The organism is Cupriavidus sp. 05N38 (genome assembly GCF_056397345.1).
The window spans coordinates 1-56,990 of sequence record NZ_JBFTNF010000045.1 but is presented as its reverse complement, the minus strand read 5'-3'; the positions used below and the strand labels follow the sequence as shown (position 1 = coordinate 56,990).

Below are 56,990 nucleotides of genomic sequence, written 5' to 3'. Positions count from 1 at the left end.
GCATTGCGATTCGGGCTTTGCAGGCGAGTCCGCAAAATGAATCGCCACATTTGTGATGGATGGCCGGCGCGGGATTCCGCGCGTCAGCCGAATAGGCGTGATTTTAACCGATTGCCCGTGGGGCCCCAGGCGACGGGCCATGGGGAGCGGCATCGAGTCGCCAGCCAGGCGGCGAAAGCGATCAGGAGTCGACGCCATAACACGACGCCACCACACGGCGCGGCACTGGCCGTATCCACCGTGCGGGCACGCCGCGCCCCCGCGAACGGGAGCGGGCGAAAGGGGGCGAAAGGGGGCGAAAGGGGGCAGGCAGGAAGCCGGTGAACGCCCGCCCTACTTCTTGTCGGGCTGGTTGAACGGGAACGTGCCGAACATGTTCTTGGCCTGGCTCTGCATCTGTTCCTGCATCTGCACGAACAGGTTCTTGCTCTGCTCGATGTAGTTGCTCATCATCCCCTGCATCATCGGGCCCTGCATGTTCATGAACTGGGACCACATGTCCGGGCTGAACGGCTCGCCCGAGTACAGGCCCTTGGAGTTCTCGGCCAGCTTGCTCTGGATGTCGATGAAGGCCTGGATATTCTTTTCCAGGTAGGTGCCCATCATGCCCTGCATCGCATGGCCGTAGTAGCGGATGATCTGCGAGAGCATCGAGCTGGAGAACATCGGTACCCCGCCGGTCTCTTCTTCCAGGATGATCTGCAGCAGGATGCTGCGCGTGAGTTCGTCGCCCGACTTGGCGTCGATCACCTTGAAATCCTCGGTGTCCATCACGAGCTGCTTGACGTCGGCCAGCGTGATGTAGGTACTGGTTTGCGTATCGTAGAGCCGGCGATTTGGATACTTCTTGATCAGTCGCTCTGCGCCTTTCTTGGTGGTAGCCATCGGTGCTCTATCCTTTATCGTCGCTGTTGCATGCTGCTGCACCGCATGCTGTGCGGTGCGCAATGGGAACCGGCAGCGGGGGATGCAACGTGTTTGACCTGCAACGCATGATCTATTTTGGTGCGGGCAAGCCGCTGCCCTGATTCTATGCCCAACAAGGCACTATTGAAAGCCGGAGCCTTTAAGGAAAACCCGCACGGGGCAACGGATTGCGGGAAGTCAGACGGCAAAGACCGCCGTTTGCAGCGCAGCGTTGATGCAGTGCGGGCGGTGCGATGCAATATCCGCGACCGGAGGGCATCCGGCCGCCCCGCCCTGTGCCGGTCGCGTTACGCCAACCGGCCTTCGCCCCAAAAGAAAGAGCCCTCCTGAGAGGGCCCTGCAGAGCAAGAAAGGCCACCCCGCACAAAGAGGTGGCCTGCCGGACTCAACCCATGTGCAGACCGCCGTTCAGCGAGAAGTCCGCACCGGTCGCGAAGCCCGACTCGTCCGAGGACAGCCATGCGCAGATCGACGCGATCTCCTCCGGGCCGCCGAGGCGCTTGACGGGAATCGTGCCGACGATCTTGTCCAGCACATCCTGGCGGATCGACTTGACCATGTCGGTGGCGATATAGCCCGGCGACACCGTGTTCACGGTCACGCCCTTGGTCGCCACTTCCTGTGCCAGCGCCATGGTGAAGCCATGCAGGCCAGCCTTGGCGGTGGAATAGTTGGTCTGGCCGAACTGGCCCTTCTGCCCGTTGACCGACGAGATATTGACGATGCGGCCGAAACCGCGGTCGGCCATGCCGTCGATGACCTGCTTGGTCACGTTGAACAGCGAGGTCAGGTTGGTGTCRATCACCGCATCCCAGTCGGCGCGCGTCATCTTGCGGAATACCACGTCGCGGGTGATGCCGGCGTTGTTGATCAGGATATCGACTTCGCCCACTTCGGACTTGACCTTGTCGAACGCGGACTTGGTCGAATCCCAGTCGGCAACATTGCCTTCGGACGCAACGAAATCGAAGCCCAGAGCCTTCTGCTGCTCGAGCCACTTCTCGCGGCGCGGCGAGTTCGGGCCGCAACCGGCCACCACCTTGAAGCCTTCCTTGGCCAGGCGTTGGCAGATGGCGGTTCCGATGCCGCCCATGCCACCCGTTACGTATGCAATGCGCTGAGTCATATCTACTCCTTGATGGCTAATTGTTATTTAAGCTGGCGGCGGGAAAAGCCTTCGCGCCGCCGGCACACCCCTCTGATAGGCCAGTCCGCCACGTATCGCGGGCCGGCCGTCCGCTTCCTTACTTGCGCTCCACCGCGAGCGCCACGCCCATGCCACCGCCGATGCACAGCGAGGCCAGGCCCTTCTTGGCGTCGCGGCGCTTCATCTCGTGCAGCAGCGTGACCAGCACGCGGCAGCCCGACGCACCGATCGGGTGGCCGATGGCGATGGCGCCGCCATTGACGTTCACCTTGGAGGTATCCCAGCCCATCTGCTTGTGCACGGCCAGGGCCTGCGCGGCGAAGGCTTCGTTGATCTCCATCAGGTCCAGTTCTTCCACGCTCCAGCCGGCGCGCGACAGGCAGCGCTTGGATGCCGGAACCGGACCCATGCCCATCACCTTCGGATCGACGCCGGCGGTGCCGTAGGCGCGGATGGTCGCCAGCGGAGTCAGGCCGAGTTCCTTGGCCTTGGCCGCGGACATCACCACCACGGCGGCGGCGCCGTCGTTCAGGCCCGAGGCATTGGCCGCGGTGACCGAGCCGGCCTTGTCGAATGCCGGCTTGAGGCCGGACAGGCCGTCCAGCGTGACACCATGACGCACGAACTCGTCGGTGGCGAACTGCACCGGATCGCCCTTGCGCTGCGGAATCGGCACCGGGACGATTTCCTCGTCGAAGCGGCCGGCCTTCTGGGCGGCTTCGGCCTTGTTCTGCGAAGCGACCGCGAACTCGTCCTGCGCCTCGCGCGTGATGCCGTATTCCTTGGCCACGTTCTCGGCGGTGACGCCCATGTGGTACTGGTTGTAGACATCCCACAGACCGTCGACGATCATGGTGTCGACCAGCTTGGCATCGCCCATGCGGAAGCCGTCGCGCGAGCCCGGCAGCACGTGCGGCGCGGCGCTCATGTTTTCCTGGCCGCCCGCCACCACGATCTCGGCATCGCCGGCGGCGATGGCGTTGGCGGCCAGCATCACGGCCTTCAGGCCGGAGCCGCACACCTTGTTGATCGTCATGGCCGGCACCATCACCGGCAGGCCTGCCTTGATCGCGGCCTGGCGCGCCGGGTTCTGGCCGGAGCCGGCGGTCAGCACCTGGCCCATGATCACTTCGCTGACCTGCTCGGGCTTGACGCCAGCGCGCTCGAGTGCAGCCTTGATGACGATGGCGCCCAGCTCCGGCGCGGGGATCTTGGCGAGCGAGCCGCCGAACTTGCCAACCGCGGTACGGGCAGCGGATACGATGACAATGTCAGTCATTGGGAGGTCCTCTCGAGGTAAATGCGTGAAATGAGTGAATCAGACCGGCGCCGCACGGCGCCGGCCCGGACGAATCTCATGCCTTGGCCTTGACGTAGCGGCCGGGCGCGGGCTCGATGGCGCGATAGTCCTTGTTGCCGTAGTCGGCAGGGGCGGCCTTGCGCGCGCCGGCATGCTTGGCCAGCCAGGACGCCCAGTCCGGCCACCAGCTGCCGGCATGCTCGGTGGCATCGGCCAGCCATTCCTGCGCCGAGGCAGCGACCTTGTCATTGGTCCAGTGGCTGCGCTTCTTCTTGGCCGGCGGATTGATGACGCCCGCGATATGGCCGGACGCGCCCAGCACGAAGCGCACCTTGTTCTCCAGCAGCCCGGTCGAGGCATAGGCCGACGTCCACGGCACGATGTGGTCCTCGCGCGAACCGTAGACATAGGTGGGCACGTCGATGCTGCCCAGGTCCACCGGCGCGTTGCACACGGTCAGCTTGCCCGGCACCTTCAGTTCGTTCTGCAGGTAGGTGTGGCGCAGGTACCAGCAGTACCAGGGGCCCGGCAGGTTGGTGGCATCGCCGTTCCAGAACAGCAGGTCGAACGGCACCGGCGTGTTGCCCTTGAGGTAGTTGTCGACGACGTAGTTCCACACCAGGTCGTTGGGACGCAGGAAGGAGAAGGTATTGGCCAGCTCCACCCCGCGCAGCAGCGCGCAGGGCGTGCCCGCGGCACCGCCGAGGGTGGCCTCGCGCAGCGCCACATGCGCCTCGTCGACAAAGACATCCAGCACGCCGGTATCGGCGAAATCCAGCAGCGTCGTCAGCAGCGTCAGGCTGGCCGCGGGGTGCTCGCCGCGCTGGGCCAGCACCGCCAGTGCCGTGGCGACAATGGTGCCGCCGACGCAGAAGCCGAGCACGTTGATCTGGTCCTGGCCGCTGATCTCGCGCGTGACGTCGATGGCGCGGATGGCCGCGTGCTCGATGTAGTCGTCCCAGCCCAGCTCGGCCATCGATGCGTCCGGATTGCGCCAGGACACCATGTAGACCGTATGGCCCTGCGCCACCATGTAGCTCACCAGCGAGCTTTCCGGCTGCAGATCGAGGATGTAGTACTTGTTGATGCAGGGCGGCACCAGCAGCAGCGGACGGGCAAACACCTTGTCGGTGGTGGCCTTGTACTGCAGCAGCTGGAAGTAGGCGTTCTCGTAGACCACCGCGCCTTCGGTGACCGCCACGTTGCGGCCCACTTCGAAAGCGGATTCGTCGGTCTGCGAGATCTTGCCGCGGCCCAGGTCGTCGAGCATGTTGCGCACGCCGGCACGCAGCGATTCCCCGCCCGATTCGATCAGCCGCTTCTGCGCTTCCGGATTGGTGGCGAGGAAGTTGGCCGGCGACATGGCGTCGACCCACTGCGAGACCGCGAAGCGGATGCGCTGGCGCGTCTTGGCGTCGGCTTCCACCGCGTCCGCCAACTCGTTCATGGCGCGCGCATTGATGAGGTAGAAGGCGGCCGCGTAGTGGAAGGCCGCGCTGCTGCGCCAGGCCTCGCCGGCGAAACGGCGGTCGCGCAGGGCCGTCGAGGGATTGCCGCCCCCCTCGGCCATGCCGCGCCACAGTTCGCTGAAGTCCTTCATGTAGCGCTGCTGGATGTCGGCAAGCTGGTCGGGCGCGAACTTCACGCCCGCCAGGGCGGAACCCGCCAGCGCCTCCAATCCAGGCAGGCCGGGCATGCCCTGGGGCATTGCCGCGCCGTTGCCGTTACCGTTGGCCTGTGCCTGACGGGACCATGCCAGCCATGCAGCTGGATCGAATGGCCCCGGTGCAAATGAAAACGGTTGGGACTTGTCTTCCTTGGCGGAAGCTGCCGCACCTTTGCCGGTTGCCATGATGTTTCGTCTCTCTGCCGTCACTTATTTGAAGGCTGGCCGGGCGCATGCCGCCACTGCGGACTGCCCCGCCGCCAGCCTCGAAACCGGCCCGCGCTGACGCCCTCGGCTGGTGACGCCATGCGGTATGCTTGCCGGACACGCCGCGCCGCCGACCGAAAGGTCCCGGCGAAGCCTGCGAATGCCTGCGAACTGACCTGCCTCGCAATACATTCGAGGCCATTGTTGCCTTGCAATGTTGTGCCTGTCAATGCGGAAAATTGCGCGGACCGGCGCCGCGGGCAAAATGCACCCTGCGCGCCCGGCGCCCATGCTGCGCGCCCCACCCGCACCTCGTGCCCGCCGCTCGCACCGGCCAAAGGGACGAGCTTGCCCGAGAAGGATGACGTTCTGATGTACATCGTTGCAATCGGCTGGATCTATGTGGTCCTGATGATGGCCATTACCGAGCACACCGTGGTCGCGGGCGTGGCCACCTTCGTCTTTTACGGCCTGGGGCCGGTCGCCATCCTGATGTACATCATGGGCACGCCGGGCCGCCGGCGGCGGCGCAAGGCCGAAGAAGCGAGACAAGAGCAGGCGGCAGTGCAAGCGCAGGCGCGGCCCACGCCGCCGGCTGGCGAGGCAGCGGAGGCAGCGGAGGCAGCAGCAGGCGCGGCGCCGCCCGCCAGCGCAGAGGGCCGCCCCGCTGCCCGCGAGTAAACCCGGCAGGCCTCAGGCGGCCAGCCAGACAAGGCTGGCCATGCGGCCGGTGACGCCGTCCCGGCGGTAGGAATAGAAGCGCTGCGCGTCGGTGACGGTGCAGGTATCGCCGCCATGCACGTCGGCGCAGCCGGCACGGGCCAGCCGGGTCCGGGCCAGGCCATAGATGTCGGCAAAGTATTTCCCGGGCGCGCCGGGACGGAAAGCCGCCTCGACGGCAGCCATCTCCTGCGGCAGTGCCGCGGCCAGGAAAGCCTGGCGCACTTCCGCCCCCACCTCGAACGCTTGCGGCCCGATGGCCGGCCCAAGCCACGCCAGCCACCGCGCCTGCGGTCCGGCCCGGGTGCTCATGCCTGCCAGCGTGGCCTCGATCACGCCCGCGCACAGCCCGCGCCAGCCGGCATGCGCCGCGCCCACCACGGTGCCGGCACGGTCGCATAGCAGCACCGGCAGGCAGTCGGCGGTCATCACAGCGCAAACGCGGCCCGGCGTCGTGGCGATGCTTGCGTCAGCCTTCGGCACCACGGCATCGCCGCCGGCGAATTCGTCCCCGCTCGCGACGGCGCAGCCATGCACCTGCTCCAGCCATGCCGGCGCGCTGGGCAGCCGCGCCGCCAGGCGCGCACGGTTGCCGGCCACGGCCGCGGGGTCGTCGCCCACATGCGTGCCCAGGTTCAGCCCGCCCTGGCTGCCGTCCGCCAGGCCATAGGGGCTGACGCTCAGGCCACCCTGGCGCGTGGTCGACAGCGCGCGCACGCGCGCGGGCGCCGGCCAGTCAGGCACCAGCCAGGCGGGGTCAGTCGTCATCGCCGTACACCCACACGCCGTCTTCGCCCTCCACCCAGCCATCGTCCTCATCGTCGGCATCGTCGCCTTCGAAGTCGAGGACGTCGATAAGCGCCTGCAGGTCGTCGGGCGGCGGCGCCTCCCACGAAATGTCCTTGCCCGTGACTGGGTGCACCAGCCCGAGCCGGAATGCGTGCAGGGCCTGACGGCCCAGCGGCACGGGCAGCGGCGCCTTGATGGCCGGACGCTGGCCGCGCCGCGTGGCGGCGCGGTGATAGACCGTGTCGCCGAGCAGCGGGTGGCCGATGGATTCGAAATGCACGCGGATCTGGTGGGTACGTCCGGTCTCGAGCTGGCACATGACCATGGAGACATTGCCGCGTCCAAGCGGCACCGTGCCCAGCGTGCGGAAATGCGTGCGCGAAGGCTTGCCGCTGTTGGTCAATACCACGCCCATGCGTGTGCGCTCGCGCGGATCGCGGCCGATCGGCGCGTCGATGGTGCCGGAGTCGGGCGTCGTGCCCCACACCAGCGCCAGGTAGCGGCGCTTGACGGTGCGCGCCTGCAACTGCCGCACCAGGTCCGTCTGCGCGGTCAGCGTGCGCGCCACCACCATCAGCCCCGTGGTTTCCTTGTCGAGCCGGTGGACGATGCCCGCACGCGGCAGTCCCACCGCCTCGGGATAGCGATGCAGCAGGCCGTTGAGCACGGTCCCGCTCCAGTTGCYGGCAGCCGGATGGACAACCAGGCCGGCGGACTTGTTGATGACCAGCAGCGTGGCGTCTTCGTACACCACGTCCAGTTCGACGTCTTCCGGCACGAAGGCGCGCGATTCGGGCGCGACCTGGGGCCGGACCTCGATGCGCTCGCCCATCTGCACGGCATCGCGCGAACGGCGCGCGGTGCCGTTGACCAGCACCGAGCCGCCTTCGATCCATTGCTGCAGGCGGCTGCGCGAGAAGCCGCTGAGATGGCGGGCCAGCAGCTTGTCGAGGCGCTCTCCATGTGAGGCACTATCGACATCGAACGACACCGGCTGCATTTCGGTCTCGATCGGCGACAGCTGCGCGCCGGCCGGCAGGCCGTCCAGCGCGGCCACGTCGACCAGGTCTTCGAGATCCTCCACCTCGTTCAAGGTGTCGGCAAGATCCTCGGCTTGCTGTGTGGGGCCCTTGGCCGCGGTTTCGGGCAAGGGGCTTGGGCTATAATGCTTGATGCTATTTTTCATCCGGGATACGTTGCCCATGCAATTGATGAGCATGAAGCGCGCCAGCTGGCGCGCAAGAATTGGAGCGATTCTGCTCGCAGGCGGCTGCGTCATGCTGTCGGCATGCGGCCTGCTGTCGGATCAACCAGACGAGACTGCCGGCTGGTCGGCTAACAAATTATATTCTGAAGCCAAGGAAGCCCTCGATTCAGGTGACTTTACCCGCGCAGTCAAGCTGTACGAAAAGCTCGAAAGCCGCTACCCGTTCGGCCGTTTCGCGCAGCAGGCACAGATCGATACCGCCTATGCCAACTACAAGGATGGCGAGACCGCCGCGGCACTGGCTTCGGTCGATCGCTTCATCCAGCTGCACCCGAGCCACCCGAATATCGATTACGCCTACTACCTCAAGGGCCTGATCAACTTCAACGACAACCTGGGATGGCTGGGCCGCTTTTCCGGCCAGGATCTCAGCGAGCGCGACCCGAAGGCCGCGCGCGCCGCGTATGACGCGTTCAACACACTGGTCTCGCGCTTCCCGGAAAGCAAGTACACGCCCGACGCCGCGGCACGCATGCAGTACATCGTGAATTCGCTGGCACAGCATGAGGTCCATGCGGCACGCTACTACTACCGCCGCGGCGCCTACCTGGCCGCCGCCAACCGGGCCCAGCAGGCGCTCAAGGACTATGACGGCGCGCCGGCCAACGAGGAAGCGCTGTACATCATGATCCGCTCGTACGATTCGCTGGGCATGAAGGATCTGCGCGACGACACCGCCCGCGTGATGGAAAAGAACTTCCCGAACAGCGATTACATCAAGTACGGCGAGCGCCGCAAGGACAAGTCCTGGTGGGAAGTGTTCTGAAAGTCAGCCACCCGGCCGCAAAAAAGCCCGATTCCGATCGGGCTTTTTTATTTTCGTTGTCCCCGCCGGCCTCAGTCGGCGGGTGATGCATCGCCGTCACCGGCGCCGACCGCGTCTTCCACCGCCTGCGCGGGCTCGCCGCCATTGCGCAGCGTTTCCAGGAAATGGATCACCGTCTCGGCCTCGCGCGTGCGCTTGAACGGCGGCAGGCTTTGCCAGATTTGGCGGCCATAGGGCTTCTCCACCAGCCGCGTGTCGCAGATCACCAGCACGCCGCGATCCGTCTCCGAGCGGATCAGGCGCCCCGCGCCCTGCTTCAGCGTGATCACCGCGTGTGGCAGCTGATGCACGGCAAACGGACTCAGGCCCTTCTTCTGCAGCACTTCCATGCGCGCGGCCAGCACCGGATCGTCGGGTGGCGCAAATGGCAGCTTGTCGATGATCACCAGCGATAGCGCCTCGCCACGCACATCCACCCCCTCCCAGAAACTCTGGCTGCCAACCAGCACGGCATTGCCCAGTTCGCGGAAACGGTCGAGCAATTCGGTGCGGCTGGCCTGGCCCTGCACCAGCAGCGGCAGTTCGAGGCCACGCTCGGCGAAGGCGTCATAGAGCAGGTCCGAAGCACGCTGTACCGCGCGCAGCGTGGTACAGAGCAGGAAGGCCCGCCCTCCGGCCGCCTCGATCAGCGGCAGCGCGGCCTGCACCACGGCGTCGGTGAACTGCGGCGACTGCGGCGCCGGGAGATCGCGCGGCACGTAGAGCAGGCCCTGCTCCGCATAGTCGAAGGGGCTGGGCAGGGTCAGCGATTTGTCCTTGTCCAGGCCGAGCTGCGCGGCGTAATGGCTGAAATTGCCCTTCACCGACAGCGTAGCCGAGGTGAAGACCCAGGCCCGCGGATGCCCTTCGCGCTGGCGAGTGAAGATCGGCGCGATCGACAAGGGCGTGCGGTGCAGCTGCACGGTATGGGAGAACACCTCCACCCAGCGCACCGTGTCCGGCCCGAAGGCGGCTTCCGGCGCGGCAGCGGTTGCAGCCTCGTCGCCGGCCGGCGCGGGTTTCGGCGCGGCCTTGGCCTCGCTGCGCCAGGCAGCCAGGCGCTGCTCCAGCTCCACCGCGCGCCGATGGCACTGTTCGAGCGATTCGGCGCGCTCGGCCTGGCTCTCGAGCAAGGCCACGAATTCCCCCAGCGCGGCTTCCAGCGCGTCCAGCGTTTCGAAGAACGGCTTGCTGATGCGGGGGTCGGCCTCGATCTGGCTGACCGCCAGGCGCGCATTGTCCTTGGTGAAGGCCAGCCGCAGGTCGCGCGCGGCGCGCTCCAGCGGCGCGGCAATGCGCACCCAGTCGGCCGCGTCCCGCGCGTGCGAGAGGCCCTCGGCCACGGTGTCGCGCGCGATCTCCAGCAACTGGCTGGTCGACAGACTCTCGCCGAAGAACAGCGTGGCGGTTTCGGGCAGCTGATGGGCTTCGTCGAAGATCACCGTGTTGGCCGCCGGCAGCAACTCGGCCATGCCGGTATCGCGCAGCACCACATCGGCAAAGAACAGGTGATGGTTGACCACCACCATGTCCGCCTGTTGCGCCTCCTTGCGGGCACGCATGACGAAGCACTCTTTGTAGTTCGGGCACTCCGTGCCAAGGCAGTTGTCGCGCGTCGAGGTGACGAGCTGCCAGACCGGCGCATTCTCCGGCACCGAGGCCAGTTCGGCCTTGTCGCCCGAAGCGGTGACCTTGGCGAAGCGCGCGATCTCGCGCAGCCACGCCGCGTCCTGGCGCGATGCCAGCCGGCCCTGGGCCTCGGCGCGTTCCAGATGGTAGTGGCAGAGGTAGTTGGCCCGCCCCTTGAGCAGGGCGACCGACACGGGCACATTGAGCGCCCGCCGCACGGTGGGAATGTCGCGCAGGAAGAGCTGGTCCTGCAGGTTCTTGGTGCCGGTCGAAAGGATCACCTTGCCGCCCCACAGCATGGCGGGCACCAGGTAGGCAAAGGTCTTGCCGGTGCCCGTGCCGGCCTCGACGATGACGGTGTCGCTGGTTTCGATCGCACCTGCCACGGCCGCGGCCATGCGCTCCTGCGCATCGCGCGGACGATAGCCCTCGATGGCCTGCGCCAGCGTGCCGGTCTTGGCGAAGATGGTGGCAAGCTGGGCCGCCTGGGCGGCCGCGTTGCCGGCAGGCACGGCGGCGCCGGTGCCGCTGGCGGCACCGCCGTGCGCGTCGCTCGGCGCGGGCGTCAGGGCGGCGGCCGGCGCGTCTGGAATGTCTTCGGAAGCAGGCAAGGCAAGGCTTTCTGGCGAGCCGGCTCAGCGCCGGCCCGGGGATGAGAGGAATGGCAAGGTGATCAGGTCAGGCCGGCACGTCCGGCTCGAGCTGCAACTGGAGCAGCGTGATCGCATCCTTGAGCTTGAGACGGCGCTTTTTCAGGCGCCGCATCTGCAGTTCGTCATGGGTGGCGTCAGCCGCCATGCGGTCGATCAGGTAGTCGAGATCGCGATGTTCGATCTGCAACTCCATGATCTGTCGCTCCAGGGTATTCAGATTGCGGTCCATGGGCTCCCCCGCTCAATGCCGGCGCTGGCGCCGGCGGGCCGGCATGGTGTCGGGCACCGGCTGTTGTCGCCAATCAGGCTATTGTCGCCGGTATTGCCCCCGGCCGTGGGCGCGGCTCGCACCGCTCAGAAACCGAAGGGCCGCGGCGCGGACGCCGGCCCTTGCTGCTCCTTGGCCTTGGCGCGACGCTCGTCGACATCCTTCTGCCGTTGTTCGGCGTCGTGCTGCTTGGCCTCGAAGGCCTTTACGTTCTCTTGCCGCTGCTGCGCCTTCTGCGCGCCCTGCTCCTGCGCTTGCCTGACGCGGGCATCGAAGTCGGCCTGCTTCTTGTCATAGGCCTGCGCATTGGCTGCGCGCTGCGGGGCGCCCGCCTGGTGCTCGGCGTCGCGCAGCTGCTGCTCCTGCTGCTTGCGCTCGAAGCTCGCGCGGCTGGCCTGCTCGTTGGCCTGGCGCTTGGGTTGATCGGCCTCGTATTCGGCACGCCGGATGGCCTGTTCGCGATCGCGCTCGACCGCCTTGAACGCGCGCTCCGCATCGCCCACCTCGAGCTCGCGCTTGCGCAGCACCTGCAGTTCCGCGCGCTGCACGTCCTTGGCCTTGTCCACGCAGTGCGTGACGAAGAACTTGGCGTAGCAATCGTGCGCCGCCTGGCCGTAGCGGTAGTTGGTCCAGTCGCGCGAATCGTTGATGGCCTTGCGCTCGGCGGCGAAGTCCCGGGGCGGCGCCTGCGGCGCTGCAGCTTCGGCGGCAGGCGCAGCACTCTGCGCGGCGCCCGGCACCGGCGCCAGCAAGGCTGCCGCGCTGGCAACCAGCAGGATGAAGTGAGCCCGCAGCGAGCGAGGCATGCGGGTCGCCGCGCGGGTAGCGCGAAGGGCTGGGAACGCGGGCGCGCAAGCGGCCGGATGTGGCTTGACGATCATGCCCCGATTCTAACATCCGGCCTGCTTGTTGCCCCACTGGGGCCGCACCGGGGCCGCACCCGGGCCGCATTGATATCACGCCGGCCGCATGCCGGCGTGGCGGCACCACGCCGGCTTGCGCGCACCGCGTCTCGCCGCGTCGCGCTTGTGGCAAAATGCCCCGCTTTCGACTGACTGTTTTCCTGATGTCCAAACTGCCAGCTTCCGTCACGCAAAAGATCGTGTCGCTCATCGCGGCCGAACTGTCCGTCCAGCCCCGCCAGGTGGCGGCGGCCGTTGAACTGCTCGACGAAGGCGCGACCGTGCCTTTTATCGCCCGCTACCGCAAGGAAGTGACCGGCAACCTGGACGACACGCATCTGCGTACGCTGGAAGAGCGCCTGCTCTACCTGCGCGAGATGGAAGAGCGCCGCGCCGCCATCCTGGCCTCCATCGAGGAACAGGGCAAGCTCACGCCCGAGCTGCGCGCCGCCATCGAAGGCGCCGAGACCAAGCAGACGCTGGAAGACCTCTACCTGCCCTACAAGCCCAAGCGCCGCACGCGCGCCCAGATCGCACGCGAATGCGGGCTGGAGCCGCTGGCCCAGGCGCTGCTGGCCGACCCCACGCTGGATCCGCAGGCCGAGGCCGCCAAATACGTCAACGGCAACCCCACCGCCGACGGCGGCGTGCCCGACGTCAAGGCCGCGCTGGACGGCGCGCGCGACATCCTCTCCGAGCAGTTCGGCGAGACCGCCGAGTTGCTCGGCAAGCTGCGCGAGCACCTGTGGAGCAACGGCCTGGTCAGTTCTTCCGTGATGGAAGGCAAGGAAAACGCCGAAGAAGAAAAATTCCGCGACTACTACCAGTACAGCGAAACCATCCGCACCGTGCCGTCGCACCGCGCGCTGGCGCTGTTCCGTGGCCGCAATGCCGGCGTGCTGATGGTCAAGCTGGGCCTCGGCGAAGAACAGGACGCGCTGGTGCCGCATCCGTGCGAAGGCATGATCGCGCGCCATTTCGGCATCCAGAACCAGAACCGCCCGGCCGACAAGTGGCTCGGCGACGTCTGCCGCTGGTGCTGGCGCGTCAAGGTGCAGCCGCACCTGGAAACCGAACTGCTGACGCAGGTGCGCGAGAGCGCCGAGAACGAGGCCATCAAGGTGTTCGGCCGCAACCTGCATGAACTGTTGCTGGCCGCGCCGGCGGGCCCGAAGTCCGTGATGGGCATCGACCCGGGTATCCGCACCGGCTGCAAGATCGCCGTGGTCGACACCACCGGCAAGCTGATCGACACCGCCACCATCTACCCGCACGAGCCGCGCCGCGACTGGAACGGCTCGCTCGCCACGCTGGCGCGCCTGGCCCGCCAGCACAACGTGATGCTGGTCTCGATCGGCAACGGCACCGCCAGCCGCGAGACCGACAAGCTGGTGCAGGACCTCATGAAGCAATTGCCCGAAGCCAAGCTGACCAAGATCGTGGTCAGCGAGGCAGGCGCTTCGGTCTACTCGGCATCCGAGCTGGCGGCCAAGGAATTCCCCGACCTCGACGTGTCGATCCGCGGCGCGGTCTCGATCGCGCGCCGCCTGCAAGACCCGCTGGCGGAACTGGTGAAGATCGACCCCAAGTCGATTGGCGTGGGCCAGTACCAGCATGACGTCAACCAGCGCGAGCTGGCGCGCGCGCTGGACGCCGTGGTCGAGGATTGCGTGAACGCCGTGGGCGTGGACGTCAACACCGCCTCGGCCCCGCTGCTGGCGCGCGTGTCGGGCCTGAACACGGTGCTGGCGCGCAATATCGTCGACTACCGTGACGCCAACGGCGCCTTCCCCAACCGCGATGCCCTCAAGAAGGTGCCGCGCCTGGGCGACAAGACCTTCGAGCAGGCCGCCGGCTTCCTGCGCGTCAACGATGGCGACAACCCGCTGGACCGTTCCTCGGTCCACCCCGAAGCCTACCCGGTGGTCACGCGCATCCTCGAACACATCAAGAAGGGCCTGCCCGACGTGATGGGCAACCGCGAAGCCTTGCGCGGCCTGTCGCCGACGGCTTTCACCGACGAGACCTTCGGCCTGCCGACGGTGCGCGACATCCTGTCCGAGCTGGAAAAGCCCGGCCGCGATCCGCGCCCCGAGTTCAAGACCGCCACCTTCCAGGACGGCGTGGAAGACATCAAGGACCTGCAGCCGGGCATGGTGCTCGAAGGCGTGGTCACCAACGTGGCCGCCTTCGGCGCGTTCGTCGATATCGGCGTGCACCAGGATGGCCTGGTCCACATCTCGGCGCTGTCCACCAAGTTCATCAAGGATGCGCACGAGGCGGTCAAGGCCGGCCAGATCGTCAAGGTCAAGGTGATGGAGGTGGACGTCAAGCGCAACCGGATCGGGCTGAGCATGCGGCTCGACGACGAACCCGGCCAGGGCCCGGCGCGTGCCGGCCAGGGCGAGCGCGGCAACGCGCCGCGCCAGGGCCAGAACAAGGGCGCTGGCGGCGGACGCCGGGAAGCCGAGCCGAGCGGCGCGATGGCGGCCGCCTTCGCCAAGCTCAAGCGCTGAAAGGCGGGGGGCTACCGCCCCCCTCGCTTGCCCATCAGGCCGGACCGTCCGATCACGGTCCCCGTCTTGTGCGCCGGCTCCGGGTCAGAGAAACCGGCCGCCTCGATGGCCGGCGACAGTTGCCGCAAGCCGGCATTCCTGCGCGCGCTGCGCAGCGACTCCATGCCGTCGTTCCACGCGTGCAGCATCTGCTTGGCCACGTCTCGCCATTGCGGCTCGTTGCGCGACGCCGCGATGAGTTCATGGCCGACCGCCACCGCCGAATCGCACAACGCCTCGACCATGGCCGCATAGCGGCGCGGCGCGATGCCCATGCGTGTGTTCAGCAACCGCTCCAGCGCCTTGCCTGCCGCCCAGGTCTTGCGTCCGTCGATGAAGAGTCCGGGCGGGTTGCTGGCGTAGCGCGGGTAGGCCTGGGTCGTGACGATGTCGTAGACCGGGGTGAACCTCACATCGTCCACGCCCGAGTAGTACAGCGCGATGTTCTTCGCGTGGCAATCGGCATTGCGCACCACATAGTTGACCAGCAGATGCCAGGCCAGGTGTTCCATCTGTGCCTGCAAGGCATCGCGCGCCAGGTAGGAGCGGGCCGCCGCCAGCACCTTCTCCGTGGTGGCAGCGTACTTCTCGTGCGGCGGCAAGCCGAGCAGGCCGCACATGTCTTCCACGCCGTACACCGGCAGGCCCGCTTCATCCACGTCGAAACGCTCGACCACCAGCGCGCGGCCATCGTCCGACATGCGCGTGGCGGCCACCGGCACCACGCCCAGGCGCTCGAGCACGCGCATCGAATGGAACTCGTTGAAACCGAGGAACGGCGTGCTGTCGTCCGATCCCTTGACGATATAGCGGCTGGTGCGCAAGGTGGGCTTGCCAAGCGGCATCGCCTCCTCGTCACGCGCGTCCGGCGCGATGAATTTCGGCACCGCGCCGGAAATGGCCGCGCGGGCATATTCCCTGACCAGGGCCGCGAAATGCGCTTCGGTGTTGTCACCGTGCAGGATACGCTGCACGTCCAGCCCCTGCAGTTCCGTGCCGGGCGCCACGCCCTCCGGCGTGACCGTGACGCGGCCGATGCCCATGGCACCCACCACCGCCAGCAGCGACAGATCGGTGCCGTCGAGCAAAGGCCCGAACTGCTCGCGGATCAGGTTGAGCAGGAAGCCCTCGGGCAGGTTCTGGCGAAAGAAGGGATGCAGGTCGCGCGGCCAGCGCCAGGGCTCTTCGCGCACCGGCATGGCAAGCGAGACGAAGTCTTGCGGCTGTGCCTGCGCGAGATACTTGAGCACGTATTCGTCGCGCTCGCGGTAGAGCGTGGCGACGCGCCGCCGCATGACATGGACATCGAGCCTCATGGCAGCACCCTCATTGCGGCGTCTCGCGCTGCTCGGCCAGGATGTCGTCGAGGGTGCGGCCGTGGCCATGCCTGACCACCTTGAGGTCGTAGCCGGCCGATTCGAGCAGCCTGACCAGCGCGGAGACGCTCATATCGCCGCGGGCGAGGGTTTCCATGCGGGCGACGGTAGTGCGTGCCACCCCGGCGCGGTCGGCCAGTTCCTGCTGGGACAGGCCGGCTTCGCGGCGGACCTCGCGAAGCATCTCGCCGACATCGGCCATGGTTGTCATTCTGTAGCCCCCGAGCATCAAAACAGTTCGAAAACCGTTTTATTGTAGCCGGTGGGCGRCAAAATAAAAGGTCAATCCTGATGCCTTCGGGCTACAAAATTGGGGGAAAGCCCGTATTCTGTAGCCCATGGGCATCAAATGCCGGGCTCCTGGCGCCGAACCGGATCAGATCTCTACCTTCGTCCCCAGCTCCACCACCCGATTGGCCGGGATCTGGAAGAAGTCAGACGGCTTGGCGCCGTTCTGATGCATCCAGGCAAACAGGCTTTCGCGCCACATCGACATGCCCGGCAGCTTCGAGGGAATCACCGATTCGCGGGCGATGAAGAAGGAAGTTTCCATCAACTCGAATTGCATATTGAGCTTGCGCTGCGCGAGATCCAGCACGCGCTGCACGTCCGGGGTCTCCTTGAAGCCGTACTCGGACTTGAGGACAAAGACGCCGCCGCCCAGATCCTTGCAGATCAGGCGGTGATCGTCGTCCACGAAGGGGATGTCGCGCGTGACAAAGCTCAGGAACACCACGCGCTCGTGCAGCACGCGGTTGTGCTTGAGATTGTGCAGCAGCGAAACCGGCACCGATTCGGTATTGCCGGTCAGGAACACGGCCGTGCCTTCGACGCGATGTGGCGGATGCGCCAGCAGCCCGCCGATGAACGGCTCGAGCGGGATGCCGTCTTCCAGGCTGCGGGCGCGCAGCAGCTTGCGGCCGCTGTGCCAGGTCATCAGCAGGAAGAAGGCGGTGCCGCCCATCAGCAGCGGGAACCAGCCGCCTTCGGCGACCTTGAGCAGGTTGGCCGCGAAGAAAGCCAGGTCGACCAGCAGGAAGGTCAGTCCGATCACCGTCACCAGGACGGGGTTCCACTTCCACACATTGCGCATCACCACGGCGGCCAGGAAGGTGGTGATCACCATCGTGGTCGTCACCGCGATGCCGTAGGCGGCGGCAAGGTTCTCCGACTTCTTGAATGCCAGCACCACGGCCACGACCAGGACCAGCAGGATCCAGTTGATCACCGGCAGGTAGATCTGGCCGATCTCGGCGGCGGAGGTGTAGCGGATGCGCATGCGCGGCACGAAACCAAGCTGGATGGCCTGGCTGGTCAGCGAGAATGCGCCCGAGATGACGGCCTGCGAGGCGATCACGGTGGCGCAGGTGGCCAGCAACACCATCGGCAGCAGCAGTGGCTCCGGGACCATCAGGTAGAAGGGATTCTGGATGGCCGCCGGGTTCTGCAGGAGCATCGCGCCCTGGCCGAAATAGTTGAGCATCAGGCAAGGCATCACCAGCACGAACCAGCCCAAGCTGATCGGGCGCCTGCCGAAATGCCCCATGTCCACATACAGGGCTTCCGCGCCGGTCAGCACCAGGAACACCGAGCCCAGCACCACGAAGGCCTGCAGCGAATGCTCCGTCAGGAAGCGCACGCCATAGAGCGGGTTGACGGCCAGCAGGACCGACGGCACGCCCACCAGGTTATACAGGCCAAGCGCGCCCAGGGCCAAGAACCAGACGATCATGATCGGCCCGAACAGCTTGCCCACCGCGCTGGTGCCGCTGCGCTGGATCATGAACAGCGCCACCAGGATCACCAGCGTGATCGGGATGACGAAATGCGACAGGCCTGGCGCCGCGATCTCCAGCCCCTCCACCGCGGAAAGCACGGAAATGGCGGGGGTGATGACCGCATCGCCATAGAACATGCAGGCGCCGAAGATGCCCAGCATCATCAGCATCTTGGCCGTCCTGGAGCGTGGCGCAGCCGTGCGCAGGGCCAGCGCCATCAGCGCCAGCACGCCGCCTTCGCCATCGTTGTCGGCCCGCATGACGAACATCACGTACTTGATGGACACCACGATGGTCATGGCCCAGAACAGCATCGAGATGATGCCCAGTACCGCGTCTGCGCTGAAGGGAATGCCGTGCTCGGCGCTGAAGCACTCTTTGAGCGAGTACAGCGGGCTGGTACCGATATCGCCAAAGACGACGCCGATCGCGCCGATCACCAGTGCACGCTTGCTAGGGCTTTCGACGAAATAATGACTGGTTGCGGTCTGGGTCATGGATATGGGTCTGGTTGAAAGGCTCGCGCAACGCTTCCGGCGCCTGGCCGGACCGCCATGACTGGCGGAACTGGCAAAGCGGCCGAAACAGGCGAAACGGGCGAAACGTGCGAAACGGGCAACAGAACCCCGTCACGCTATTGCATTGCACAAACGCGCGCCATTCTAGATGAAGTGCCGGGAGACGACCACTGGGGAGCATCCTGCCTTGAGAACCTGCCTCGAGCCGGTGACTGGTCAAGCATGCGAGGGAAGCCCCGCCCGGTCAAGCGCTTGCGCGCGCCAGCGCACCAATTCCTGGCAGGGCCGCGCGGGCATGCCGTTGCTGCGTCGCCACAAAACATGCCTCTTAATCCACATCTATACGCCGAGGTAGCGGTCCAGCACGCCTGGCTGCGCGGACAGCTCCGCCGCGGGCCCGTTCATGACCACCAGGCCCTTCTCCAGCACCACCACGCGGTCGGCATTGGCCAGCACGGTGCGGAAGTTGCGGTCCACCACGACCGAGGCGATGCCGGTAGCGCGCACGGTGGCGATCACCTGCCAGATTTCCGCCACGATGCGCGGTGCCAGGCCCTCGGTGGCTTCGTCGAGGATCAGGCAGTCGGGATTGGTCATGAGCGCGCGGCCGATCGAAAGCATCTGCTGCTCGCCGCCGGACAACTGCTGCCCACCGTGAGCGAGGCGCTCCTTGAGGCGGGGGAACAGATCAAGCACCCTGGCCTCGTCCCAGTCGAGCCGGCCGGACGGTCCCTTGCGGGCCGCCATCACCAGGTTCTCGCGCACCGAGAGATTGGGGAAGATACCGCGCCCCTCGGGCACGTAGGCCACCCCCAGCCGCGCCACCTCATACGGCTGGGCACGCGAGACATCGCGCCCGCCGGCGAAGACGGTGCCCTGGCGCTGCCGCACATGCCCGAGCAGGGTCCGCAGCAGCGTGCTCTTGCCCATGCCGTTGCGGCCGAGCAAGCCCACCGTTTCGCCCTTGCCGACGCTGAAATCGATGCCGCGCAGGACATGGCTGCTGCCGTACCAGGCGTTCACGCCGGTGGCTGCGATCATTTCGCTCATGCTGCCTGCTCCTTGCATGCCGCGCGCTGCTGCCCGCCTGCGTGGGCTCCCCCGTGGTCGTCCTCTTCCCCCAGGTATGCCTGTTGCACCTCCCGGTTGACGCGGATCGCGTCCGGCTCGCCGGAGGCGATCACGGTGCCGTTGACCATCACCGTGATCCGGTCGGCGACCGAGAACACCGCTTCCATGTCATGCTCGACGAGCAGCACCGCGTGGCCGTCGCGCAGCGAGCGCAGCAGTGCCAGCATGCGCGCCGACTCCTCCGCGCCCATGCCCGCCAGCGGCTCGTCCAGCAACAGCACGGTGGGCTGCGTGGCCAGGCACATGGCCACCTCCAGCTGGCGCTTCTGGCCGTGTGACAAGGCGGCGGCCAAGGTATCGGCACAGCCGGCCAGGCCGGCGCAATCCATCGCCTCGTCGCCCAGCGCCCGGCTGGTGCGGCAGCGCTGCGCGCCCTCCCACAGGCGCCATGCGCGCTGGGCGCGCGACTGCGCCGCGAGGCGGCAGTTCTCGCGCACCGTCAGCGGCAGGAAGATATTGTTGCGCTGGTAGCTGCGGCCAATGCCCTCGCGCGCCAGCCGCGGCTGCGCCCACCCGGTCACATCGCGCCCCTGCAGCCGCAGGGTGCCCGAGGACGGCGGCAGCTCGCCGGAAAGCATATTGATCAGCGTGGACTTGCCAGCGCCGTTGGTGCCGATCACGGCGTGGATCTCATGCAGGGCGAGGTCGATATCCACGTCGCCCACTGCCGTGAGTCCGCCGAAGCGGCGCGTCAGCTTGCGGGCCGACAAGACCGGTGCGTTCATCGCGATTCTCCTTGGCGGCGGCGCGCGAACACGCGCGCCAGGCTGATCAGCCCGTGCGGCAGCAAGGCCACCGCCACGATGATGAAGCCGCCCATCAGCAATTGCCAGTGCTTGGTCAGCGTGCTGAACCATTCCGCCAGCAAGACGAAGGAAAAGGCGCCCAGTACCGCGCCGGCCAGGCTGCCCGCCCCGCCCAGGATCACCATCAGCATGGCATTGCCAGACTGGTGCCAGGATGCGATTTCCGGGTTGACGAAGCCATACTGGATCGCATACAGGTAGCCTGCCAGCCCGGCGAAGGTCCCGGCCACCACGAAGGCGCCGAGCTGGTAGCGGTAGGTGGCATAGCCCGCCGCGCGCATGCGCTGCTCGTTGTGCCGGATGCCCACCAGCGCGTGGCCGAAGCGCGAGCGCAGCACCAGCGCCAGCCCCGCCACCGTCAGCACCAGCGCGCCGAGCACCAGCCAGTAGAAATGCGCGACGTCGTTGACGTCGAACGGACGCGCGCCCAGCAGATCGAACTCGGGCCGGAAATAGATATAGGTGCCGTCGCTGCCGCCTGCGATCTTGGTGTCGTGGAACACGAAGAACACCATCTGGGCGAAGGCCAGCGTGACCATGATGAAATAGATGCCGCGCGTGCGCAGCACCAGCGCGCCCACCACCAGCGCCAGCGCCGCCGCCGCGCCGAGCGCGCCTAGCAGCAGCAGCCAGCCGTTGCCGGGACCGGCCTGCGGCGCCAGTATCGCGGTAGCGTAGGCCGCCACCGCGAAATAGGCCGCGTGTCCCAGGCTGACCAGCCCGGTGTAGCCGATCAGCAGCTGCAGCGACAGCGCGAAGATCGCCATGATCATGACCTTGCTGAGCAGCTCGATATAGAAGCGCTGCCCTTCCGCGCCCAGCAGCAGCGGCATCACGGCCAGCGCCGCGAACACCGCCATCCAGCCCAGCCCGCCGCGCCAGGGCACGGCCCCGGCACGCACGCGCGGCGCGCCATCCAGTGCATTGATATCGCTCGGCATATCTTCCTACCCCGCCTTGAACAAGCCCTGGGGTTTCCAGAGCAGGATGAGTGCCATCAGCAGGTAGACCAGCACGCCCGAGGCCTCCTGCCAGAACACCTTGCCGAAGGTATCGACGAAACCCAGCAGCAGCGACGCCACCATGGCGCCCTTGACAGAGCCGATGCCGCCGATCACCACCACCACGAAGCACACGATCAGCACCTGGCCGCCCATGCCCGGGTAGACCGAGGACACCGGCGCGGCGATCATGCCGGCCAGCACCGCCAGCGCCACGCCGAGCGCGAACACGAACCGGTACAGCACCGTCACGTTGATGCCGAGCGACTGCACCATCTCCCGGTTGGTGGCGCCGGCGCGGATCATCATGCCCAGGCGCGTGCGACGGATCACCACGTACATGGCGGCCGCCACCAGCAGGCAGATCGCCGAGATGAACAGGCGATAGACCGGATAGGTCATGTCGTTGCCGATCGGCAGCGCCCAGTCGAGGATGGGCGGCACGGTGACACCGTGGACGTCGTCGTCCACCAGGATGCTGCGCATTTCCTCGAAGACCAGGATCAGGCCGTAGGTCATCAGCACCTGCTGCAGGTGCTCGCGCTGATAGAGATAGCTGAAGAACACCCACTCAAGCACATAGCCGAATGCTACCGCCAGCACGATGCCCAGCGGGATGGCGACCAGCAGGTTGCCGGTCAGCCCGGCCAGCGTGAAGGCCAGGTAGGCGCCCAGCATGTAGAAGCTGCCATGGGCGAGGTTGATCACGCCCATGATGCCGAAGATCAGCGTCAGGCCGCTCGCCACGAGGAAGAGCAGCAAGCCGTACTGGATGCTGTTAAGGCACTGTATGAAGAAGGAAACGATATCCATGGATGCCCATGCGCCAAAGCGGCAACGCAGTTGCGGTATGCGACCGCGCCGTCCCGCGGCTGGCGCGGGGACGCGGCGCGGAGGAACTGACTTTGGCCCGCCACCGCGCGATCGGCGGGCCGCGGCGGTCAGCCGCCATCAGCCGCTCAGAGGCGGCAGCCGCGCGCCGGATCGGCCAGCGCCTTCACGGCGATGCCGCCGATCTTGTTCTCGCGGCCATCGACCTTGCGCAGGTAGAAGTCCTGCACCGGGTTATGCGCCTTCGACAGCGTAAAGGAGCCGCGCGGGCTGTCCACCCGGGTCTGCTCCATCGCCTTGATCACCTCGGCCTTCTTGCCCATGTCGCCCTTGACCGCGTTCGCCCCCGCGGCCAGCAGCTGGGCGGCGTCGTAGCCTTGCACCGCGTAGACGTCCGGCTGCAGCTTGTAGGTCTTGGCGTAGCCCAGGCGGAAGCTCTGGTCGCGCGGGTTGGCCAGGCCGTCGGCGTAGTGCAGCGTGGTTTCCAGGCCCTGCGCGGCCGGGCCCTGCGCCTCCAGCGTGCCGTCGGTGAGGAACCCCGAAGCGTACAGCGGGATCTTGTCCTTGAGGCCAGCCGCGGCCCAGTCCTTGACGAACTTCACGGCGCCGCCGCCGGCGAAGAACACGAACACGGCGTCCGGCTTGATCGACGCCACCTCGGTGATCAGCGCCTGGAACTCGACATTGGGGAACGGCAGGCTCAGCTCCTTCACCACCTTGCCGCCCTTGGCCTCGAAGGCCTCCTTGAAGCCCTTGACCGACTGCTCCCCGGCCGCGTACTTCCATGTCAGCGTGACCACCTTCTTCATGCCGCGATCGGCGAGCACATGGCCCATGGCATAGCCGGGCTGCCAGTTCGAGAACGAGGAGCGGAAGATGTTCGGGCCGCACAGCGGGCCGGTGGCTTCGTCCACGCCCGCGTTGGGAATGATCAGCAGCGTGTTGTTTTCCTTGGCCACCTTGACGATGCCCATCTGCACGCCCGAATGCACGGTGCCCACCACCACGTCGACCTGGTCGCGCTTGATCAGCTTGGTGGCATTCTCCGGCGCCTTGGCCGGATCGGACTCGTCGTCGACCTTGAAGTATTCGATTTCCCGGCCGCCGAGCTTGCCGCCCTGCTCCTGCACATACATCTTGAAGCCGTTCTCGATGGCATTGCCGAGCGACGCGTAGGTGCCCGTGTAGGGCAGCATGAACCCGACCTTGATCTTGCCGGTGCCCTGGGCGGCAGCGCCGCCGGCGAAGGCAAGGGATGCCGCGATGGCAAGGCAAGCGGGGGCCAGCCCGCGCGATGTAAAGCGATGCATGGATGTCTCCTCTGGTGGTCAAGCCGACTTCCGTCGCCGTGGCATGCATCGCCCGCCGGCAGGCTCCGCACCGTGACGGCCAGGCGTGCGCCGCAAAGGCGCCACGGATGACCGCAATGGCAGGAAACGCAGGCTGACGCGCAGGGGCGCGAAATTATTTTAGGTATGAAGTATGTGTCGTTATAAACCGGACTGCCGCCTGCGTCAACGGGTCCGGCTGGTCGCGATGTGGCGAGTGCCCGCACCGCGCGAGTTTAAGCAGCACGGTTTGCGGCGCATATCGATGGATACCCTCGATCTGTTCCATGGTCCCGTACTCGTCGTCCTCGCCCTGCACCGCCAGTACCGGGCAGCGCAGTTGTGCCAGCAGCGGGCGCAGGTCGAAGGCGCGGAAGGCGGGGTCGAGCCAGATGTCGTTCCAGCCCCAGAAGGCCGAATCCACATCGTCGTGGTAGCGCGCCAGCTTGCTGCGCAGGTCGGTCTGCAGGTAGGCCTCGCGCGTGGCCTGGATGCTGGTGACCGAGATGTCTTCCACGATGATGTGCGGCGCCAGCACGGTGATGCCATCCACCGCCTGGGGGAAGCTGGCCGCATGGATCAGCGCGATCGAGCCGCCGTCGCTATGGCCGAACAGCCAGGGCGCGCCCTGGCCGCGGCCAGGCCCGATGTCCAGCGCATCGAACAGCGCAGGCAAGGCCTCGCGCGCCTGGCGGTGCATGAAATCGACGCCCCACTTTTCCTCGGCCGGGCGCGGCGTCGCGCGGCCGTAGCCGTAGCGCGAGATCACGAGGCCGCGAAAATCGCCGGCCTCGCAGAGCGTGGCGGGATAGTCGCGCCACAAACCGACCGAACCGAGGCCTTCGTGCAGGAAGACCAGCAGCGGGCGTTCGCGCCGTTCGGGCCTGAGCCACTGCACCTCCACCCGGATACGGCGGCCGTCGAAGGGAATCTCAACCAACTCGCTTTGCATGCATCTGCCTGTTGTTGCTGTCTTGTCGCTGTCTCGTCGCTGTCTCGTCGCTGTCTCGTCGCTGTCTCGTCGCTGTCTCGTCGCTGTCTCGTCGCTGTCCTTGCCTTGCGCTGCCGATCCCGGCCCGTCAGCCCGCATCGGCCGGCGCCGGGCGGGTGGCTTCGGCGGCGCCGGCGGCTTCTTCGCGCTGGCGCAGGCGGAAGCGCTGGATTTTGCCGGTGGCGGTCTTCGGCAGCTCCGCCACGCACTCGATCTGGCGCGGGTATTTGTAGGGCGCCAGGCGCGACTTGACGAAGGCTTGCAGCTCCGCGGCCATCCCCTCGTGCCAGGGCTGGCCCGGCCGCGGCACGACGAAGGCCTTCGGCTTGACCAGCCCGTCGGCATCGCTCACGCCGATCACCGCGGCTTCGAGTATCGCCGGATGCTGGGCCAGCACGGCCTCCACCTCGAACGGCGAGACATAGATGCCGCCTACCTTGAGCATGTCGTCGCTGCGCCCCGCGTAGATGAAATAGCCATCGGCGTCCTGCAGGTACTTGTCGCCGCTGCGCGTCCATTCGCCCACGAAGGTGTCGCGGCTCTTGTCGCGGTTGCCCCAGTACATCAGCGCGGCGCTGGGTCCCTTGATGAAGAGGTCGCCGATCTCGCCCGGCGCGCACGGATGGCCCGCCTCGTCGAGCAGCTTGACCTCGTAGCCCGGGACCGGCTTGCCGGTGGTCCCGTAGCGCACCTCGCCGGGCCGGTTCGAGAGGAAAATGTGGAGCATCTCCGTCGAGCCGATGCCGTCGAGGATGTCGCAGCCGAAATGCGCCAGGAAGCGGTCGCCGATATCCCTGGGCAGCGCCTCGCCCGCCGAGGTACACACGCGCAGCGAGACCTGCGCGCGCGGCGGCAGCTCGGCCGCCGCCAGCATGCCGGCGTAGAGCGTGGGCACGCCGCAGAACACGGTCGGGCGCTGCTCGCACAGGCGGCGGAACACGGCCTGCGGCGTGGGCCGCTCGGCCATCAGCACGGTGGTGGCGCCCACGGAAAGCGGAAAGGTGAGCGCATTGCCAAGCCCATAGGCGAAGAACAGCTTGGCCGCCGAAAACACCACGTCGTCCTCGCGCAGGCCCAGCACCTGGCGCGCATAGAGATCGGCGGTATGGAACAGGTTGCCGTGGGTATGCACCGTGCCCTTCGGGCGTCCGGTGGAGCCGGATGAATAGAGCCAGAAGGCAATGTCGTCCTGGCGGGTGGCGGCCGCCTCGGCCAGGGCGATGCCCTGCTCCGCCATGCCGGCCACGCTCGGCGCGGCACGGTCATCATCGGCATCGGGCGCGGCGAGGACAAATGCGGGCGCGCAGCCCGCCCTGGCGGCGGCTTGGCGCAGCACGCCCGCCAGTGGCGCCGAAACCACCACGGCGCGCGCGCCGCTGTGCTCCAGCATATAGGCGTAGTCGTCGACGGTCAGCAACGTATTGACGGCCACCGGCACCACGCCGGCCAGCAGGCAGCCGAGGAACGCCGTGGGGAAATCGATGGTGTCGAGCGCGCACAGCAGCAAGCGCTCCTCCGGGCGTATGCCGCTGGCCAGCAGGGCCGACGCGAAGCGGCGGCAACGCTGCTCGAGTGCCGCGAAGCTCAGCGTACCGGTGTCGTCTATATAGGCGGTCTTGGCGCCGCGGCCGGCGGCAAGGTTGCGGCCGAGCAGGTCGGCTGCCGCGTTGTAGCGGGCCGGCAGCGCGGCCACGGCTGCTCCGGCCGGCGGTTGCGGGGATGCAACTGGGGGCGTCATGTCTCCACTCCTCGGTGCCGTTCCCGGGATGCGCATGGCGCCCGGGGATACGAAGTCGGTTTTTTTCGGCAGCGTGCTTGTCTGCTTCTTTTGACAATGCATTTTATTGCATATCGACTATTATGCAAGCAGAGAAATGCACTATATGACACGAGTAATGTGTCGCTTATAATCGCCACCCCGCCGCAACCGGCGGCCTTCCATCATCTCCTTTGCCGCCCCGCCATGCGCCGCGATCCTGACCCCCTGCTGGCCCCCGACCCCGCCGGCGCCCGCCACCCCGGCGAGCGCGACCCCTACCTGACCCAGCTGGGCGAGCGCATCCGCTCGCTGCGCGCTGCGCGCGGCATGTCGCGCAAGGACCTGGCGCGCGGCGCCGAGGTGTCGGAGCGCTACCTGGCGAACCTGGAAACCGGCACCGGCAACGCGTCTGTGCTGCTCCTGCGCCAGGTCGCGCGCGCGCTCGACGTGCCGCTGCCGGTGGTGCTGGCCGAGATCGACAACCGCCATGCACAGGACGGCCAGCCGGCCGCCGAGTTCGCGCAGATGGTGCAATGGCTGGCGCAACTGCCCGCGGGCGACCTGGCGCGCGTGCGCGAAGCCTGCCGCCACGCGCTGGCGCCATCCGAATCGCACGATGCGCGCCACCGCCGCATCACCCTGATCGGCCTGCGCGGCGCGGGCAAATCCACGCTGGGACGCGCCCTGGCCGAGGCCATGGAAGTGCCCTTCGTGGAACTCAACGGCGCCATCGAACAGGAAGCCGGCGCCAGCCTGGCGGAAATCCACTCGCTCTATGGCCAGGCCGCGTACCGCCGCTATGAAATGCGCGYGCTGGAACGCGTGCTGCGCGACAACGACCGCATGGTGCTCGCCACGCCTGGCAGCCTGGTCTCCGAGCCGTCGACGTTCAACCTGCTGCTGGCGCGCTGCTACACCGTGTGGGTAAGAACCTCGGCCGAGGAACACATGGCGCGCGTGGTGGCGCAGGGCGATATGCGGCCGATGGAAGGCAACCGCGAAGCCATGGCCGACCTGCGCCGCATCCTGCAGGCCCGCACGCCACTCTATTCCCGCGCCGACCTGACGATCGACACCAGCGGCCAGGATCCGGCCGCGTCCCTGCAAACGCTGCGCGCGCAACTCCGGCTGATCGGCGCCTGAGCATGCGCGTGCGCGGCCGGCCTAAGGCTGACCCGGGATTGCGCCGTGCGTCTCAATGCACTATATTTCATCGCACAAGGTGATCAAAAATATAATGCATACAGGAGACCACGATGTCCGACACCGCTGCGTCCGCATCCCCATCCGGTGACCAGGCAACACCGGTCACGTTCGAACGCGACCCGGCCCAGTATCGCCACTGGAAACTGACCTTCGACGGCCCGGTCGCCACGCTCGCCATGGACGTGGACGAGAACGCCGGGCTGCGCCCCGGCTACGCCTTAAAGCTGAATTCCTACGACCTCGGCGTCGACATCGAACTGCACGATGCCCTGCAGCGCATCCGCTTCGAACACCCCGAGGTGCGCACGGTGGTGCTCACCAGCGCGAAGGACCGCATCTTCTGCTCCGGCGCCAATATCTTCATGCTCGGCAAGTCGTCCCATGCGTGGAAGGTGAATTTCTGCAAGTTCACCAACGAGACCCGCAACGGCATCGAGGACGCCAGCCGCCACTCCGGCCTGAAGTTCATCGCCGCCTGCAATGGCACCACCGCGGGCGGCGGCTACGAGCTGGCGCTGGCCTGCGACGAGATCGTGCTGGTGGACGACCGTGCCTCGGCCGTCAGCCTGCCGGAGGTGCCGCTGCTGGGCGTGCTGCCCGGTACCGGCGGCCTGACGCGCGTCACCGACAAGCGCCGGGTGCGGCGCGATCATGCCGACATCTTCTGCACCACCACCGAAGGGGTGCGCGGGCAACGCGCGCGCGACTGGAAGCTGGTCGATGAAGTGGTCAAGCCGGCCCGCTTCGCCGAATACGTGCAGCAGCGCGCCCTGGCGCTCGCCGCCGGCAGCGACCGGCCCGCGAACCAGCGCGGCGTGCGGCTCACGCCGCTCTCGCGCAGCCAGGATGCCCACGGCTATCGCTACGACACCGTGCAGGTCCACCTGGACCCCGCCGCCCGCAAGGTGACGCTGACCGTGGCCGGGCCCGGCAAACACCAGCCGCAGACGATCGAAGCCATCGTCGCCGCGGGGGCCGACTGGTGGCCGCTGAAGATGGCGCGCGAACTGGACGACGCCATCCTCACGCTGCGCGCCAACCACCTGGACCTTGGCATCTGGATCCTCAAGACCGAAGGCGACCCGCGCCAGGTGCTGGCCAGCGACGCCCTGCTGGCGGCGCATGCCGGGCACTGGTTCGTGCGCGAGACCATCGGCATGCTGCGACGCACGCTGGCGCGCCTGGACGTCACCTCGCGCAGCCTGTTCGCCCTGATCGAGCCGGATTCCTGCTTTGCCGGCACATTGCTGGAGCTGGCGCTGGCCGCCGATCGCAGCTACATGCTGCATTTGCCCGACGCGCCCGACGACGCGCCGCGCCTGTTTGCCAGCGCCGCCAACTTCGGCAGCTATCCGATGCCCAACGGCCTCACGCGCCTGGCCGCGCGCTTCTACCAGGACGAAGCCGCCATCGAAGCCGTGCGCAGCCATGCCGGCGCGCCGCTCGACGCGCTCAGCGCGGCCTCGCTCGGGCTGGTCACCGCCACCCCGGACGACATCGACTGGGAAGACGAGATCCGCATCGCCATCGAGGAACGCGCAAGCCTGTCGCCCGATGCGCTGACCGGGCTCGAGGCCAACCTGCGCTTCGGCCCGGTGGAAACCATGGCGACCCGCGTCTTTGGCCGCCTGACGGCATGGCAGAACTGGATCTTCAACCGCCCCAACGCGGTCGGCGAGCAAGGCGCCCTCAAGGTATTCGGCACCGGCAACAAGGCCCGCTTCGACCGCGAGCGCGTGTAGGCCCGCACAGACATTACAAGCCGGCTCGCACAAGAAGCCGGCGCAGACATGGAGACCCCCGTGAGCATCGACTACAGCCAGAAGATCCCCAACAACGTCAACCTGTCCGACGACCGCGCCCTGCAGCGCGCACTCGAACACTGGCAACCGGCCTTTCTCGACTGGTGGCGCGACATGGGGCCGGAAGGCTCGCATCAGCACGACGTCTACCTGCGCACGGCCGTATCGGTGGATCCTGCGGGCTGGGCGCATTTCGAGCACGTCAAGATGCCGGACTACCGCTGGGGCATCTTCCTGCAGCCTGCGGACCCGGGGCGCCGCATCCATTTCGGCGAGCACAAGGGCGAGGCGGCCTGGCAGGAAGTCCCGGGCGAGCACCGCGCCAACCTGCGCCGCATCATCGTCACCCAGGGCGATACCGAGCCGGCCTCGGTGGAGCAGCAGCGTCACCTCGGCATGACCTGCCCTTCGCTCTACGACCTGCGCAACCTGTTCCAGGTCAATGTGGAGGAAGGGCGCCACCTGTGGGCCATGGTTTACCTGCTGCACCGCCATTTCGGCCGCGATGGCCGCGAAGAAGCCGAGGCCCTGCTGGGCCGCCGCTCCGGCGACGAAGACAACCCGCGCATCCTGGGCGCCTTCAACGAGCGCACCCCCGACTGGCTGGCCTTCTTCATGTTCACGTACTTCACCGACCGCGACGGCAAGTTCCAGCTATGCGCGCTGGCCGAGTCGAGCTTCGACCCGCTGGCGCGCACCACGCGCTTCATGCTGACCGAGGAGGCCCACCATATGTTCGTGGGCGAATCGGGTGTCTCGCGCGTGATCCAGCGCACCTGCGAAGTCATGCGCGAGCGCGATATCCGCGATCCGGCCGACGTGCGCGCCGCCGGCGTGATCGACCTGCAGACCATCCAGCGCTACCTCAACTTCCACTACAGCGTGACGATCGACCTGTTCGGCGCGGACCAGTCGTCCAACGCCGCCACCTTCTACAGCGCCGGGCTCAAGGGCCGCTTCGAGGAGGGCAAGCGCGACGACGACCATGTGCTGAAGAACGATGTCTACCGCATCCTCGACGTCAGGGACGGCCGCCTGGGCGAGCGCGAGGTGCCCATGCTCAACGCACTCAACGAAGTGCTGCGCGATGACTACATCAAGGATTCCGTGGGCGGCATCGCGCGCTGGAACAAGGTGATCGAGAAGCACGGCATCGATTTCCGCCTGACCGTGCCGCACAAGGCCTTCAACCGCAAGATCGGCAGCTTCGCCAATGTCCATGTGTCGCCGTCCGGCGAACTGCTGACCGAGGCGCAATGGCAGGCCCGCGAGCGTGAATGGCTGGCCACGGAAGAAGACCGCGCCTTCGTGGCCTCGCTGATGGGGCGCGTGACCGAGCCCGGCAGGTACGCCAACTGGATCGCGCCGCCGATGGTGGGCGTCAACCGCCAGCCGGCGGACTTCGAGTACGTGCGCTTCAACTGACGGACCGGGCGACGACCCGGCCGGCGGTACAGGAAACGGGCGGTGCAGCGGCGGCAGCAGACCGGCCGCCGCCGCCAAACCGAGAGAGACAAGAGATGGGCGCCCCCGACATCATCAAGCAGCACCTGATCGACCCCGAGATCTGCATACGCTGCAATACCTGCGAAGACACCTGCCCGATCGACGCGATCACCCACGACGACCGCAACTACGTGGTCAGGGCCGACGTATGCAACGGCTGCGGCGCCTGCCTGCCGCCCTGCCCGACCGGCGCCATCGACAACTGGCGTTTGCTGCCCAAGCGTGACGCCTATCCCGTCGAAGCCCAGCTGCTGTGGGATGAACTGCCGGCAAGCGTCCCGTTGCCGGCGGACCTGGGCGCCCCCGCGGAGCCGGACGGGCCCGCGCCAGATGGCGTGCCGGTGGCGCCACCGGAGGCGCTGGCGCAGCAGGTAGAGACCAGCCGCCACGCCTCGCCGAGGGCGCCGTGGTCGGCCGCGCATCCCTATGTGAACCTGCACGGCGTGCGCGCGCCGGTCGCGGCTGTCGTGGCCGGCAATTACCGCCTGACCGCCGAGGACGCTTCCAGCGACGTCCACCACATCGTGCTGGATTTCGGGCAGCACTTTTTCCCCGTGCTCGAAGGCCAGGCCATCGGCATCGTGCCGCCCGGCACCGATGCGTCCGGCAAGCCGCACTACATCCGCATGTATTCCATCGCCAGCCCCCGCGACGGCGAGCGGCCCGGCTACAACAACCTGGCGCTCACCGTGAAGCGCGTGCTGCAGGATCACGAAGGGCGTCCGGTAGCCGGCGTGGCGTCAAACTTCCTGTGCGACCTGGCGCGTGGCGACGAAGTGCGCGTGGTGGGCCCGTTCGGCAGCACCTTCCTGATGCCGAACCACCGCGAAGCCAGCGTGATGATGATCTGCACCGGCACCGGCTCGGCCCCGATGCGCGCCATGACCGAGCGGATGCGCCGCAACCTGGACCATTTCGCCGGCCAGCGCATGCTGTTCTTCGGCGCGCGCAATGCGCGCGAATTGCCGTACTTCGGCCCGCTGATGAAGTTGCCGCCGAGCTTTCTCGATATCCATTTCGCCTTTTCGCGCGATCCCGGCCAGCCCCGCCGCTATGTGCAGGACGCCATCCGCGAGGCCAGCGCGCGCGTGTGCGAGTTGCTCAACGACCCGCACGGCCATGTCTACATCTGCGGGCTCAAGGGCATGGAGGAAGGCGTGCTGAACGCGTTCGCGCACGCCTGCGCCGCCACCGGCCTGCCCTGGCCGGAGCTGGAGGCGGCCATGAAGGCGGAGGGCCGCCTGCATATCGAGACCTATTGAGCGAATGACAGGGTACGCAAGAGACGCAGGGACCACGCCGGGACTTCCCGGGAGATTATCCGCAAGGTGTTGTTTAGTGCTTCCCTTGCGAAACGTGGCGCCTATAATGTTTCTCAAGAAACAGGAGCGAGGCGATGCAAACCAGGCAAGTTTCCGACCATGTATCCGAGCGTATTCCTGACCGTGGCTCAGCAGCCAGTCCGGATCCCGGCACCACCCTGACCAAGGCCGTCATGCGCGCGGCCGGCTTCCTGGGCATCAGCCAGGCAGGCGTGGCCAGCGTGCTGGGCATCAGCACGGCATCGGTGTCGCGCATGGCTTCGGGCGGCTACGTGCTCGATTCGCACCGCAAGGAGTGGGAGTTCGGCGTGCTGTTCGTGCGCCTGTTCCGCTCGCTCGACGCCATCCTGGGCCACAGCGACCAGGCCCGCCTCTGGCTGGCCAACGAAAACCTGGCTCTCGGCGGCAAGCCGAGCGATCTGATCCGCACTACCGAGGGCCTGGTACGTGTCGTCCACTATCTGGATGCAACCCGCGGTCGCGTCTGAGCGCCGGCCGTTCGCGCTGACGCTCTGGCGCGCGGTGGAGGCGCAGCACGTGGTCTCGACCATGCCGCTGGTCGACAGCCTGGAAGAACAGGCCGTGCTGGAGGCCGTGCTCGATGCCGGCAAGCCCGCCGTGCCGGCCGAGGCGCGCCACCTCCACTATCTCCTGTTCACGCCGTTCCGCTACCCGCCTTCGCTCTGGGGCTCGCGTTTTCGTGGAGAGCAGGATCCGGGCGTGTTCTATGGCGCGGAGCAGATCCGCACCGCCTGCGCCGAGCTTGGCTACTGGCGCTGGCGCTTCCTGCGCGACAGCCCCGCGCTGCCGCGCATCGACGCGCGTCCGCACACGTTGTTCCAGGTCAGCGTGCGCACCGACGGCATCGCACTCGATGCGCCCCCGTTCGCGGAAGACGCGGCCAGATGGACCGACCCCGACAACTACGATGCCTGCCATGCGCTGGCACGTTCAGCGCGCGAGGCCGGCCTCGGCATGATCCGCTATACCTCGGTGCGCGATCCCGGCCACGGCCCCTGCGCGGCACTCCTGACGCCACGCGCCTTTGCCGAACCACACCCGCTCGTGACGACCACCTGGATGCTGACCGTGCGGCCCGACCGCGTCATCTGGCAGCGCGACGACCTGTTGCAGCGCGACAGTTTCCAGTTCCCCGCCGACTCCTGGCTGCCGGCCGCGACAGCGCCCCGGCGCGAGTGAACGCCGCGCCGCGCCGCGCCATGCAGTCCAACCTGCATGGCGTTCCCGCTGCGCCCCCCGACACCAAATTGTGACTGGGGTGTTGCAATGCAAAAGGAATTACCATATAATCTTTTTCTTCGACGGACGCGGGGTGGAGCAGTTGGCAGCTCGTCGGGCTCATAACCCGAAGGTCGCAGGTTCAAGTCCTGCCCCCGCAACCAACGCCGTGCAGTTCGATGCAACGGTCGTCGAGACACAAGACAACGCCCATCACGGGCGTTTTTTGTTTTGTGCGCCGGACGATCTACATCGGCATCCGGACATTCCCGAATCCCCCCTGCCCCAGCGCATCCCACCGCCCGGCAGCGTCCGTCGGCGGTGATACACTTTCGCCATTCCTCCCGGACGCCCCTCATGAAATTCTGCTCGAACTGCGGCCATGCGGTCGTGCTGCGCATCCCCGAAGGCGACTCGCGCCCGCGCCACCTGTGCGAGAGCTGCGGCACCATCCATTACGTCAACCCGCGCAATGTGGTCGGCACCATTCCCGTGTGGGAGGACAAGGTCCTTCTGTGCAAGCGCGCGATCGAACCCCGCTATGGCTTCTGGACGCTGCCGGCCGGCTTCATGGAAATCGGCGAGACCACCGCGCAGGGCGCCGCGCGCGAGACACTGGAGGAAGCCGGCGCGCGCGTACAGGTCGGCGAACTGTTTTCGATCCTGAATGTGCCGCATGTCCATCAGGTGCACATGTTCTACCTGGCCACGCTGGAGGATCTCGATATCAGCGCGGGCGAGGAAAGCCTGGAAGTGAAGCTGGTGGAAGAGGCGGACGTTCCGTGGGACGAACTGGCCTTCCCCACCGTGATCCACTCGCTGCGATGCTTCTTCGCCGACCGTGCCGCGGGCCGGCTGGCCGACGGCAGCTTCCGCCTGCACAGCCTGGATATCGACAAGCCGATGCGCCCGCTTACCAGCCGCGCCACGGTCGAGCCCTGATTCCTGGTCCATCCATCCCGAGGCAAACCCCCGCTGCCCGCAAGCCCGTCAATCCTGCATGATCACCTGGCTGGATCCGCATGATCCGTTTCCGCCGGTCGAGCGTGCGCTCGGCCCGGGCACGGACGCGCCCGGCTTGCTCGCGGCCAGCCGCGAACTGTCGGCCCAGCGCCTGCTGCTGGCTTACCGGCAAGGCATCTTCCCCTGGTACGCCGAGGGCCAGCCGGTGCTGTGGTGGAGCACGGACCCCCGCATGGTGCTGGCGCCGCAGGCGCTGCGCGTCTCCGCCACCTTCCGCAAGACCCTCAAGCGCGTGCTGCGCGACCCGGACTGGGAAATCCGCATCGACGTCGATTTCGTCGAGGTAATGCAGGCCTGCGCCCTCACGCCCCGCGACGGACAGCACGGCACTTGGATCACCGAAGACATCATCGCCGCCTATGGTGCACTGCATCGCAACGGCCTGGCCCACTGCGTGGAAAGCTGGTACCGCGGCGAGCGCGTGGGCGGCCTGTACGGCGTGGCGCTGGGGCGCATGTTCTACGGTGAATCGATGTTTGCGCGGCGCACCGATGCGTCCAAGATCGCACTGGCCGCCTTATGCGCGTTCCTCGGCATGCACGGCGTGGCGATGATAGACTGCCAGCAGGAAACCGACCACCTGGCCTCGCTCGGCGCCAGCCCGATTCCCCGCGCGGAGTTCGCGGCGCATGTGCGCATCGCCACCCGCCAGCCGGAAATCGTGCCGTGGCGCTTCGACAAGACGGTGCTGCAGCATTGGACTCAGGCTGCGGATCCGGCCCAGGCCTAGCGGGTCGCCCGGCGCCTTGGCCGCAAGCCCGGCGGGCGCGGCGCGGACGGCTTCCCCGCCTTGCCGTTTCACCTCTGGCCGTTGCAGACACATGAGCAAGCTAAAGGAACTACCCCTTTCCGCGCTGCAGTTCTACGCCACTGCGCCCTACGCTTGCAGCTATCTCGACGGGCGCATGGCGCGCTCGCAGGTAGCCACCCCGGCCCACCTGATCAATGCCGACGTCTATTCGCGGCTGGTGCGTGCCGGCTTTCGCCGCAGCGGCATCTTCACCTACCGGCCCTACTGCGACGAATGCCACGCCTGCACGCCCTGCCGCGTGCTGGTGGACCGCTTCCAGCCGGACCGCAGCCAGCGCCGCGCCTGGCGGCAGCACCAGGACCTGCAGGCGCTGGTGGCGCCGCTGACCTACGTCGAAGAGCACTACGCGCTATATCTGCTGTACCAGTCGATGCGCCACGCCGGCGGCGGCATGGACCAGGACAGCCGCGACCAGTACGAGCAGTTCCTGCTGCAAAGCCGCGTCAACTCCCGCCTGGTGGAGTTCCGCGAGCCGCCGGGCTCGCCGCAGGCCGGGCGCCTGCGCATGGTCAGCATGATCGACGTGCTCGACGACGGACTGTCTTCGGTCTACACCTTCTACGATCCGCTGGAGACGGGCGCCAGCTATGGCACCTACAACATCCTGTGGCAGATCCGGCAGGCGCGGGAACTCGCCCTGCCCCATCTCTACCTTGGCTACTGGATCGCCGACAGCCGCAAGATGGCCTACAAGGCGCGCTACCAGCCGCTCCAGGTGCTGACCGGCAACCAGTGGCGCTCGTTCGACGCGCCGCCCGTCCCTGCGCCACCGGGCTCGCCGACGGCGGCACCCGTGATCCCGTCGCAGCCCGGCGACGAGGACGGCGCAAGCGAGAACCTGCCCGGCCGGTAGCCAGGCGCCGGCCTGCGGCGTTGTGCAAACCCGGCAGGCCCGGCAGGCCTGGTGGCGGCTCAACCGTTACAATGCCGGCCTGGTCCCGACTTCCAAGCTGACTCCCCGTGCTGAACGCGCTCTACCCCCTGTTTCGCCCCGCCCTGTTTTCGATGGATGCGGAGGATGCCCACCACTTCACCCTGAACAACCTGCGGCGCGCCAAACGCCTGGGGCTGGCGGGCTGCCTCGGCAACACCATCGCCGACGACCCGCGCACCGTGATGGGCGTGCGCTTCCCCAACCCTGTCGGCCTGGCCGCCGGGCTGGACAAGGATGGCGCCTATATCGACGGGCTGTCCGCCTTCGGCTTCGGCTTTATCGAGGTGGGCACCGTGACGCCGCGCGCGCAGGCCGGCAATCCGCGCCCGCGCATGTTCCGCCTGCCGCAGGCCGATGCGCTGATCAACCGCATGGGCTTCAACAACGGCGGCGTGGACGCCTTCATCGCCAACGTCAATGCGTCCGAATGGAAAGCCAGGGGCGGTGTGCTGGGCCTGAACATCGGCAAGAACGCCGACACCCCGATCGAGCGTGCGGTGGACGACTACCTGCACTGCCTGGAGCGCGTCTATCCGCACGCCAGCTACGTCACGGTCAACATCTCCTCGCCCAATACCAAGAACCTGCGCCAGCTGCAGGGCGCGAGCGAGCTGGACAGCCTGCTCTCCACGCTCAAGGACGCGCAGCAGCGCCTGGCCGACCAGCACAAGCGCTATGTGCCGCTGGCGCTCAAGATCGCCCCCGATCTCGATGCCGACCAGATCGGCAATATCGGCGACGCCCTGGTCCGCCACCGCATCGACGGCGTGATCGCCACCAACACCACCATCGCGCGCGACGCGGTCAAGGGCATGCCGCACGGCGAGGAAGCCGGCGGCCTGTCCGGCCGGCCGGTGTTCGCGGCTTCCACGCGCGTGGTGGAAGGCCTGCGCGCGGTGGTCGGCGACGCGGTACCCATCGTGGGCGTGGGCGGCATCTTCAGCGGCGCCGACGCACGCGCCAAGATCGCCGCCGGCGCGCAACTGGTGCAGGTGTACAGCGGACTGATCTACCGCGGGCCGGCACTGGTCAAGGAATGCGCGGACGCGCTGCGCGCCTGACGCGCACGGCCGCACGCCGGCATACTGCCGTAGCCGTATCGTCTGCGCCTCGCACTCGTCCACCCCACCCTCAGCGTGACAAGGAACGCCATGGAAACCATCCGTCTGGGCCGCAGTGACCTGCAGGTCTCGCGCATCTGCCTCGGCACCATGACCTTCGGCGAGCAGAACACCGAAGCCGAAGGCCACGACCAGCTCGATTACGCCGTGTCGCGCGGCATCAACTTCATCGATACCGCCGAGATGTACCCGGTCAAGCCGCGCGCCGAGACCTACGGCAGCACCGAGCGCATCGTCGGAAGCTGGCTCAAGCGCCAGCAGCGCGACCGCATCGTGCTGGCCACCAAGGTCGCCGGCCCGGCGCGCATGCCGTGGATCCGCAATGGCGGCGACCTGACGCCGGAGAGCATCCGCGCCGCCGTGGACGCCTCGCTGGCGCGCCTGCAGACCGACTACATCGATCTCTACCAGATCCACTGGCCGGCCCGCAACGCGCCGATCTTCGGGCAAAAGCAGTTCGACCCGGCCAAGGAGCGCGAATGCGCGTCGGTCCAGGCCCAGCTCGAAGCCATGGGCGAGCTGGTGCGCGCCGGCAAGATCCGCTACGTGGGGGTGTCCAACGAGACGCCGTGGGGCGTGGCGGAGTTCGTCAAGCAGGCCGAGCTGCACGGCCTGCCGCGCATCGCCACCGTCCAGAATCCGTACAACCTGCTCAATCGCAGCTTCGAGCAAGGCACGGACGAGGCCTGCTTCCGCACCGACGTGAGCCTGCTGGTGTACAGCCCGCTGGCCTTCGGCCAGCTGACCGGCAAATACATCGGCGGCACGCCCGAGCAGCCGGTGTTCGACACGCAGGCCCAGGGACGCCTGACGCGCTTCCCGCCCGAGTGGAGCCCGCGCTACCTGCGCCCGGACAGCCTGGCCGCCTCGGCCCGCTACGTGAAGCTGGCGCGCGAACACGGCATCTCGCCGGCCACGCTGGCGCTGGCCTGGACCTACTCGCGCTGGTTCGCGGCGAGCACGATCGTCGGCGCCACTTCGGTGGAACAACTGCGCGAGAACATCGATGCCTGGCAGGTGCCGCTTTCGGCAGACATCGCCGCGGGTATCGAGCGCATCCACGCCGCGATCCACAACCCTGCCCAGTAAGCCCCTGCCGCGCCCGGCTTGCTCCCCACCGACGCACTAGAACGGGGCAAACCGGGCAAATCGCGCGGCGAAAATGGTATCCTCGCAGGCTTATCGCCGTCGCAACCGTGGCGCCGCAGCGAGGCGCCTGCCCGCCGCCAGGCGGCTCGCCACGCCACGGAGCGGCTGGCCCGTGCCGACCGGATCCGGTCGGCGGCCAGTCAGGACGGCGGACCGAGCCTGATCGGCAACAACGAACAGCGGCTTACCACCCAGAACCCATATCCGGGGGAGAACAAGACCATGAAGTGCCTGAAGACATCGACCAAGACCATCCTGGGCAGCGCCGTCGCCCTCGCGCTGCTGTACGGCGGCGCCGTGCAGGCCCAGACCGTCAAGGTGCTTTCGATCGTCGACCACCCCGCGCTCGACGCCATCCGTGATGGCGTGCGCGACGAACTGAAGACCGCCGGCTACGACGCCGACAAGAACCTGAAGTGGGAATACCAGAGCGCGCAGGGCAACACCGGCACCGCCGCCCAGATCGCCCGCAAGTTCGTCGGCGACCAGCCCAGCGTGATCGTTGCCATCGCGACGCCGTCGGCCCAGTCCGTGGTTGCCGCCACCAAGTCGGTGCCGGTGGTGTATTCCGGCGTGACCGATCCGGTCGCTGCCCAGCTGGTGAAGGGCTGGGGCGCTTCGGGCACCAACGTGACCGGCGTGTCGGACAAGCTGCCGCTGGACCGCCAGGTTGCGCTGATCAAGCGCGTGGTGCCCAAGGTCAAGACCGTGGGCATGGTCTACAACCCGGGCGAAGCCAACTCGGTGGTGGTGGTCAAGGAACTGAAGGCCTTGCTGGCCAAGGACGGCCTGGCGCTCAAGGAAGCCGCCGCACCGCGCACGGTTGACATCGGCGCCGCCGCCAAGAGCCTGATCGGCAAGGTCGACGTGATCTACACCAACACCGACAACAATGTGGTGTCGGCGTACGAAGCCCTGGTCAAGGTCGCCAACGAATCGAAGATCCCGCTGGTGGCGGCTGACACCGACAGCGTGAAGCGCGGCGCCATCGCGGCCCTGGGCATCAACTACGGCGACCTCGGCCACCAGACCGGCAAGGTGGTGGTGCGCATCCTGAAGGGCGAGAAGCCCGGCGCGATCGCCTCCGAGACCAGCGACAAGCTCGAACTGTTCGTGAACACCGGCGCGGCCGAAAAGCAAGGCGTGACGCTGTCGCCCGAGCTGATCAAGGAAGCGAAGACCGTCATCAAGTAATACGGCACGCTGACCCCGCGCGCCCTGGCGCGCGGTTGGCCCCGCCGCCGGCCTTACCCGGGCCCGCCCCGGAACGCCCGTGGCGCGCCGCCTGATCCGGGCGGCGCGCCAGGCGTTTCAGATCCGGCCCCCCGTGCCGGAAACAGCAACTGGATTTCCCCATGTCCCTCTTTTCCATCCTGGGTGCACTGGAGATCGGCCTGATCTTCAGCCTCGTCGCCCTGGGGGTGCTGATTTCCTTCCGCATCCTCAACTTTCCCGACCTGACCGTCGACGGCAGCTTCCCGCTGGGCGGCGCCGTGGCGGCCACGCTGATTGCCGCGGGCCAGGATCCCTTCGTGGCCACCGCGCTGGCGATCGTGGCGGGCGCCTTTGCCGGCTTCGTCACCGGCTGGCTCAATGTGCGCCTCAAGATCATGGACCTGCTGGCCAGTATCCTGATGATGATCGCGCTGTACTCGGTCAACCTGCGCATCATGGGCAAGCCCAATGTGCCGCTGATCACCGAATCCACCATCTTCACCATCCTGCAGCCTGACTGGCTGCCGGATTACATGTTGCGCCCCGCACTGCTGCTGGTCGTGGTGATCGTGGCCAAGCTCGGCCTCGACTGGTTCTTCTCCTCGCAGCTCGGCCTGGCCATGCGCGCCACCGGCGCCAACCCGCGCATGGCGCGCTCCCAGGGCATCGCCACCGGCCGCGCCACGCTGGCCGGCATGGCGCTGTCCAACGGCCTGGTGGCACTGGCGGGCGCGCTGTTCGCGCAGACCCAGGGCGGCTCCGACATCTCCATGGGCATAGGCACTATCGTGATCGGCCTGGCCGCGGTGATCATCGGCGAAAGCATCCTGCCGGCGCGCCGGCTGGTGTACACCACGCTGGCCGTGGTGCTGGGCGCCATCCTGTACCGCTTCTTCATCGCGCTCGCGCTCAACAGCGAGTTCATCGGCCTCAAGGCGCAAGACCTGAACCTGGTCACCGCCGTGCTGGTCACCGGCGCCCTGGTGCTGCCGGGCACCCGCAAGAAGCTGTTCGGCCGCAAGGGAGGTGCCTGAGATGCTGCGCGCACAAGACCTGAAACTCACCTTCAATCCCGGCACCCCGATCGAGACGCGCGCCCTGCGCGGCCTCAGCCTGGATATCCCGACCGGCCAGTTCGTGGCCGTGATCGGCTCCAACGGCGCCGGCAAGTCGACCTTCCTCAACGCCATCAGTGGCGACCAGATGGTGGACACGGGGCGCATCACCATCGATGACGTCGATGTCACCCGCAAGCCGGCCTGGGACCGCGCTCCCCTGGTGGCGCGCGTGTTCCAGGACCCGATGGCGGGCACCTGCGAGGCGCTGACGATCGAGGAAAACATGGCGCTGGCCATGGCGCGCGGCAGCCGCCGCGGCTTCCGCGCAGCGCTCAACAAGCCCTCGCGCGAGCTGTTCCGCGACAAGCTGCGCCTGCTCAACCTGGGCCTGGAAAACCGCCTGACGGACCGTATCGGCCTGCTCTCGGGCGGCCAGCGCCAGGCGGTCAGCCTGCTGATGGCCTCGTTGCAGCCCTCGCGCATCCTGCTGCTCGACGAGCACACCGCCGCGCTGGATCCCAAGACCGCCGCCTTCGTGCTGGAGCTGACCGCCAAGATCGTGGAAGAGAGCAAGCTCACCACCATGATGGTCACGCACAGCATGCGACAGGCGCTGGACTACGGCCAGCGCACGGTGATGCTGCACCAGGGACAAGTGGTGCTCGACGTCTCCGGCGAACAGCGTGCCGGGCTCGACGTGCCGGATCTGCTGCGCATGTTCGAGCAGACGCGGCATGAGCAGCTCGATGACGATGCGTTGCTGCTGAGCTGATCCCCGCTCCGGCACGAATGCAAAAGGCCCCCGCCATTCCCGGCGGGGGCCTTTTGCTTTTTCCCTTCCGGTGCGCGATGGCAGGGTCGGCGACGCCGATGCTCAGACGGTAGCCGCCTTGTCCAGCCACCGCTTCATCTGGTCGGTCACCGCCGAACTCGAGAATGAGCAGCTGTCCTGCGCGAACACGGCCGACATCTCCAGCCTGCGCAGCAGTTCTTCCATCGCCTGCCCGAACACGGGCGGCAGCGTCAGCGCGGGCGCGGCTTCGCGCCAGGCGCGCACCAGTGCGTCGGCGCCCAGCGAGCCGCCCAGATGCTGCTCCAGCGCCGCGCGCATGCCCGCCAGTGCTGTCGAATTTCCTGTAGAAGCACTCATCGGCGCGCCCTCCTTTCCTTGTAGAGTTCGCGGAACGTGCGGCCGCCGGGGGCCGGCATGTCGCGGGTTTCGGTCCAGCCGCGGCCAGCCATCGGCAGGCTGGCGATCAGCTTGTTGCTGCCGCCCATGCGCGCCAGCAAGCGCGCGCCGATGCGGGTGGCGAAAGCATAGAGGCCTGGCCGGCTGGCCACGTAGCCCCAGGCCTTCAGGCCGAGCCGCTCCTGCCAGGGCCGCAGGCCGCGCTCCATCTGTTTTTCGCGCAGCTTGCGCAGCAGGTCCGAGAGCGGGATCGAGGCCGGGCAAACGCGGTTGCATTCGCCGCACAGCGTAGCCGCCTGCGGAAGGTCCAGCGCATTGTTCAGCCCGACATAGCTAGGCGTCAGCACGCTGCCCATCGGCCCGGGGTAGACCCAGCCGTAGGCATGCCCGCCGATCTTCTGGTAGACCGGGCAGTGGTTCATGCAGGCGCCGCAGCGGATGCAGCGCAGCATCTCCTGGAACTCGCCGCCGATCAGGCCACTGCGCCCGCCGTCGACCAGCACGAAGTACATATGCTCCGGGCCGTCGCGCTCGCCTTCGGCGCGCGGGCCGGTGAGCAGCGAGAAATAGTTGGAGATCGCCTGGCCGGTGGCCGAGCGCGGCAGCAGGCGCATCACGGTGRCCAGGTCTTCCAGCGTSGGCARCACYTTCTCGATRCCGGTCACGGCCACGTGCACSCGCGGCATCACCGTGCACATGCCTTCGTTGCCCTCGTTGGTCACCACGGCCACCGAGCCGGTCTCGGCGATGATGAAATTGCCGCCGGTCACGCCCATGTCGGCCGAGAGGAATTCCGGGCGCAGCACTTCGCGCGCCTCTCGCGTCATCTCGGGAATATCGGTCAGGCGTGGCTTGTGGTGGACCCGGGCGAACAGGTCGGCGATCTCTTCCTTGTCCTTGTGCACCACCGGCGCAATGATGTGCGAGGGCGGCTCGGCATCGTTGATCTGCAGGATGTACTCGCCAAGATCGGTCTCGATGCTCTGCACGCCCATCTCGCCGAGCACCTGGTTCAGGCGCATCTCCTCGGTCACCATCGACTTGCTCTTGATGACCTTCTTCACGCCGTGCTTCTGCGCGATCTCCGCGACCAGCCGCGCGGCGTCGGCGGTGGTCTCGGCAAACAGCACGGTAGCGCCGCGGCGGGTGGCGTTTTCCTCGAAGGTGGCGAGCCACACGTCGAGGTTGTCCAGCGCGCGGTTGCGGCGCTCCTTGAGCGCTTCGCGCGTGGCATCGAAGTCGATGTCGCGGATCGCGTCGGCGCGCGCCGTGACGAACTTGGTGGAGAGCTTCTTGAGGTTCTGCTGCAGGCGCTGGTCGGCCAGCTTCTGGCCCGCGCGCGCCTTGAATTCCATGCTGCGAACTTGCATAGCGGGGATCTCGCTGAAGTCTGTCTGAGGTCGGTCTGAGGTCGGTCTGAGGTCTGTCGTCAGGCGGCGGCGCTCAGGCGTCGCCGGCCAGCACCTGCGCGATATGCAGGACCTGGGTACGCGTATCGCCCGTGCGGCGCAGGCGGCCTTCGATATTCAGGATGCAGCCCAGGTCGCCCAGCACCACGGCATCGGCGCCGCTGGCCTTGATATTGGCGCACTTCTCGTCGACGATGGCGGTCGAGATGTTGCCGTACTTGACCGAGAAGGTGCCACCGAACCCGCAGCACGCCTCGCAGTCCTTCATCTCGCTGAGCTGCACGCCGGGCAGTTGCGCCAGCAAGGCGCGCGGCTGGCTCTTGACGCCCAGCTCCCGCAGCCCGGAGCAGGAATCGTGGTAAGTGATGTGGCCGGCGAACTTCGAATCGAACTCGCCCAGCCGGGCGACGTTGACGAGGAAGTCGGTCAGCTCGAACACGCGGGCGCGCAGGGTTTCGTAGCGGCCGTTGAGCTCCGGGTCGTCGCGCAGCAGGTCGGCATAGTGATGCAGCACCATGCCGCCGCACGAGCCGGACGGGATCACCACGTAGTCGAACATCTCGAACTCGCGCAGGAATTTCTCCGCCAGGTCACGCGCCACGGCGCGCTCGCCAGAATTGTAGGCAGGCTGCCCGCAGCAGGTCTGTGCCTCGGGGACCATCACTTCGTATCCCGCCTTCTCCAGCAGCTTCAGCACCGAAAAGCCGATCTCCGGACGCATGAGGTCCACCAGACAGGTGGCGAACAGGCCAACTCGCATTGTTTCCCTTTTTTCCAGACCCCGAAACGTCGCAATTATGCGCTTTCGCGCACCGCGGCGCATCCCTCGGCTGGATGGCACGCGGGTAAATTTGCCAGCTTGCGCAAACGTCTGCGGCGATGCGCGCCGGCCGCGGAATGCGAGGTTTCGTGCGGCAATCGCATTTCACCTATTGAAATTTTCACAATGCGAGATAGAATCAGGCAACCGCTTAATTTGCCGCACGGCAACATTTCCCCATGGCAGAAGCAGAGAAAGAACCCGGCAAGACGTCCATCCAGGTCATCGAGCGCATGATGACCCTGCTGGACTCGCTGGCGCAGCATGCCGATCCCGTGAGCCTGAAGGAGCTGTCGCTGGCCACTGGCCTGCATCCCTCCACCGCGCACCGCATCCTCAACGATATGGTGGCCTGCCGCTTCGTCGATCGCTCCGATCCCGGCAGCTACCGGCTCGGCATGCGGCTGCTGGAACTTGGCAACCTGGTCAAGGCACGCCTGTCGGTACGTGACGCGGCGCTGGCACCGATGYGCGCGCTGCATCGCGTGACGGGACAGACCGTCAACCTGTCGGTGCGCCAGGGCGACGAGATCGTGTACATCGAGCGCGCCTACAGCGAACGCTCCGGCATGCAGGTGGTGCGCGCCATTGGCGGACGCGCGCCGCTGCACCTGACTTCGGTCGGCAAGCTGTTCCTGGCGGCCGACGAGGTTAGCCGGGTGCGCAACTATGCCACCCGTACTGGCCTGGCCGGCCATACGCGTACCTCCATCACCGACCCGGTCAAGCTCGAGCGCGAGCTCAACTGGGTGCGCACCAACGGCTACGCACGCGACAACGAGGAACTCGAGCTCGGCGTGCGTTGCATCGCAGCCGGCATCTATGACGATTCGCGCCGGCTGGTCGCCGGCCTGTCGCTGTCGGCCCCCGCCGACCGCCTGCAGGACAGCTGGCTGCAGAACCTGAAGGACACCGCGCTGCAGATCTCGCGCGGCATGGGCTACGCAACGCGCCGCCCGCGCCTCGTTCTATCCTCGCTTCCTCCCTTTCCCTGCCTTCTTCCCCGCTCGCCGTCGCGCGCCTTGCGTACCGGATTCGCCGGCTGTCTGCGACTGCCTCGCGTCTTTAAAGGGTTTACCCGTGGTTTTCAGATAACCTGAATAGCCGTATGCTGCGGGGCATGCGAACCAAGGCCATTACGCTTACCGAACAGGTCACCCAGCAATTGCGCGCGGAGATCGCGGACGGAATCCATCCCGTCGGCGCCCGCCTGCCCTCGGGCAAGCAGCTCGCAGAGCGCTACGGCGTCAGCCCCGCCGTGATTCGCGAAGTCACGGAGCACCTGCGCTCGCAGGGACTGGTGGAAAGCCGTCAGGGGCTCGGCAGCACGGTGTTGTCCCGTGTCGGCAACGCCGGCTTCCGGCTGCCGCAGGAAATCGGCATGGACCGCGACGAGCTTGCCAGCATCTACGAGCTGCGGCTCGACCTGGAGAGCGCCGCCGCGGCCCTGGCCGCGCAGCGGCGCACCGCGGCAGACTTGACGCACATGCAGGCGCTGCTCGACCAGCTTGCCACGCAGTTGCACGACCCGCACCGCAGCGTAGAAGCCGATACGGCCTTCCATGTGGCAATCGCGGCGGCCACGCACAATCCCTACTACCTGCAGCTGCTGCAATACCTGAACCTCCAATTGCACCAGGCCGTGCACGCGGCGCGGCTCAATACGCGCCAGCAGGAAGGCTTGTCGGAGCAGGTCCACCAGGAACACCTGGCCATCTTCCATGCCATCCGCGCAGGCGACGCCGGGCGCGCGTGCGCGGCCGCGGTATCGCACCTGCAAGGCGCGGCCGTACGGCTGGGCCTGCCGATCGCATCGCGCATCCCGAATCCATCCCATCCAGCGGCCTGAGCCGCGCCGTCCTACCGGATTGAACCACCATGCAAAATCCCGCTTTCCTGCCCCGCCTGGTCGAAGCCCTGGGCCCCGACGTGGTCGCCACCGAGCCTGACCAGGTAGCGCCCTGGCTTGCCGACTGGCGCGGCCTCTACCGTGGCAACGCTCAGGCCGTGGTACGGCCGCGCTCGGCGGATGACGTGGCGCGCTGCCTGGCACTGTGCCAGCAGGCGGCGGTGCCGGTGGTGCCGCGCGGCGGCAATACCGGGCTGTGCGGAGGCGCCGCGCCGGACAGCAGCCCCGCCAACGTCGTGCTGAGCCTGGACCGCATGAATGCAATCCGCTCGATCGACACCATCGCCAACACGATGGTGGCCGAAGCCGGCTGCATTCTCGGCAACCTGCGGCGCGCGGCGGCCGAGGCCCATCGCCTGCTGCCGCTCAGCCTGGCGGCCGAGGACTCCTGCCAGATCGGCGGCAACCTCGCGACCAACGCCGGCGGCGTCAACGTGGTGCGCTACGGCATGACGCGCGAGCTGGTGCTGGGCGTGGAAGCCGTGCTGCCGAACGGCGAGATCTTCCATGGGCTGCGCGCCTTGCGCAAGGACAACACCGGCTATGACCTCAAGCAATTGCTGATTGGTTCGGAAGGCACGCTCGGCGTGATCACGGCCGCCGCGCTGCGACTGTTCCCGCGCACCGATGCACGCTCAGTGGTGCTGGCCGCGGTGGCGTCGCCGCAGCAGTCGCTCGCGCTGTTCGAGCTGCTCTTTGAACAATGCGGCGCGCGCCTGCAGGCGTTCGAGTTCTTCACCGGCGATTGCGTCGACCTGGTCCTCAGGCATGCCGAAGGCGTCCAGGAACCGTTCGGCCAGCGCTATCCGGCCTACGTGCTGGTGGAACTGGCGGACACCACCGACGAGGAGGCGCTCAACGCGCTGCTCGAACGCGTGATTGGCGAAGCGCTGGAGCGCGAACTGTGCCTGGACGCGGCGGTTTCGGCCTCGCTCGCGCAGCTGCAAGGCTTGTGGAAACTGCGCGAGGAAATCTCGGAGGCGCAGCGTGCCGACGGCCCGCACCTGAAGCACGATGTCTCGCTGCCGATCGAACAGATCCCGGCGTTCATGGTGTCGATGGAGACGCGCCTGAAGGCGCTCAGCCCCAGCATCCGCCCGTTTATCTTCGGCCACTTCGGCGACGGCAACCTCCACTACAACCTGTCGCGTCCCGCCGGCGCCGAGCGCGACTGGGCGGCCGTGCACGGCAAGGCGCTGAGCGCCGAGGTGCTGGACGAAGTGGCGCGCTACGGCGGCAGCATCAGCGCCGAGCACGGCATCGGCCAGCTCAAGCGCGATGATTTCCTGCGCCTCAAGGATCCGCTGGAGCTGCGCCTGATGCAGGGCATCAAGCAGTTGCTCGATCCGGCCGGCATCATGAATCCCGGCAAGCTGCTCTGAGCGCCCTGCCCGCGTGCGCTACCCAACAAAAAACGCGCCGTCACCGGCGCGTTTTTTGTTCTTCGAATTGCGCGGACCGATGGCCAGGCTCGCCGCCTGGCCGCTCACTCCGGGGCCGCCATCAGATGCCAYGAGGCTGCTGGGCGGCCAGAACCGCCTGGGGGCTGTTGGGCGTCCCTTGCGTCAGGTTGGGCGAGGTTGGGAAAGGGCGGGCCGGGCTGGAGGGCGAATGCTCCAGCCAGTCCTTCACGCGGGTTGCGTCGGCGAAACGCGAGAGCTTGCCCACCGAATCGAGGAACACCATCACCACGTTGCGGCCGTTCACGCGCGCCTGCATCACCAGGCACTGGCCAGCCTCGGAGATAAAACCGGTCTTCTGCAGGCCGATCTCCCAGTTGCCGCCTCGCACCAGGCGGTTGGTGCTGACGTAGTGCTGGGTGCGGCCAAGCACATTGACTTCATGCTCGGTCTGCGTGGAGTACTCGCGGATGGTGGGATTGCGGTAGGCCGCGTTGACCATGCGCACCAGGTCTACCGCGCTCGAGACATTGCTGCTCGACAGACCGCTGGAATCGACGAAGTGGCTGTCGTTCATGCCCAGCTCGCGCGCCTTGCGGTTCATCGCCTGCACGAAGGCCGGCAAGCCGCCCGGGTAGCTGCGGCCCAGCACGGATGCAGCACGGTTCTCGGAAGACATCAGCGCCAGCAGCAGTAGTTCCTGGCGGCTGAGCTGCGTGCCGAAACGCAGGCGCGAGCTGCTGTGCTTCTCGTTGTCGCGATCGTCTTCGCTGATGGTGAGGACTTCATCCATCGGCAGGTGCGAGTCCATCACGACCAGTGCCGTCATCAGCTTGGTGATGGAGGCGATGGGCAGGACCGCAGCGGAATTCTTCTGGAACAGCACCTCGTTGGTGCTCTGGTCCATCACCAGCGCCACGCTGGAACGCAGCGCCAGCGCATCTTCCGTGTTGCGCAGGCCGAGCGCCTCGCCGAGCGACGGCTTGGCCGGCGTGAACGCCGCATGCACCGGCATCGCCTGGCGTTGTGCGATCACATGGCGCTTGCCGTTCCTGAGCACGACCACCTTGCGCGTGGTAACGCGCTCGGCAGTGCTGGCAGCCTGCTTGGATTTAGAGGAATTTGCCGATTTTTTTTCGGACTTGGAGACTTTTGTCGACTTTTTGCTGGATTGTGCCGTTTCCGATTTGGTGGCGGCATCGACCGTGGGGGCGGCCAGCATGGAGACGGTCAGCAGCATGGAAGCCGCTACCGTCGTCAGAGGGACAGAGCCGAAGAATCTGGAGAATAGGGTGGAATCAGACCGGAACATGATTCATTCAGCGCGCAGCTAGGATGGCGCCAGTTTAGGAAAAAAAGAAATTGTTAGCAAGATTAAAGACTTACGAAGCCTCTTTAAAGTTCGATTTGCAAACAATTCCACATTATGAAAAAAGCGGGTCAGACATCACACAACACGTGGCGCTCGCCCGACTCGGACTGTGGTAATTCCACCGCAAGCACGCACCACGCCAGCCCGGATCGAGAAGGCATCCGGCGACCGGAAAAAACGGGTTGCGCACTGCATCGATACACGACGGTTACTCTGCTATCTGCTCCTCAAGAAAGAAAACGCGCGAACTCGCTTACCGGTTCACGCTCCGTACTAAGGGTATTCTCTATGGCCGCCGGGTCGGCATGGCCCAGCGACATGCCGCAGACCACCATTTCGTCCGCCGTCAGCCGCAAGTGGCGGGCAATGACCGCATGGAACTGGGTGAACGCAGCCTGCGGACAGGTATCCAGGCCGCGCGCACGCGCGGCCACCATGATGCTTTGCAGGAACATGCCGTAGTCCAGCCAGCTGCCCTGCTCCAGGATGCGATCGATGGTGAAGATCATGCCCACCGGCGCGCCGAAGAACGTGAAGTTGCGCGAATGCTGCGCACGCATGCGGGCATTGTCCTCGCGGCTGATCTGCAGCAGGCTGTACAGGTCCCAGCCGACCTTGCGGCGGCGGTCGATATAGGGCGTGACCCACTCGCGCGGATAGTACGGATATTCCTCGCGGTATTTGCTGTCGCGCTGCGGATCGTCATAGGCGGCGAGCACGTCGGCCGACAGCCTGAGCTTGGCGTCGCCGGTCAGGACGTACACCCTCCACGGCTGCACGTTGGTGCCGGAAGGGGCGCGGCTGGCCACGGCCAGGATCTCGTTGACCACTTCGCGCGGCACCGGCGTATCGAGGAAAGCGCGCACCGAGCGCCGCGTGACGATGGCCTGGTCGACCAGCATGGCATCCCGCTTCTGCTGCGAATCCATACACCTGGGCTCCTTTGCGCCTCGTCTCACTGCGCCGCGGCAGGCGCTTCGTCCACCAGCGCCTGCAGGGCATTGCGCAGCGCGGCCGGCAACGGCACCGGGCGGCGCGTGGCGCGGTCCACATAGACATGGACGAAATGCCCTTGCGCGGCGGCAATCTCTTCGTCGTTGCGGAACAGGCCGACCTCGTAGCGCACGCTCGAATTGCCCAGCCGCGCCACGCGCAGCCCGGCCACCACCGTGTCGGGGAAACTCAGTGCGGAGAAATAATTGCACTGCGTCTCGATGACCAGCCCGATGGTTTCGCCAGCTTCGATGTCGAGCACGCCCTGCCGGATCAGGTAGGTGTTCACGACGGTATCGAAATAACTGTAGTAGATGACGTTGTTGACGTGGCCATAGACATCGTTGTCCATCCAACGCGTGGTGATCGGCTGGAAGTGGCGATAGGCGCTGCGGAGATCGGCGTTCGGCTTCATCGGGGCACGGTATGGAGGGATTAGCGGCGGATCACCAGGGCTACGCCGCCGGCGGCGAGGGCCATGCCAAGCGCGGCCAGCGGCGGAAAGCTCTCGCCGAACAGCAGCCACGCCATGGCGGCCGTGGTGGGCGGCGTGAGGTACATCAGGCTCGACACCTTGGTGGCCGCGCCCTGGCGGATCAGCAGGAAGAGCAGCGAGATGGCGCCGATGGACAGCGCCACCACCGACCAGGCCAGCGCGCAGATCATCTCGGCATTCCAATCGACATGGCGCGTCTCGGTCAGGAACATGAACGGCAGGCAGGCCAGCGCAGCCGCGGCAAACTGGATCACGGAACCCATGCGCAGGTCGAATACCGGGCAGTACCGCTTCTGGTAGAGCGTGCCGAAGGTGATCGAGAACAGCGCCCCCACCGCCAGCAGCAGACTCGGCACGGACAAGCCGGTGGCGGTGAGCTTGTTGGCCACCACCAGGCCGACGCCGGCGAGGCCGAGCAGCAGCCCCAGCCATTGCCGCCGGCGAATGGTCTCGCCCATGCGCGCGGCCGCCACCGCGGTCAGGACCGGTTGCATGCCGACGATCAGCGCCGACACCCCCGCCGGCATGCCCAGCTTGACCGCAGCCCATACGCCGCCCAGGTAGCCCGCCTGCAGGAACAGGCCGGCCAGCGCGATATGCCCCACCATGCGCCAGTCAGTGGCGCCGCCGCGGCGCGGCAGCCGCACCCGCGCCGCCACCACGAAGGGCACCATCAGCACCAGGACGCCGGCAAAGCGCAGGAACAGGAAGGTCATGGGCTCCGCATGCGGCATGCCGTATTTCGCCACGATGAAGCCGGTGCTCCAGATGACGACGAACAGCCAAGGCATGGCCGCCACCCACAATGTGCCGCGCAGCGCGCCGGCCTGGCTGCCGGCGCTCATCGGGAGACCGCCTGCGCAATGCCACCGGCGGTGGCCGGGTTCGGGCGCGCCGCATAGCGCGCTTGATACCGGGCCGCCAGCCCGATGGTTTGTGCGTGTACCGCCACGGTGTCCTCGATATGGTTGCCGTAGCCGCCGGCCATGGCCACGGCTACGGGCAGGCCCCGTCGCAGGGCGGCATCGAACACCAGGGTGTCGCGGCGGGCCAGGCCGGCGAGCGTCAGCTTGAGGCGGCCGAGACGGTCGCCCTCATGCGGATCCGCGCCGGCGAGATAGATGATCAGGTCCGGCGCGAAGCGCGCGAACAGCGTATCGAGCGCACCTTGCAGCGCCTCGGCATAGGCGTCGTCGTCGCAGCCGTCTGGCAGGCCCACGTCGAGGTCGCTCGCTTCCTTGCGGAAGGGGTAGTTCTTCTCGCCGTGCAGCGAGAGCGTGAAGACGAAAGGGTCATCACGCAGGATGGAGGCGGTGCCATTGCCCTGGTGCACATCCAGGTCCACCACCGCCACGCGTGTCACGAGGCCATCGCGGCGCAGCTGGCGCGCGGCGATGGCGGCATCGTTGAAGACGCAGAATCCGCCGCCCTTGTCGGCATAGGCATGGTGCGTGCCGCCGGCCAGGTTGACGGCAATGCCCTCGCGCAGCGCGGTGCGGCAGGCCTCGATGGTGGCGCCGGCCGAGCGCCGCGAACGCTCCACCATCGCCTCCGACCATGGGAAGCCGATCTCGCGCTGGCGCGCCGCATCGAGCTGCCCGCGCGAGACGCTATCGACATATTCGCGTGTGTGCGCCAGCAACAGGGCGTCGTCCCCGGCACGCGGCGCCTCGACCAGCGCCAGCCCGGCAACGTCGCGCACGACCGCCTCCCTCAGCATGCTGTACTTGCACATCGGGAAGCGGTGGCCCTCGGGCAGGGGCAGGACGAAATGATCAGCGTAGAAGGCAAGCATGAAGGGAAACCGGCGGCGGACGACCGGTTGCATCGACACAGGCAGCGATTCCGGCAGACCGCGATGGTAGCACCGCCCCGCCCCGGGCGTCCGCGCAGAACGATCGGCAAGTGGCGGCAGCACCTCACGATATGACCAGCCGGCGTGACCCTTCTGCTACTTGCCGATGGGTTCAGCGAAACTTCTTTGTGCAATGCACAAGAAGCGCTTGACACCCGATTTCTTTCCCCTAGAATAGGAATTGTTGCGGCGCACCATCCGAGTTTGCCAGGCAAACGGAACGCGCCGATAACCCCCAACGCCTGGGGCTGGCAGACGAAAAGTTGTTGTTCGTCATGGCTTTGACATCTGGGCGGCCTAATTTTGCATGATCTTGAACTTCATTTTTGGAGACTCGCATGAACTTCACCCCGGAACAAGTCGCCGCGGCGCAAAAAGCTAATCTGGAAACCCTGGTTGGCCTGACCACCAAGGCCTTCGAAGGCGTTGAAAAGCTGGTCGAACTGAACCTGCAAGTGGTCAAGGCCACTTTCGCCGAAAACGTCGACAACGCCAAGAAGGCGCTGTCCGCCAAGGACCCCCAGGAATTCCTGGCCATCCAGGCTTCGCTGGTGCAGCCGGTCGCAGAAAAGACCCTGGCCTACAGCCGTCACCTGTACGAAATCGCTTCGGAAACCCAGTCGGAATTCACCAAGGTGGCTGAAGCCCAACTGGCCGAAAACTCGAAGAAGGTGCAATCCCTGGTCGAGAACCTCGCCAAGAATGCACCGGCCGGTTCGGAATCGACCGTGGCCATCGTGAAGTCGGCGATCAGCGCCGCCAACAACGCCTACGAGTCGGTCCAGAAGGCCACCAAGCAGGCTGTTGAAATTGCTGAAAGCAACTTCCAGGCAGCCGCTTCGGCCGCCACCAAGGCCGCCCAGCAAGCCAGCGCCACGGCTCGCACCGCGACCAAGAAGGCTCCGACCGCCGCCTAAGCAGCGCGCACGGTAGACGAACCGGCTTCGGCCGGTTCGTTGGCAAAGCGCCGCTGGACCGTCCAGTGCGTTTTGCCAACGAAGGGACTCAGGAACCCGGTGAGGCAACCAGCCCCCCAAGTCCCCTGCCCTCGACCGATGTCTCCTCGGTATCCCGGTTTCCTTGTATTCCAGTACCGTTAATGCCCGGCCATGCGCCGGGTTTTTTTGTGCGCGCGGCGCGCAGCCACCGGCACACCGCCCGGGTTCGCCCCCTCCCCCGATTCCATGCCGCCCCACCTCTGGCAGCGAGGTTTTTCTCGCGGCAGAGCCGCGCAGGATTGTGGTTTAAAACGCTTGGCCGTTAATTGCAAAGCTTGAGAAAAGAAAGCCCACCGCGAAGGGTGGGCTTTCATCTTGCTGGCCGGTTGCTCAGCGCTTGCGCGGCGGCGGCACGTCGGTGCAGACGCCTTCGTAGATCTCCGCGGCCATGCCGATCGACTCGCCCAGCGTCGGGTGCGGGTGGATCGTCTTGCCGATATCGACGGCATCCGCGCCCATCTCGATGGCCAGGCAGACTTCGCTGATCAGGTCGCCGGCATGCATGCCGACGATGCCGCCACCGATGATGCGGTGGGTTTCCTCGTCGAAGATCAGCTTGGTGAAGCCTTCGTCGCGACCGTTGGCGATGGCGCGGCCGGAGGCAGCCCAGGGGAACACGCTCTTGGCGTACTTGACGCCCTGCTCCTTGCACTGCTCTTCGGTCAGGCCGGCCCAGGCCACTTCCGGATCGGTATAGGCCACCGACGGGATCTGCTTGACGTCGAAGTAGGCCTTCTCGCCGTGCGCGGCCTCGGCGGCGACGTGCGCCTCGTGCACGGCCTTGTGCGCCAGCATCGGCTGGCCGACGATGTCGCCGATCGCAAAGATGTGCGGCACGTTGGTGCGCAGCTGCTTGTCGACCTCGATGAAACCACGGTCGGTCACGGCCACGCCGGCCTTCTCGGCACTGATCTTCTTGCCGTTCGGCACGCGGCCCACGGACACCAGCACCAGGTCATAGCGCTGCGGTTCGGCCGGCGCCTGCTCGCCTTCGAACTTGACGTAGATGCCATCGGGCTTCGCTTCCACGCCGACCGTCTTGGTCTTGAGCATGACCTTGTCGAAGCGCAGCTTGTTCATCTTGTCCCAGACCTTGACGAGGTCGCGGTCGGCGCCCTGCATCAGGCCATCCAGCATTTCCACCACGTCGATGCTCGCACCCAGCGTGCTGTACACGGTGGCCATTTCCAGCCCGATGATGCCGCCGCCGATGACCAGCATCTTGTTCGGCACCTCCGGCAGTTCCAGCGCGCCGGTGGAATCGACGATGCGCGGGTCTTCGGGGATGAACGGCAGCTTGACCGCCTGGCTGCCGGCCGCGATCACCGCCTTCTCGAAGCGGATCACGGTCTTCTTGCCGGTGGTGGCCTTGCCGTCGCCCTCGGTCTCCTGCACTTCCAGGTGATGCGGGTCGAGGAAGTTGCCGATGCCGCGCAGGACCTGCACCTTGCGTGCCTTGGCCATGCCCGCCAGGCCGCCAGTCAGCTTGCCGACCACGGTTTCCTTGTAGTGGCGCAGGCCGTCGAGGTCGATCTTGGCTTCGCCGAACAGGATGCCGTGGGCAGCCAGCGCCTTGGCTTCGTCGATCACGGCGGCGTTATGCAGCAGTGCCTTGGACGGGATGCAGCCCACATTCAGGCAGACACCGCCGAGCGTGCCGTAGCGCTCGACCAGCACGGTGTTCATGCCGAGGTCGGCGCTGCGGAAGGCGGCCGAGTAGCCGCCGGGGCCTGCACCCAGCACCAGCATGTCGCACGTGATATCGGCGCTGCCCGCATGCGTGGCGGYAGCCGGTGCCGGCGCGGCGGCAGCTACGGGGGCCGGCGCCGAAGCAGCCGGTGCCGGCGCAGCGGCCGGTGCGGCCGGCGCGGCCGCGGCGCTGCTTTCCACCGTGCAGATCACCGCGCCCTTGGCGACCTTGTCGCCCACCTTGACGCGCACCTCGACCACCTTGCCACCCGCCGATGCCGGCACGTCCATGCTGGCCTTGTCGGACTCGAGCACGATCAGCGACTGCTCCACCTCGATCGTATCGCCGGCCTTGACCAGCACCTCGATGACTTCCACCGCGTCGAAATCGCCGATATCCGGCACCTGGACTTCGATCACACTCATGCTTTGCTCCTCAAGGACGCGCCCCGCCTCAGATGTGGGCCGCGTCGTCGTTATTGGTTGCCCCGTCGCCGGGCATGTCGCGCAACTGCACCACCTGTACTTCGATCGGCCCCGCCGAACTCTTGTCGAACTCCACCCCCGCGTCCACGCCGATGCCGGCAATGTCTGCCGCGCTCAGCTCCGGCCGGTCGAATACCGCGTGCATGGCGCCGAGCGCATAGTTGCGCCCCGAGCCGATGCCCCAGAAACGATCGAAGGAGAACACTTCGCGGTACGAATAGACGCCGAAGATACCCGCCGGGTTGGCGATCAGGCAGACGATCTGCGACGACTCGTAGGGGTCGTCCTCGTCTTCCTTGGTGTTGATGAAATACTCGTTCTTGAGTTTTTCATGCACCTTGAGAAAAGTCCGGAAGACATCGTCCCGCGAGCCCAGCCGGCAGTCCTCGCCCAGCCCGGCCAGCAGGCTGCGCATGACCGGGAAATGCGCGGTGGTCCCGGCCAGCGCCACGAAGCTCTCGCCCACCGGGAACACCTTCTGGTTGCGCTCATAGGCACGCGTGAGCCGCGTGTCGCCGAACGTCACCAGCGCATCGGCTGCAATCGCCACTTCACCGGCCTTCTTGACGACAACGCAGGTGGTCATGGATTTCGCTTCCTGTTGGCGGCGATCAGGGGTCGGCGGACAGTAGTCCGGCGGTTGGAAGGCACGCGCGGCGAACCGCGCGCGCCCTGCCCGCCTTAAAGGATGATGCGGCGGAAGTCCGCCAGCAGCTGGCCGATATACGCGTTGAAACGCGCCGCGTCGGCACCGTCGATGACACGATGGTCGTACGACAGCGACAGCGGCAGGATCAGGCGCGGCACGAACTGCTTGCCATCCCAGACCGGTTTCATGGCCGACTTGCTGGCGCCCATGATGGCCACTTCCGGCGCGTTGATGATCGGCGTGAAATGCGTGCCGCCGATGCCGCCCAGGGACGAGATCGAGAAGCAGCCACCCTGCATCTGGTCCGGCTTGAGCTTGCCGTCGCGCGCGGCCTTGGCGAGTTCGCCCATTTCCCGGCTGATCTCGATCACGCCCTTCTTGTCCGCGTCCTTGAGCACCGGCACGACCAGCCCGTTCGGCGTATCGGCCGCGAAGCCGACGTTGAAGTACTTTTTGTAGACGAGGTTGTCGCCGTCGAGCGAGGCATTGAAGTTCGGGAACTTCTTCAGCGCCGCCACGGTGGCCTTGATGATGAAGGCCAGCATGGTGACCTTGACGCCGGACTTCTCGTTTTCCTTGTTCAGCTGCACGCGGAAGGCTTCCAGCTCGGTGATGTCCGCCTCGTCATTGTTGGTGACGTGGGGAATCATGACCCAGTTGCGGTGCAGGTTGGCGCCCGAGATCTTCTTGATGCGCGACAGCGGTTTGCTGTCCACCTCGCCGAAGCGGCTGAAATCGACCTTCGGCCACGGCAGCAGGTTCAGCCCTGCGCCGCCGGCCGGGGCAGCCGCGGCTTGCGCCGGCGCCGCGGCCTGGCCGCTCATCACACCCTTGACGAAGGCCTGGACGTCGTCCTGGGTGATACGGCCCTTGGGACCGGTGCCCGCCACGCGCGACACGTCCACGCCCAGTTCGCGCGCGAACTTGCGTACCGAGGGGCTGGCGTGGGCGGCGCTGCCAGTCACGCCGGAGGACGGCGCGGCGG

General features: G+C 66.8%; 50 protein-coding genes, 1 tRNA gene and 1 pseudogene. 22 read left to right on the top strand and 30 right to left on the bottom strand.

Translation table 11 applies throughout. The annotated features are described in order from the left end of the window. Positions 1-333 precede the first annotated feature (333 nt). From phaR to phaC, 4 genes are all read right to left on the bottom strand, one after another. Entirely contained in the window at positions 334-885 is a 552-nt protein-coding gene (gene phaR / locus AC1DK4_RS27565; protein WP_006155938.1) for a polyhydroxyalkanoate synthesis repressor PhaR, read from the bottom strand. Positions 886-1,312: 427 nt separating this feature from the next. Beyond that, the gene (locus tag AC1DK4_RS27560; protein WP_441616030.1) at positions 1,313-2,053 is read right to left on the bottom strand and encodes a 3-ketoacyl-ACP reductase; all 741 of its coding nucleotides are present in this window, start codon (positions 2,051-2,053) and stop codon (positions 1,313-1,315) included. Between the two features lie 118 nt (positions 2,054-2,171). Beyond that, positions 2,172-3,353, bottom strand: a complete 1,182-nt coding sequence (locus AC1DK4_RS27555; RefSeq protein ID WP_441616032.1) for an acetyl-CoA C-acetyltransferase — start codon at positions 3,351-3,353, stop codon at positions 2,172-2,174. A gap of 76 nt (positions 3,354-3,429) precedes the next feature. Next, the gene (phaC, locus tag AC1DK4_RS27550) at positions 3,430-5,226 is read right to left on the bottom strand and encodes a class I poly(R)-hydroxyalkanoic acid synthase (RefSeq protein WP_441616034.1); all 1,797 of its coding nucleotides are present in this window, start codon (positions 5,224-5,226) and stop codon (positions 3,430-3,432) included. A 393-nt stretch (positions 5,227-5,619) separates the two neighbouring features. Here phaC and AC1DK4_RS27545 point away from each other — a divergent pair, with 393 nt between their 5' ends. Further along, the gene (locus AC1DK4_RS27545) at positions 5,620-5,928 is read left to right on the top strand and encodes a hypothetical protein (RefSeq protein WP_441616036.1); all 309 of its coding nucleotides are present in this window, start codon (positions 5,620-5,622) and stop codon (positions 5,926-5,928) included. A gap of 12 nt (positions 5,929-5,940) precedes the next feature. On the opposite strand, the gene pgeF is transcribed toward AC1DK4_RS27545, so the two are convergent. Beyond that, positions 5,941-6,735 carry a peptidoglycan editing factor PgeF gene (gene pgeF / locus AC1DK4_RS27540; RefSeq protein WP_441616038.1) on the bottom strand — a complete coding sequence of 265 codons (795 nt, stop codon included), beginning with the start codon at positions 6,733-6,735 and terminating at the stop codon, positions 5,941-5,943. Beyond that, complete coding sequence (locus tag AC1DK4_RS27535; protein WP_477131903.1) at positions 6,725-7,942, bottom strand: RluA family pseudouridine synthase; 1,218 nt, start codon at positions 7,940-7,942, stop codon at positions 6,725-6,727. Before AC1DK4_RS27535 ends, pgeF begins: the two co-directional genes overlap by 11 nt. 16 nt (positions 7,943-7,958) lie before the next feature. Here AC1DK4_RS27535 and AC1DK4_RS27530 point away from each other — a divergent pair, with 16 nt between their 5' ends. Further along, positions 7,959-8,789, top strand: coding sequence for an outer membrane protein assembly factor BamD (locus tag AC1DK4_RS27530; RefSeq protein ID WP_441616041.1), 831 nt, complete (start codon positions 7,959-7,961; stop codon positions 8,787-8,789). 71 nt (positions 8,790-8,860) lie between these two features. On the opposite strand, the gene AC1DK4_RS27525 is transcribed toward AC1DK4_RS27530, so the two are convergent. From AC1DK4_RS27525 to AC1DK4_RS27515, 3 genes are all read right to left on the bottom strand, one after another. Then, positions 8,861-11,068 carry a DNA repair helicase YoaA gene (locus AC1DK4_RS27525; protein WP_441616043.1) on the bottom strand — a complete coding sequence of 736 codons (2,208 nt, stop codon included), beginning with the start codon at positions 11,066-11,068 and terminating at the stop codon, positions 8,861-8,863. Between the two features lie 67 nt (positions 11,069-11,135). After that, entirely contained in the window at positions 11,136-11,339 is a 204-nt protein-coding gene (locus tag AC1DK4_RS27520) for a YdcH family protein (RefSeq protein ID WP_441616045.1), read from the bottom strand. Between the two features lie 125 nt (positions 11,340-11,464). After that, positions 11,465-12,184: a hypothetical protein gene (locus AC1DK4_RS27515; RefSeq protein WP_441616047.1), complete on the bottom strand. Its 720-nt coding sequence runs from the start codon at positions 12,182-12,184 to the stop codon at positions 11,465-11,467. A 260-nt stretch (positions 12,185-12,444) separates the two neighbouring features. On the opposite strand from AC1DK4_RS27515, the gene AC1DK4_RS27510 reads away from it, so the two are divergent. Then, positions 12,445-14,796, top strand: coding sequence for a Tex family protein (locus tag AC1DK4_RS27510; protein ID WP_441616049.1), 2,352 nt, complete (start codon positions 12,445-12,447; stop codon positions 14,794-14,796). 11 nt (positions 14,797-14,807) lie between these two features. Here AC1DK4_RS27510 and AC1DK4_RS27505 read toward each other — a convergent pair whose 3' ends face one another. The 10 genes from AC1DK4_RS27505 to AC1DK4_RS27460 form a co-directional block, all read right to left on the bottom strand. Next, a complete protein-coding gene (locus AC1DK4_RS27505; RefSeq protein WP_441616051.1) occupies positions 14,808-16,151 on the bottom strand; it encodes a type II toxin-antitoxin system HipA family toxin in 1,344 nt (447 codons plus the stop codon). Positions 16,152-16,161: 10 nt separating this feature from the next. Further along, positions 16,162-16,422 (bottom strand): helix-turn-helix domain-containing protein, encoded by a 261-nt coding sequence (locus AC1DK4_RS27500; RefSeq protein ID WP_441616053.1) that lies wholly within the window; start codon positions 16,420-16,422, stop codon positions 16,162-16,164. Positions 16,423-16,587: 165 nt separating this feature from the next. Beyond that, positions 16,588-18,486 (bottom strand): potassium transporter Kup, encoded by a 1,899-nt coding sequence (locus AC1DK4_RS27495; RefSeq protein ID WP_441616055.1) that lies wholly within the window; start codon positions 18,484-18,486, stop codon positions 16,588-16,590. Between the two features lie 360 nt (positions 18,487-18,846). After that, positions 18,847-19,557, bottom strand: a complete 711-nt coding sequence (locus tag AC1DK4_RS27490) for an ABC transporter ATP-binding protein (protein WP_441616057.1) — start codon at positions 19,555-19,557, stop codon at positions 18,847-18,849. Next, positions 19,554-20,363, bottom strand: coding sequence for an ABC transporter ATP-binding protein (locus AC1DK4_RS27485; protein WP_441616059.1), 810 nt, complete (start codon positions 20,361-20,363; stop codon positions 19,554-19,556). Before AC1DK4_RS27485 ends, AC1DK4_RS27490 begins: the two co-directional genes overlap by 4 nt. Continuing rightward, positions 20,360-21,304 carry a branched-chain amino acid ABC transporter permease gene (locus AC1DK4_RS27480; RefSeq protein ID WP_441616506.1) on the bottom strand — a complete coding sequence of 315 codons (945 nt, stop codon included), beginning with the start codon at positions 21,302-21,304 and terminating at the stop codon, positions 20,360-20,362. Before AC1DK4_RS27480 ends, AC1DK4_RS27485 begins: the two co-directional genes overlap by 4 nt. Positions 21,305-21,391: 87 nt before the next feature. Further along, positions 21,392-22,258, bottom strand: coding sequence for a branched-chain amino acid ABC transporter permease (locus AC1DK4_RS27475; protein WP_441616060.1), 867 nt, complete (start codon positions 22,256-22,258; stop codon positions 21,392-21,394). A 146-nt stretch (positions 22,259-22,404) separates the two neighbouring features. Continuing rightward, positions 22,405-23,586 carry an ABC transporter substrate-binding protein gene (locus tag AC1DK4_RS27470; RefSeq protein ID WP_441616062.1) on the bottom strand — a complete coding sequence of 394 codons (1,182 nt, stop codon included), beginning with the start codon at positions 23,584-23,586 and terminating at the stop codon, positions 22,405-22,407. 154 nt (positions 23,587-23,740) lie between these two features. Next, positions 23,741-24,556 carry an alpha/beta fold hydrolase gene (locus AC1DK4_RS27465; RefSeq protein ID WP_441616064.1) on the bottom strand — a complete coding sequence of 272 codons (816 nt, stop codon included), beginning with the start codon at positions 24,554-24,556 and terminating at the stop codon, positions 23,741-23,743. A 127-nt stretch (positions 24,557-24,683) separates the two neighbouring features. Continuing rightward, positions 24,684-26,333 carry a benzoate-CoA ligase family protein gene (locus AC1DK4_RS27460; protein ID WP_441616066.1) on the bottom strand — a complete coding sequence of 550 codons (1,650 nt, stop codon included), beginning with the start codon at positions 26,331-26,333 and terminating at the stop codon, positions 24,684-24,686. 225 nt (positions 26,334-26,558) lie between these two features. Here AC1DK4_RS27460 and AC1DK4_RS27455 point away from each other — a divergent pair, with 225 nt between their 5' ends. The 15 genes from AC1DK4_RS27455 to AC1DK4_RS27385 all read left to right on the top strand — a co-directional run bounded on the left by AC1DK4_RS27455 (position 26,559) and on the right by AC1DK4_RS27385 (position 41,512). Further along, complete coding sequence (locus AC1DK4_RS27455) at positions 26,559-27,497, top strand: helix-turn-helix transcriptional regulator (protein ID WP_477131902.1); 939 nt, start codon at positions 26,559-26,561, stop codon at positions 27,495-27,497. Positions 27,498-27,610: 113 nt separating this feature from the next. Next, positions 27,611-29,302, top strand: a complete 1,692-nt coding sequence (gene boxC, locus AC1DK4_RS27450) for a 2,3-epoxybenzoyl-CoA dihydrolase (RefSeq protein ID WP_441616070.1) — start codon at positions 27,611-27,613, stop codon at positions 29,300-29,302. 48 nt (positions 29,303-29,350) lie between these two features. Continuing rightward, positions 29,351-30,787, top strand: coding sequence for a benzoyl-CoA 2,3-epoxidase subunit BoxB (gene boxB / locus AC1DK4_RS27445; RefSeq protein ID WP_441616072.1), 1,437 nt, complete (start codon positions 29,351-29,353; stop codon positions 30,785-30,787). Positions 30,788-30,882: 95 nt separating this feature from the next. Further along, positions 30,883-32,130: a benzoyl-CoA 2,3-epoxidase subunit BoxA gene (gene boxA / locus AC1DK4_RS27440; RefSeq protein WP_441616074.1), complete on the top strand. Its 1,248-nt coding sequence runs from the start codon at positions 30,883-30,885 to the stop codon at positions 32,128-32,130. 134 nt (positions 32,131-32,264) lie between these two features. Then, positions 32,265-32,678, top strand: a complete 414-nt coding sequence (locus AC1DK4_RS27435; RefSeq protein WP_441616076.1) for an MbcA/ParS/Xre antitoxin family protein — start codon at positions 32,265-32,267, stop codon at positions 32,676-32,678. Further along, complete coding sequence (locus AC1DK4_RS27430; RefSeq protein WP_441616078.1) at positions 32,638-33,390, top strand: RES family NAD+ phosphorylase; 753 nt, start codon at positions 32,638-32,640, stop codon at positions 33,388-33,390. Before AC1DK4_RS27435 ends, AC1DK4_RS27430 begins: the two co-directional genes overlap by 41 nt. 127 nt (positions 33,391-33,517) lie before the next feature. Continuing rightward, a tRNA-Met gene (locus tag AC1DK4_RS27425) sits at positions 33,518-33,593 on the top strand. A 193-nt stretch (positions 33,594-33,786) separates the two neighbouring features. Beyond that, the gene (locus AC1DK4_RS27420) at positions 33,787-34,371 is read left to right on the top strand and encodes an NUDIX hydrolase (protein ID WP_441616080.1); all 585 of its coding nucleotides are present in this window, start codon (positions 33,787-33,789) and stop codon (positions 34,369-34,371) included. 58 nt (positions 34,372-34,429) lie between these two features. Next, positions 34,430-35,182 (top strand): leucyl/phenylalanyl-tRNA--protein transferase, encoded by a 753-nt coding sequence (gene aat / locus AC1DK4_RS27415; protein WP_441616082.1) that lies wholly within the window; start codon positions 34,430-34,432, stop codon positions 35,180-35,182. Between the two features lie 91 nt (positions 35,183-35,273). Continuing rightward, entirely contained in the window at positions 35,274-36,116 is an 843-nt protein-coding gene (locus tag AC1DK4_RS27410; RefSeq protein ID WP_441616084.1) for an arginyltransferase, read from the top strand. Positions 36,117-36,223: 107 nt separating this feature from the next. Continuing rightward, positions 36,224-37,258 carry a quinone-dependent dihydroorotate dehydrogenase gene (locus AC1DK4_RS27405; RefSeq protein ID WP_441616086.1) on the top strand — a complete coding sequence of 345 codons (1,035 nt, stop codon included), beginning with the start codon at positions 36,224-36,226 and terminating at the stop codon, positions 37,256-37,258. A gap of 90 nt (positions 37,259-37,348) precedes the next feature. Continuing rightward, positions 37,349-38,407, top strand: a complete 1,059-nt coding sequence (locus tag AC1DK4_RS27400; RefSeq protein ID WP_441616088.1) for an aldo/keto reductase — start codon at positions 37,349-37,351, stop codon at positions 38,405-38,407. A 282-nt stretch (positions 38,408-38,689) separates the two neighbouring features. Further along, positions 38,690-39,661: an ABC transporter substrate-binding protein gene (locus AC1DK4_RS27395; RefSeq protein WP_441616090.1), complete on the top strand. Its 972-nt coding sequence runs from the start codon at positions 38,690-38,692 to the stop codon at positions 39,659-39,661. A gap of 161 nt (positions 39,662-39,822) precedes the next feature. After that, the gene (locus AC1DK4_RS27390; protein WP_441616092.1) at positions 39,823-40,716 is read left to right on the top strand and encodes an ABC transporter permease; all 894 of its coding nucleotides are present in this window, start codon (positions 39,823-39,825) and stop codon (positions 40,714-40,716) included. 1 nt (position 40,717) lies between these two features. After that, a complete protein-coding gene (locus tag AC1DK4_RS27385) occupies positions 40,718-41,512 on the top strand; it encodes an ABC transporter ATP-binding protein (RefSeq protein ID WP_441616094.1) in 795 nt (264 codons plus the stop codon). 102 nt (positions 41,513-41,614) lie between these two features. Here the strand turns inward: AC1DK4_RS27385 and AC1DK4_RS27380 are convergent, their stop codons facing one another. The 3 genes from AC1DK4_RS27380 to AC1DK4_RS27370 all read right to left on the bottom strand — a co-directional run bounded on the left by AC1DK4_RS27380 (position 41,615) and on the right by AC1DK4_RS27370 (position 44,098). Then, complete coding sequence (locus AC1DK4_RS27380; protein ID WP_441616095.1) at positions 41,615-41,890, bottom strand: hypothetical protein; 276 nt, start codon at positions 41,888-41,890, stop codon at positions 41,615-41,617. After that, positions 41,887-43,299, bottom strand: coding sequence for a LutB/LldF family L-lactate oxidation iron-sulfur protein (locus AC1DK4_RS27375; protein WP_477131901.1), 1,413 nt, complete (start codon positions 43,297-43,299; stop codon positions 41,887-41,889). The genes AC1DK4_RS27380 and AC1DK4_RS27375 overlap by 4 nt, the downstream gene beginning before the upstream one ends. Positions 43,300-43,372: 73 nt before the next feature. After that, positions 43,373-44,098: a (Fe-S)-binding protein gene (locus AC1DK4_RS27370; protein ID WP_441616099.1), complete on the bottom strand. Its 726-nt coding sequence runs from the start codon at positions 44,096-44,098 to the stop codon at positions 43,373-43,375. Between the two features lie 239 nt (positions 44,099-44,337). On the opposite strand from AC1DK4_RS27370, the pseudogene AC1DK4_RS27365 reads away from it, so the two are divergent. From AC1DK4_RS27365 to AC1DK4_RS27355, 3 genes and pseudogenes are all read left to right on the top strand, one after another. Further along, a pseudogene (locus AC1DK4_RS27365) lies at positions 44,338-45,102 on the top strand (IclR family transcriptional regulator); the annotation flags it as partial. 176 nt (positions 45,103-45,278) lie between these two features. Further along, positions 45,279-46,007, top strand: coding sequence for a FadR/GntR family transcriptional regulator (locus tag AC1DK4_RS27360; protein WP_441616103.1), 729 nt, complete (start codon positions 45,279-45,281; stop codon positions 46,005-46,007). Positions 46,008-46,036: 29 nt separating this feature from the next. Beyond that, the gene (locus AC1DK4_RS27355; protein ID WP_441616105.1) at positions 46,037-47,449 is read left to right on the top strand and encodes an FAD-binding oxidoreductase; all 1,413 of its coding nucleotides are present in this window, start codon (positions 46,037-46,039) and stop codon (positions 47,447-47,449) included. A gap of 121 nt (positions 47,450-47,570) precedes the next feature. Here AC1DK4_RS27355 and pbpG read toward each other — a convergent pair whose 3' ends face one another. The 5 genes from pbpG to AC1DK4_RS27330 form a co-directional block, all read right to left on the bottom strand. After that, a complete protein-coding gene (pbpG, locus tag AC1DK4_RS27350; RefSeq protein ID WP_477131900.1) occupies positions 47,571-48,779 on the bottom strand; it encodes a D-alanyl-D-alanine endopeptidase in 1,209 nt (402 codons plus the stop codon). 287 nt (positions 48,780-49,066) lie between these two features. Beyond that, positions 49,067-49,768 carry a nitroreductase gene (locus tag AC1DK4_RS27345; RefSeq protein WP_441616109.1) on the bottom strand — a complete coding sequence of 234 codons (702 nt, stop codon included), beginning with the start codon at positions 49,766-49,768 and terminating at the stop codon, positions 49,067-49,069. Between the two features lie 26 nt (positions 49,769-49,794). Next, a complete protein-coding gene (locus AC1DK4_RS27340; RefSeq protein ID WP_441616111.1) occupies positions 49,795-50,247 on the bottom strand; it encodes an acyl-CoA thioesterase in 453 nt (150 codons plus the stop codon). A gap of 20 nt (positions 50,248-50,267) precedes the next feature. After that, positions 50,268-51,173: a DMT family transporter gene (locus tag AC1DK4_RS27335; RefSeq protein WP_441616113.1), complete on the bottom strand. Its 906-nt coding sequence runs from the start codon at positions 51,171-51,173 to the stop codon at positions 50,268-50,270. Next, positions 51,170-52,123 (bottom strand): histone deacetylase family protein, encoded by a 954-nt coding sequence (locus AC1DK4_RS27330; RefSeq protein WP_441616115.1) that lies wholly within the window; start codon positions 52,121-52,123, stop codon positions 51,170-51,172. Before AC1DK4_RS27330 ends, AC1DK4_RS27335 begins: the two co-directional genes overlap by 4 nt. A 398-nt stretch (positions 52,124-52,521) precedes the next feature. Between AC1DK4_RS27330 and phaP1 the strand changes: the two genes are divergently transcribed. Next, positions 52,522-53,100 carry a TIGR01841 family phasin PhaP1 gene (gene phaP1 / locus AC1DK4_RS27325; protein WP_441616117.1) on the top strand — a complete coding sequence of 193 codons (579 nt, stop codon included), beginning with the start codon at positions 52,522-52,524 and terminating at the stop codon, positions 53,098-53,100. Positions 53,101-53,511: 411 nt separating this feature from the next. Here the strand turns inward: phaP1 and lpdA are convergent, their stop codons facing one another. From lpdA to AC1DK4_RS27310, 3 genes are all read right to left on the bottom strand, one after another. After that, positions 53,512-55,296, bottom strand: coding sequence for a dihydrolipoyl dehydrogenase (gene lpdA / locus AC1DK4_RS27320; RefSeq protein WP_477131899.1), 1,785 nt, complete (start codon positions 55,294-55,296; stop codon positions 53,512-53,514). Positions 55,297-55,324: 28 nt separating this feature from the next. Next, a complete protein-coding gene (locus tag AC1DK4_RS27315; RefSeq protein WP_441616121.1) occupies positions 55,325-55,942 on the bottom strand; it encodes an Ntn hydrolase family protein in 618 nt (205 codons plus the stop codon). 95 nt (positions 55,943-56,037) lie between these two features. Beyond that, positions 56,038-56,990: dihydrolipoyllysine-residue acetyltransferase (locus tag AC1DK4_RS27310; protein ID WP_477131898.1), on the bottom strand; the 953-nt coding region annotated here is incomplete at its 5' end.

Excerpts from the sequence above, each read along its gene's own strand:
- AC1DK4_RS27410 (WP_441616084.1), top strand. The coding sequence starts at position 35,274 with ATGAGCAAGCTAAAGGAACTACCCCTTTCCGCGCTGCAGTTCTACGCC.
- AC1DK4_RS27485 (WP_441616059.1), bottom strand. The coding sequence starts at position 20,363 with ATGAACGCACCGGTCTTGTCGGCCCGCAAGCTGACGCGCCGCTTCGGC.
- phaP1 (WP_441616117.1), top strand. The coding sequence starts at position 52,522 with ATGAACTTCACCCCGGAACAAGTCGCCGCGGCGCAAAAAGCTAATCTG.
- AC1DK4_RS27480 (WP_441616506.1), bottom strand. The coding sequence starts at position 21,304 with ATGGCGGTGTTCGCGGCGCTGGCCGTGATGCCGCTGCTGCTGGGCGCG.
- AC1DK4_RS27505 (WP_441616051.1), bottom strand. The coding sequence starts at position 16,151 with ATGAGGCTCGATGTCCATGTCATGCGGCGGCGCGTCGCCACGCTCTAC.
- AC1DK4_RS27510 (WP_441616049.1), top strand. The coding sequence starts at position 12,445 with ATGTCCAAACTGCCAGCTTCCGTCACGCAAAAGATCGTGTCGCTCATC.
- AC1DK4_RS27385 (WP_441616094.1), top strand. The coding sequence starts at position 40,718 with ATGCTGCGCGCACAAGACCTGAAACTCACCTTCAATCCCGGCACCCCG.
- aat (WP_441616082.1), top strand. The coding sequence starts at position 34,430 with ATGATCACCTGGCTGGATCCGCATGATCCGTTTCCGCCGGTCGAGCGT.
- AC1DK4_RS27340 (WP_441616111.1), bottom strand. The coding sequence starts at position 50,247 with ATGAAGCCGAACGCCGATCTCCGCAGCGCCTATCGCCACTTCCAGCCG.
- AC1DK4_RS27315 (WP_441616121.1), bottom strand. The coding sequence starts at position 55,942 with ATGACCACCTGCGTTGTCGTCAAGAAGGCCGGTGAAGTGGCGATTGCA.
- AC1DK4_RS27370 (WP_441616099.1), bottom strand. The coding sequence starts at position 44,098 with ATGCGAGTTGGCCTGTTCGCCACCTGTCTGGTGGACCTCATGCGTCCG.
- AC1DK4_RS27355 (WP_441616105.1), top strand. The coding sequence starts at position 46,037 with ATGCAAAATCCCGCTTTCCTGCCCCGCCTGGTCGAAGCCCTGGGCCCC.
- AC1DK4_RS27345 (WP_441616109.1), bottom strand. The coding sequence starts at position 49,768 with ATGGATTCGCAGCAGAAGCGGGATGCCATGCTGGTCGACCAGGCCATC.
- AC1DK4_RS27465 (WP_441616064.1), bottom strand. The coding sequence starts at position 24,556 with ATGCAAAGCGAGTTGGTTGAGATTCCCTTCGACGGCCGCCGTATCCGG.
- AC1DK4_RS27335 (WP_441616113.1), bottom strand. The coding sequence starts at position 51,173 with ATGAGCGCCGGCAGCCAGGCCGGCGCGCTGCGCGGCACATTGTGGGTG.
- AC1DK4_RS27395 (WP_441616090.1), top strand. The coding sequence starts at position 38,690 with ATGAAGTGCCTGAAGACATCGACCAAGACCATCCTGGGCAGCGCCGTC.
- AC1DK4_RS27495 (WP_441616055.1), bottom strand. The coding sequence starts at position 18,486 with ATGACCCAGACCGCAACCAGTCATTATTTCGTCGAAAGCCCTAGCAAG.
- AC1DK4_RS27490 (WP_441616057.1), bottom strand. The coding sequence starts at position 19,557 with ATGAGCGAAATGATCGCAGCCACCGGCGTGAACGCCTGGTACGGCAGC.
- boxA (WP_441616074.1), top strand. The coding sequence starts at position 30,883 with ATGGGCGCCCCCGACATCATCAAGCAGCACCTGATCGACCCCGAGATC.
- pgeF (WP_441616038.1), bottom strand. The coding sequence starts at position 6,735 with ATGACGACTGACCCCGCCTGGCTGGTGCCTGACTGGCCGGCGCCCGCG.
- AC1DK4_RS27515 (WP_441616047.1), bottom strand. The coding sequence starts at position 12,184 with ATGCCTCGCTCGCTGCGGGCTCACTTCATCCTGCTGGTTGCCAGCGCG.
- phaC (WP_441616034.1), bottom strand. The coding sequence starts at position 5,226 with ATGGCAACCGGCAAAGGTGCGGCAGCTTCCGCCAAGGAAGACAAGTCC.
- boxC (WP_441616070.1), top strand. The coding sequence starts at position 27,611 with ATGTCCGACACCGCTGCGTCCGCATCCCCATCCGGTGACCAGGCAACA.
- AC1DK4_RS27555 (WP_441616032.1), bottom strand. The coding sequence starts at position 3,353 with ATGACTGACATTGTCATCGTATCCGCTGCCCGTACCGCGGTTGGCAAG.
- boxB (WP_441616072.1), top strand. The coding sequence starts at position 29,351 with ATGGAGACCCCCGTGAGCATCGACTACAGCCAGAAGATCCCCAACAAC.
- AC1DK4_RS27470 (WP_441616062.1), bottom strand. The coding sequence starts at position 23,586 with ATGCATCGCTTTACATCGCGCGGGCTGGCCCCCGCTTGCCTTGCCATC.
- phaR (WP_006155938.1), bottom strand. The coding sequence starts at position 885 with ATGGCTACCACCAAGAAAGGCGCAGAGCGACTGATCAAGAAGTATCCA.
- AC1DK4_RS27530 (WP_441616041.1), top strand. The coding sequence starts at position 7,959 with ATGCAATTGATGAGCATGAAGCGCGCCAGCTGGCGCGCAAGAATTGGA.
- AC1DK4_RS27500 (WP_441616053.1), bottom strand. The coding sequence starts at position 16,422 with ATGACAACCATGGCCGATGTCGGCGAGATGCTTCGCGAGGTCCGCCGC.
- AC1DK4_RS27330 (WP_441616115.1), bottom strand. The coding sequence starts at position 52,123 with ATGCTTGCCTTCTACGCTGATCATTTCGTCCTGCCCCTGCCCGAGGGC.
- AC1DK4_RS27420 (WP_441616080.1), top strand. The coding sequence starts at position 33,787 with ATGAAATTCTGCTCGAACTGCGGCCATGCGGTCGTGCTGCGCATCCCC.
- AC1DK4_RS27400 (WP_441616088.1), top strand. The coding sequence starts at position 37,349 with ATGGAAACCATCCGTCTGGGCCGCAGTGACCTGCAGGTCTCGCGCATC.
- AC1DK4_RS27360 (WP_441616103.1), top strand. The coding sequence starts at position 45,279 with ATGCGAACCAAGGCCATTACGCTTACCGAACAGGTCACCCAGCAATTG.
- AC1DK4_RS27460 (WP_441616066.1), bottom strand. The coding sequence starts at position 26,333 with ATGACGCCCCCAGTTGCATCCCCGCAACCGCCGGCCGGAGCAGCCGTG.
- AC1DK4_RS27545 (WP_441616036.1), top strand. The coding sequence starts at position 5,620 with ATGTACATCGTTGCAATCGGCTGGATCTATGTGGTCCTGATGATGGCC.
- AC1DK4_RS27390 (WP_441616092.1), top strand. The coding sequence starts at position 39,823 with ATGTCCCTCTTTTCCATCCTGGGTGCACTGGAGATCGGCCTGATCTTC.
- AC1DK4_RS27380 (WP_441616095.1), bottom strand. The coding sequence starts at position 41,890 with ATGAGTGCTTCTACAGGAAATTCGACAGCACTGGCGGGCATGCGCGCG.
- AC1DK4_RS27435 (WP_441616076.1), top strand. The coding sequence starts at position 32,265 with ATGCAAACCAGGCAAGTTTCCGACCATGTATCCGAGCGTATTCCTGAC.
- AC1DK4_RS27520 (WP_441616045.1), bottom strand. The coding sequence starts at position 11,339 with ATGGACCGCAATCTGAATACCCTGGAGCGACAGATCATGGAGTTGCAG.
- AC1DK4_RS27475 (WP_441616060.1), bottom strand. The coding sequence starts at position 22,258 with ATGGATATCGTTTCCTTCTTCATACAGTGCCTTAACAGCATCCAGTAC.